Here is a 53,155-nt window from a genome sequence, read left to right as displayed (position 1 = left end):
GCGTCAACAAAGGCACGATCTGCAAGGCCATCAAGGAAAAAGGCCTGTTCACGCTCGACGAGGTGCGCAAGCACACCAAGGCCAGCGCCAGCTGCGGCTCCTGCACCGGCCTGGTGGAACAGATCTTGATGGCCACTGCCGGCGGCGACTACTCGGCCACACCCAAGCTCAAGGCCCTGTGCAGCTGCACCGACCACGGCCACCAGGCGGTGCGCGACGCGATTCGCGACAACAAGCTGCTGACCATTGCAGACGTTTACAAATTCATGGAATGGCGCACGCCCAACGGCTGCTCCAGCTGCCGCCCGGCCATCAACTACTACGTCACCAGCAGCTGGCCCAAAGAGGCCAAAGACGACCCGCAAAGCAGGTACATCAACGAGCGCAGCCACGCCAACATCCAGAAAGACGGCACCTACAGCGTGATTCCGCGCATGTGGGGCGGCGAAACCTCGGCCAGCGAACTGCGCCGCATCGCCGACGCGGTGGACAAGTACCAGATTCCGACCGTCAAGGTCACGGGCGGGCAGCGCATCGACCTGCTGGGCGTCAAAAAGGAAGACTTGGTGAACGTCTGGAAAGACATCGGCATGCCCAGCGGCCACGCCTACGCCAAGGCGCTGCGCACCGTCAAGACCTGCGTCGGCAGCGAATGGTGCCGCATGGGCACGCAGGACAGCACGCAAATGGGCAAGGACCTGGAGCGTGCGATGTGGCGCATGTACGCGCCGCACAAGGTCAAGTTCGCGGTCAGCGGCTGCCCGCGCAACTGCGCCGAAGCCGGCATCAAGGACGTCGGCATCATCGGCGTGGACAGCGGCTGGGAGATGTACATCGCCGGCAACGGCGGCATCAAGACCGAGGTGGCGCACTTTTTCGTCAAGGTCAAGACGGCGGCCGAAGTGCTGGAATATACCGGCGCGTTTTGCGAGCTGTACCGCCAGGAAGGCTGGTACCTGGAGCGCACCGTGCACTTCGTCAACCGCGTGGGCCTGGACTACGTGAAGAAAAAAATCCTGGAGGACCATGACGGCCGCAAGGCACTGTGGGAGCGGCTGCAGTTTGCGCTCGACGGCGAGCCCGATCCGTGGTTTGACTTCAAGGAAGCCGCCGTCGACACCCGCCAGTTCTCCGCCATTTCAGCCTGATTTCCGCTTGAGGAGCCCATGATGACCACGACCTTTGCCCCAGCCTTTTCCCGCCGCCGCTTTTGCGCCGCCACCCTGGCCCTGGCCGCCGCCGGCAGCCAGGCGCAAGTGAGCAACCTGGGCGACGCCATCAACAAGGCCGGCCGCCAGCGCATGCTGTCCCAGCGCATGGGCAAGGCCTGGATGGGGCTGGGCCAGGGCGTCGAGGTGGAATCGGCACGCCGCGTGCTGGACCAGTCGATGGCGCTGTTTGACCGCCAGCTGACCGAACTCAAGGCTTTTGCGCCAGCTGGCGACACCCGCGACACCTATGTGCAGCTGGAGTCGGCCTGGTCAGGCTACAAAGCCTTGCTGGTGGGCGCCGCGCCGTCGCAAGGCCAGGGCAAGCCGCTACTGGACCAGGCCGGCAAGGTGCTGGCCCTGGCGCACAAAGGCACGGGGCTGTACGAGCAGCAATCGGGCAAGCCCGGCGCCAAGCTGGTCAATGTGGCCGGCCGGCAGCGCATGCTGTCGCAGCGCATGGCCCAGTTTTACCTGGCCAGCGCCTGGAATGTGGACAGCCTGGCCAGCCAGCAGGAAATCACCAAGGCCAGGGATGAATTCATTCCGGCACTGGAACTGCTGCGCAACGCCCCGGAGGCCACCGCCGAGGTCAAGCAGGCGCTGGCGCTGGCCGATACCCAGTGGCTGTTTTTTGACAATGCCCTGAAGGCGCGGGTCAGCAGTGCCAAGGCCGCCTCCGATGTGTTTGTGACCAGCGAAAACCTGCTGCAGGTGATGGACCGCGTGACCAGCCTGTACGCGCGCATTCTTGGATAACCGGAAAAGTGGAGAACCGACATGAACGAATGGAAAAAAATCTGCCTGGTCAATGACATTCCGGTGCTGGGCGCGCGCCGGGTCGCGCGATTGCAGGGCATCGCCGTGGCTGTGTTTCGCAGCAGCGAAGACAAGGTCTTCGCCCTGCTCGACCGCTGCCCGCACAAGGGCGGTCCGCTGAGCCAGGGCATGGTGTTTGGCGAAACCGTGGCCTGTCCGCTGCACAACATGACCATAGGCCTGGCCGACGGCTGCGCCAAGGCGCCCGATGAAGGCTGCACACCCAAATTTTCCTGCAAGGTCGATGCCGGCGAGGTGTTTCTGGATGCCGTCGAGCTGGCCACGCTGGCGCTTGATCTGCAGGCGCCCCGGGCCGGGCCGGGCGGCCAGAACTGTGCCGTGCAGGCGCCGCAGAGCGCGTGAAAGTACCCTCGCCCACTGGAGCCCCCATGACTGAAACCCGATCCACCTGCCCTTATTGCGGCGTCGGCTGCGGCGTGATGATTCAATCGCAGGCTGGCCAGATCACCGGCGTCAGGGGCGACCCGGATCACCCGGCCAACTTCGGTCGGCTGTGCACCAAGGGCTCGACGCTGGCGCTGACCGCGTCCAGCGCCGTCACGCAGCACACCCGGCTGCTGCACCCGATGCAGCGCCTGCGCCGCCGCGATGCGGCCCAGCGCATCAGCTGGGACAGCGCACTGGGTTTTGCCAGCGCAAGCTTTGCCCGCATCATCGGTGCGCACGGCCCCGATGCCGTGGGTTTTTACATTTCTGGCCAACTGCTGACCGAGGACTATTACGTCTTCAACAAGCTGGCCAAGGGCCTGATTGGCACCAACAACATCGACAGCAACTCGCGCCTGTGCATGAGCAGCGCCGTGGCCGGCTACAAGCAGACTTTTGGAGCAGACGCGCCGCCGACCTGCTACGACGACGTGAAGCATGCGCAGTGCATCTTCATTGTTGGCAGCAACACGGCCACCGCGCACCCGATACTTTTCAGGCGCATTGAAGACGCCAAGGCCGCCAACCCCGCGCTCAAAATCATTTTTTGCGACCCGCGCCGCACCGACACCGCCGAAATCGCCGACCTCTACCTGCCCATCTTGCCGGGCACCGATGTGTCGCTGTTTAACGGCCTGCTGCACATCATGCTGTGGGAAGGCTGGACCGACAACGCCTACATCGCCGCCCACACCAGCGGCTTTGAAGCCCTGAAAGCCACCGTGCGCGACTACACGCCGGACCTGGTGGCCAACACCTGCGGCCTGAAAAAAGAAGACCTGTTCACCGCCGCCCGGCTGTTTGCCACGTCGAGCGCCACGCTGAGCCTGTACTGCCAGGGCCTGAACCAGTCCAGCAGCGGCACCGCCAAAAACGCCGCGCTGATCAACCTGCACCTGGCCACCGCGCAGATCGGAAAACCGGGCGCCGGGCCGTTTTCACTGACCGGCCAGCCCAATGCCATGGGCGGTCGTGAAGTCGGCGGCATGGCCAACCTGATGAGCGGCCACCGCGACCTGGACAACCCGGCGCACCGCGCCGAAGTCGCCGCGCTCTGGGGCGTGCCCAGCGTGCCCTCAACGCCGGGCAAGACTGCCGTTGAAATGTTCCAGGCCGCCGCCGACGGCGAGATCAAGGCGCTCTGGATTACCTGCACCAACCCGGCACAGTCCATGCCCGACCAGGCCTTGGTGCGCCGCGCGCTCGAACGTGCCGAACTGGTGATCGTGCAGGAAGCGTTTGCCACCACCGCCACCTGCGATTTTGCCGACCTGCTGCTGCCCGCCACTACCTGGGGCGAAAAGACCGGCACCGTGACCAACAGCGAACGCCGCATCAGCCGGGTGCGGCCGGCGGTGGCCGCGCCCGGCGAAACGCGCCACGACTGGTCGATTGCCACGGCGTTTGCGCAGCGGCTGGAGGCTTTACTCCCTCCCCCTCTGGGGGAGGGCCGGGGTGGGGGCAGCACCGCCAACACGGCCAGCCAGCCCCCATCCCAGCCTTCCCCCAAAGGGGGAAGGAGCAACACCCTGTTCCATTACGCAAGCGCCGAAGCCATCTGGAACGAGCACCGTGAATCAACACGCGGCCGCGACCTGGACATTACCGGCATGCGCTATGCCCTGCTGGAAGAGGCGCCGCAGCAATGGCCACTCAAGGAAGGCGAGACCACCGGCAAGGTCAGGCTTTATGAAGACGGCATTTTCCCCACGCCGGACGGCAAAGCCCGCTTCGTCAACACCGTCTACAAGCCCGTGGCCGAGCCGCGCGAATCGCGCTTTCCGTTTTCGCTGACCACCGGCCGCCTGCGCGACCAGTGGCATGGCATGAGCCGCACCGGCACGCTGGGCCGGCTGTTTGGCCATGTGGCCGAGCCCGCGCTCCAGATGAACGCGCAGGACATGGCCAGGCGGCAGCTCTTGGAGGGCGACCTGGTGCATGTCACGTCCAAACGCGGCTCCATCGTGGTGCCGGTGCAGGCCTCACCCGAGGTCGGCATGAGCCAGGCCTTCATGGCGATGCACTGGGGCGGCGAATATTTAAGCGGCCAGTCCAGCAGCGGCGCGCCGCTGGCGGGCGTCAACGCGCTCACCACCTCGGCCTTTTGCCCGAGTTCGAAGCAACCCGAACTCAAGCATGCGGCAGTCAAGATCCTGAAAGCCGAGTTGCCGTGGTCGCTGCTGGCCATGGCCTGGCTGCCCGAAGGCGAGGCGCTGGCGGCCCGCGAACAGCTCAAACCGTTGATGGCGGCGTTTCCCTTTGCCAGCTGCGTGCCGTTTTCAAACAACACCCCGCTGGCCGACCGCAGCGGCGAGCGCACGGGCGTGCTGTTTCGCGCGGCGGGCCACGAAGCGCCGGCCGACGACCTGCTGGCCACGCTGGAGCGCGCCCTGGGCCTGGGCGGCGCGGACACCCTGCGCTACGCCGACAGGAAAAAGGGCCAGCGCCGCACGGCACGGCTGGTGCGGGCCGGCGAGCAGACCACCTTGGCCGGCTTCCTGCTCGCGGGCGACACCAGCGCAGAGGCCTGGATCAGCACCTTGTTGAAGGACGAGCTTCCCGCGCAGGCCTACGGCCGCATGCTACTGCTGCCGGGCGCCAAACCGCCGGTGGCCGTGCAGTCGCGCGGCACGGTGGTGTGCAGCTGCCTCAACGTGACCGACCTGGCGATTGACCAGCATCTGTCGCTGGTGCGCGAAGGCGGCAGCACGATGGGCTACCTCGGCACGGACGAGCAGCGGCTGGCGTCGCTGCAGCAAACCCTGAAATGCGGCACCCAGTGCGGTTCGTGCGTGCCCGAGCTCAAACGCCGGGTGCGTTCTGCGCCCAGCGCCCAGTCGGCGCAAACGCTGCCGCCGCGCCGCGTCATTCCCATCCAGCCGCGGGCTTAAGCTCATAACAAGCAGTTATCTGCATTCGCGGACAATCGCCAAAATGAGCATCAGCCACTACATCAAGGAAATCGGGCGCGGCAAAGACGGCGCGCGCCCCCTGCCCCGCGCGCAGGCCGCCGACTTGCTGGGCCAGGTGCTGGACGGCACCGTGACCGACCTGGAAGTGGGCGCTTTTTGCCTGGCCATGCGCATCAAGGGGGAAACGCCCGAAGAGATGGCGGGCTTTCTGGACGCCGTGGAACAGCGCATGAACCGCCTGCCCGCCAGCGCCCGCCCCATCGTGGTGCTTCCGAGCTACAACGGCGCGCGCAAACTGCCGCTGCTCACGCCGCTGCTGGCGCTGCTGCTGGCCCGCGAAGGGCTGCCGGTGGTGATTCATGGAACGCCCACCGAATCGACCCGGCTTTTTGTATCAGAAGTGCTGCTGGCGCTTGGTATGCCTGCGCAGACAGCTATTAAAGCCATAGCTCCCGGCGCGCTTGCGTTTGTGCCGACCGAGCTGCTGTGCCCGGCGCTCAAGCGCCTGCTCGATGTGCGGCGCGTGGTCGGGCTGCGCAACCCGGCGCACAGCCTGGTCAAGATCATGAACCCGTGCCAAGGCAAAAGCCTGGTGCTCAGCAGCTACACCCATCCGGAATACGCGCTTTCCATGGCGCAAACCTTTGAGCTGACCCACGCCAACGCGCTGCTGCTGCGCGGCACCGAAGGCGAAGTGGTGGCCGACGCGCGCCGCACGCCCAAAATGGAAGCCTTCGTGAACGGGCAGCGCCGGCTGCTGCAGGAGGCGCAGAGCGGAACGCTGGCCTCGCTACCGGATCTACCGCAATCGGTGGACGCAGCCGGCACGGCGGCCTATATTAGGTCGGTCATGGCGGGTGAGCGGCCCGTGCCCGCGTCGATTGCGCGGCAGGTGGAACACATCTTGCATCTGGTCCAGGAATTATGAACAACGGCAAAGACATCCCAGGCACGAACGGAAAATGCACGCTGGTGGGCGCAGGCCCCGGCGACCCGGAACTGCTCACCCTCAAGGCGCTCAAGGCCATCCAGCGCGCCACCGTGCTGTTCGTCGACGACCTGGTCAGCGACGAGATCGTGGCGTTTGCCGCGCCGGACGCCCGCATCGTGCATGTCGGCAAACGCGGCGGCTGCAAGTCCACGCCGCAGGCCTTCATTGAAAAGCTCATGCTCATGGCCGCCCGCGAAGGCGAAAACGTCGTGCGGCTCAAGGGCGGTGACCCCTTCATTTTTGGCCGGGGCGGCGAGGAAGTCGAGCACCTGCGCGCCGCCGGGGTGGACGTCGAGGTCGTCAACGGCATCACGGCCGGGCTGGCCGCCGTGACCTCGCTGGGCGTGCCGCTGACGCACCGCGAACATGCGCACGGCGTGGTGTTTGTCACCGGCCACGCCAAGCCCGGCGACGCGGGCACGGACTGGCCCGCGCTGGCGGCAACCGCCCACAGCGCCCGCCTGACGCTGGTGATCTACATGGGTGTCAGCGGCGCCGGGCGCATCCAGACCGAGCTGCTGACCGGCCTGCCTGCAGCCACGCCGGTAGCCGTGATCCAGAACGCATCGCTGCCCACGCAGCGCCACATCACCACCACGCTGGGTGCGCTGGCCGACGCGATTCAGGCGGGTGGCCTGGCCAGCCCATCCATCATCGTGGTGGGCGACGTGATCGGCAGCCTGGCGCTGGCTGCCGCGCACCCGGCAACGGTTCGCGCCGCCTGAGCGGCGCGGCTACACTTCCACGTTCAAAAAGACGCGGCTCCCGGGCCCCGGTTGAAGCACTATGCTTTTTATAGCTGCTCATGCTCGTCTTGTATGGACCAGAGGTTGATTTGACGCATAAATTTGATGTCGTAGTGGTGGGTGCCGGTGCCGCCGGCCTGTTTTGCGCCGGCCAGGCTGGCCAGCGGGGCCTGAAGGTATTGCTGCTGGACCACAGCGAGAAGGTGGCTGAAAAAATCCGCATCTCGGGCGGCGGCCGCTGCAACTTCACCAACCGGGACGTGGGTCCGGCCAACTTCCTGAGCGAGAACCCGCACTTTTGCCGCTCAGCCCTGTCGCGCTACACCCCGCAAGACTTCATGGGCCTGCTGCAGCGCTACGACGTGCCGTTTCACGAGAAGCACAAGGGCCAGCTTTTTTGCGACCGTTCGGCCGAAGACATCATCAACCTGCTGCTGGCCGAGTGCGCCAGGGGTGAGGTCACGCGCTGGCAGCCTTGCAGCATCAAGCGCATCACGGGCGGCCCTGACGGCGCCGACGGCTACCAGATCGAAAGCGACCGGGGGCAGATTGAAGCGCAGCAGGTGGTGATTGCCACCGGCGGGCTGTCGATCCCGAAAATCGGCGCCACCGACTTTGGCTACCGCATCGCCAGGCAGTTCGGCCTGCGCCTGATTGAGCCGCGCGCCGCGCTGGTGCCGCTGACTTTTGACGGCGAAGCCTGGGCCCCTTATGCGCAACTAAGCGGCCTGGCGCTGCCGGTGCAAATTGAAAGCACACCGGCCGATGCCAGCGCCAAACAGCGCAAAAAGGCTACGGTGTTCTCGGAAGACCTGCTGTTCACGCACCGGGGCCTGAGCGGCCCGGCGGTGCTGCAAATCTCCAGCTTCTGGCGCGAAGGCCAGCCGATTCGCGTCAACCTGACGCCGGGCGTGGATTTGCCCGCCCTGCTGCTGCGCGCCAAGGCCACCTCCAAAAAACTGATTGCCAACGAACTGGCCAGCCTGGTGCCCAGCCGCCTGGCGGACGCCTGGGTCAGCCAGGACCCGGCCCTGCAGCGCCCCATCAGCGACGCCACCGACAAGGCCCTGCTAGACCTGGCGCAGCGCCTGGCCGACTGGGAACTGACGCCCACCGGATCGGAAGGCTACAAGAAGGCCGAAGTCACTTTGGGCGGCGTCGACACCCGGGACTTGTCGTCCCAAACCATGGAGTCCAGGCAAGCGGGCCTGTACTTCATCGGGGAAGTCGTTGACGTCACCGGCTGGCTGGGCGGCTACAACTTTCAGTGGGCCTGGGCGTCAGGATTTGCGTGCGCACAAGCGCTGGCGGCGCGGCATTTTGCGCGGCCTGTATGATCTATGTCAAGCACCGTTTTACGGACTGCTATAATCTTAGGCTTTGCTAGCAAACCCGCACCAGACCTGATCCTGATCAGATCACTCACGGTGCATATTTCGGATCAACTCATCAATGACCACCATTCGCGTAAAAGATAACGAACCCTTCGACGTCGCGCTGCGCCGCTTCAAACGCACCATCGAAAAACTCGGTCTGCTGACCGACCTGCGTGCCCGCGAGTTCTACGAAAAGCCAACCGCCGAGCGCAAGCGCAAGAAGGCTGCTGCCGTCAAGCGCAACTACAAGCGCATTCGCGCCATGCAGTTGCCCAAGAAACTGTACTAATCGGTACCAGCTTCCCTTGCCTTTTGGCAGGCAGCTCACAAGCCCGCAAGAGGACGCTCTGCGGGCTTTTTCATTTTTCAGCCCATCCACACGATCCACCCCGCTTTTTCAGGAGCCTGCAATGTCACTCAAAGAACAAATCACCGAAGACATGAAGAACGCCATGCGCGCCAAAGACAGCGAGCGCCTGGGCACCATCCGCCTGCTGCTGGCCGCCATCAAGCAAAAAGAAATCGATGAACGCGTGGTGCTCGACGATGTGGCGGTGGTCGCCATCGTCGACAAGCTGATCAAGCAGCGCAAGGATTCAATCGAGGCGTTTGAAAAAGCCGAGCGCAAGGACCTGGCCGACAAGGAAGCCGCCGAGTTGCTGGTGCTGCAGGCCTACCTCCCTGCCCGCCTGAGCGCAGAGGAAGTCACGGCTGAAGTCAAGACCATCGCCGCGGCACTGGCCGCTGAACTGGGCCGCGCGGTAGGCCCGGCCGACATGGGCAAGCTGATGGGCGCGGTGAAAGCCCAATTGGCGGGTAAGGCCGACATGGGCCAGGTGTCAGCAGCGGTAAAAGCCGCCCTGGCGGGTTAATCCCGGTTTACTCCACGCGCACCGACGTGGAGACCGCCTCAGCCATCGTTTTCCCCGGATTGAGGTTGTCCATGAAATCGAGCTTCAGGACATAAGCACCCGATGGCGGCGCCAGCCGGGCCTCGGTCTGGCCGTTGGCGAAATCCATCTCGACCGGCTTGCCGCCACTTTTGGGCGTCACCGTCAGCCTGAAGTGCCCCGTGTCCTTTTCCTTCTGGCTCAGATGGGCCACGTTGAGCCCTGACGCCTGAAATTGCACGGTAAACGGTGGCTTGAGCCTGGCATCGGGCGCCAGGTTCGGAAGACTGATTCCCTTGGTGACCAGGGTCTTTGGATCAAGGTTCTTGTTTTTCCCCGTGACCGTGACCTTGATGGGCTTGCTGAACACGAAATGCGGCAGGTGCTTGTCGTCAGCCAGCAGCAAACGCAGGGTATAGGTGCCGGGCTCCAGCGTCAGCACCGTTTCCATCTGGCCTTTGCCAAAGTGAATGTACTGGTCGTTAAAAGGCAAGGCCTTCTTGAAGTCGAGCGGGAGATCGCGGTTGACCAGCAGATGATGGTGGCCGCTCTTTCCCCCCATGGGTGCACTGATAGGAGCCAGCCCCCAGCCACTGGTAAGGCCAAAAGTGGCACGAAAGGGGGTTTCGATCTTCGCGTTGTCCTGCAAGTTGGTGAAATAAGCTTCAGCCGCCAACTTGGCTGGCGCGGCCTGCCAGACGTCGAGCGCCTGATCGCCCGGCTGCGCCATGCAAATCATTGAAAAAAAGCCGGCAAGATTTGCGGCCAGTATGTGCTTTATCGCCAATTAAAACTCCCTCTGCTCGCCAATATGGGCAGAAAGAGCTTAATTTTTTTACCTGAAAACTGTTGACAATAAAAACATGCACTTACAGTTCAACAGGAAACTTCAACCGCCCCGGATTATTTCCTGAAGATGTGCTTTGGTGCCATAGCGCCTGAAAACAGCCGGCAATCTCAAATCTCAGGTGCCGGCAACTTTCATCCGGTTCACCAGAATCGAGCCCACCGTCTTGGCGCCGTAGTTGTAGGCATCGGCGCCCACGGCCTCTATGCCCATCAGCATGTTCTTGAGGTTGCCCGCAATGGTGATCTCTTCGACCGGAAACGCGATCTGGCCGTTTTCGACCCAAAAGCCCGAGGCGCCGCGGGAGTAATCACCCGTCACGTAGTTCACGCCCTGCCCCATCAATTCCGTCACAAACAGCCCCCGGCCCAGCTTGCGCAGCATGGCGTCCAGATCGTCGCCCGCGCGGGTGTGCCGGCTGGTGAGTGTCAGGTTGTGCGAACCACCGGCATTGCCGGTGGTTCGCATGCCCAGCTTGCGGGCTGAATAAGTACTCAGGAAATAGCCCTCGACCCGTCCCGCATCCACCACCTTGCGCGCACTGGTTTTCACGCCTTCTTCATCAAACGGCGCGCTGCCCTTGCCCTTGCGCACGTGCGGGTCCTCAAAAATGTCGATGTGCTTGCGAAACGCCTGCTTGCCCAGACTGTTGAGCAAAAACGTGCTCTTGCGGTACAGCGCCCCGCCGCTGATGGCCTGCACGAAGCCGCCCAGCAGGCCTGACGCCAGCGGCGACTCAAACAGCACCGGGCACTCGGTGGTCGGGATTTTCCGGCCTTTCAGGCGGGCCAGCGCGCGCTCGGCGGCATAGCGGCCGACCGCTTCAGGGCTGGCAAGGTCAGCGGCATCGCGCATCGAGCTGTACCAGGCATCACGCTGCATGTGGCTCCCCTTGCCGGCAATGGGCGCCACGGAAATGCTGTGGCGCGAAGCCGAGTAGCCGCCGCGAAAGCCCTGGGTGTGGGCGCTGAAAAAATGGCTTTGCTGGGCTGATACGCCCGCCCCTTCGCTGTTGGTGATCAGGCGGGAGGTAGCGGTGGCAGCGGCTTCGCACTTCAGCGCCATCTGGGCCGCTTCTTCCGACGTGATGGCCCAGGGGTGGAACAGGTCGAGTTCCGGGTGCTCGTGAGCAATGTCCTGCTCGTCGGGCAGGCCCGAGGTCTCGTCTTCTGCCGTGAAGCGGGCAATGTCGTAGGCCGCCTTCACGGTTTGCTCAATCGCGGCTTTGGAAAAATCGCTGGTGGCCGCGTTGCCGCGCTTTTTGCCGATGTAGACCGTCACGCCCAGCGACTTGTCGCGGTTGCGCTCCACGGTTTCCAGTTCACCCTTGCGCACGCTGACCGACAGGCCGCTGCCCTCGGACGCTTCGGCTGCCGCGTTGGTGGCGCCCAGCTTTTTGGCGTGGGCCAGGGCTTTGTCGACCAGGCCCTCAAAAAAGTCGCGATGGTAGCTGAAACCCGCCTCGGGCTGGGGGGTCTTTGCGCGAGAAGAATTCTTGACTGAACGAGCAGGTGATTTTTGAGTCATATGGGTCGCTATGATACTGACTGCTATGAACATCAAGACTACCAAGGCTATCAAGAGCCCCATCAAAGGCTACTGGTCCAACGGCCGCTTCGTGAAACCCGAAGAAATCGCACTCGAAGAAGTGGGACCGCCCAGCAAAACCCAGCTCAAGGCCGAGGCCGACGAGAAGCAGGCGCTCGGCGAGGCGCTGCTGACCCTGCGCGCCGACCTGATGGCGCGCCTGGACCTGCCCGACAAGCTGCTCGACGCGCTGGCTCAAGCCAAACGCATCACCAACTTCGAGGGCCGGCGCCGGCAAATGCAATTCATCGGAAAGCTGATGCGCCCGCTGGACACGGAACCGATCCGCGCCGCCATTGACGAGCAGGCCAACGGCTCGGCCGACCTGACGCTGGCCCTGCACCTGGCAGAGCAGTGGCGCGACAAGCTGATCGCCTCGGACGACGCGCTGGGCCAGTGGATCACGCAATACCCCGGCACCGATTCGCAGCAGCTGCGCGCCCTGATCCGCCAGGCCCGCAAGGACATTGCCAAGCCCGAGACACCAGGCGAGGCACCGCGCCACGGCAAGTCTTATCGCGAGATTTTCCAGCTGGTCAAGCAGACGATGAAGCAGGAGCCCGAGGCATGAGCACCCCGTGCGACGCCATCAAGGTGGGCATCGTGTCGGTCAGCGACCGCGCCTCGGCAGGCATCTACGAGGACAAAGGCCTGCCCGCCCTGAAGGACTGGCTGACACGCGCGCTGCGCAACCCGGTCACCTTTGAAGAACGGCTGATTCCGGACGAGCAGGCGGGCATCAGTGCCACGCTGATCGAGCTGGTCGATGCCGGCTGCTGCCTGGTGCTGACCACGGGCGGCACCGGCCCGGCGCTGCGCGACGTGACGCCCGAGGCCACGCGGGCCGTGGCGCACAAGGAAATGCCGGGTTTTGGCGAGCAGATGCGGCAGATCAGCCTGAAATTTGTGCCAACCGCCATCCTGTCGCGCCAGATTGCCGTGATTCGCGACCAGAGCCTGATCCTGAACCTGCCCGGCCAGCCCAAGGCCATTGCCGAAACGCTGGAAGGGCTGCGAAACGAGGCGGGCGAGTCCGTCATGCCCGGCATCTTTGCCGCTGTGCCCTACTGCATCGACCTGATAGGCGGGCCTTACCTTGAAACCGACCCGTTGGTTTGCAAGGCTTTTAGGCCCAAACACGCCATTCGCGCGGTATAAAAGCCAACGCCCCGTATTCGTAGCGATGAATACAGGGGGAAAGGCCAGACCGCAAGGCACTGGCATCTTCTGTTTGGTTTTTTACCTGAGTCAACACATGCACGCTTCTTTCCGAACCAGCCTTTCCATCATTGCCTTGGCTGTGGCCTCTTTGACCCTGCCTTCGCTGGCGCACGCCAAACGCATGGGTGGCGGCTTTAAGGCCAAGCCGGCCACGGCGGCCCCCGCCAAAGCACCTGCAGCCGCGGCTCCGGCACCTGCCGCTGCAGCAGCACCTGCAGCAGCGGGGTCCGGCATGATGGGCACCATGGGTGCGGTTGCCGTCGGTGCGGTTGTTGGTTCCATGGCTGGCAACGCGATGGCCGCGCCTGCAACCCCCGAAGAAAAAGAAAAGGCTGCGGCAAAGAAGGCCGCGGCAGAAAAAGCGGCCGCCCCCGCCGCGACGCCCGCCAAGTAACGGCATCGCCGCCCGCAAGCCATCCGGGGCCAAATATTCAATAGCACCCAGCGCCTGAAGCGCCTACTTGCCCACCAGCTGGTTCAGCTTGTCGGCTTCAAAGGTTTCCTGTAGTGCCGCATCCTTGGGCACGCAGTCATGGGTGGTGCTGTTGGGCAGGCACGACAGCTTTTCAATCGCCTGCCAGAGCAGGGCAATCTGGTGCTCTTGCCCGGCGGCGTTGTCAATCAGGCCGCGCATCGCCAGCGACAGCGGATCGTCGCCTTGCGAGATGCCGTAGGCTGAAAATCCCATCTGGCTGGCCGTCTGCTCGCGCTTCACGTCGGCACCGGCCTCAATCACACGGGCCGGGTTGCCCACCGCCGTGGCGCCCGCAGGAACCGGCTTGACCACCACGGCGTTAGAGCCAATCCGCGCGCCGTCGCCCACCGTGAAGCCGCCCAGCACCTGCGCGCCCGCGCCCACCACCACACCCCGGCCCAGCGTCGGGTGGCGCTTGGTGCCCTTGTAGAGAGACGTGCCACCCAGGGTCACGCCCTGGTAAATCGTGCAGCCATCGCCAATTTCGGCGGTTTCGCCCACCACCACGCCCATCGCGTGGTCAAAAAACACGCACCGGCCAATTTTGGCGCCAGGGTGGATTTCAATGCCCGTCAGCCCGCGCGCCAGGTGCGAGATAAAGCGACCCAGCCACTTGAAGCCGTGGTTCCAGCACCAGTGCGCGCGGCGGTACAGGATCAGCGCATGCAGGCCGGGGTAGCAGGTCAGCACCTCCCAGGCGGTGCGCGCGGCGGGGTCGCGTTCAAGGATGCAATGAATGTCGGAGCGGATTCTGGAAAACATGGAAGGAGTCTACTGTTCGGCTGGCGGGTTCGCTTACGCGGACGTTTTGCCCGCCGCGCGCAAAGCTTTTTGCGACATGGCCTTGGCCACGCCGCGCAGGATGTGGATTTCCTCTGGGCTAAGTTGTGCGCGGTTAAAGAGCTGATTCAGGCGCGGCATGAGTTTTTTGGGCGATGCCGGGTCCAGAAAACCGATGTCGGTCAGCGCCTCTTCCCAGTGCCGGAGCATGCCCGCCACGGCGGCAGCATCCGCCAGCTGGGGCTCGGCCGTGGCCGACTGCACCGCAAAGCCGCCCAGCGCCTCGCGCCAGTCGTAGGCAATCAGCTGCACCGCAGCGGCCAGGTTGAGCGAGCCAAACTGCGGGTCGCTCGGAATGCTCAGGGCCACATGGCAGCGGTACACATCTTCGTTTTGCATGCCAAAACGCTCGGAACCGAATAAAAAAGCAATTGAATCCGGCTTTAGCCCTTGTTCTACGGATTCAATATGCTCTTTTTTTAATAGTAAATCAGGCACACCCAGCAATTCGGCAAAATGAGCACGCGGCGAGCGGGTGGGCGGGCCGAAGTCGCGCGGCGTCATGGCGGTGGCGCACAAATGCGCCACGCCGTCCAGCGCTTCATCCAGTGTTTCAACAATCCGCGCATTGTTCAATACGTCGAGCGCGCCGCTGGCCCGCTGAATGGTTTCTTCGCGCCTGAGCACATTGGCCCAACGCGGTGCGACCAGCACCAGGTCGTCAAAGCCCATGGTTTTCATGGCGCGGGCCGTGCCGCCCACATTGCCGGCGTGGCTGGTGTTGATCAGAATAAAGCGGGTTTTCATGGATAAAAAAGGCCTCAGGCGCTGCCCGCACCCCAAGTTTCGCGGCAATTACGCTTGACTCGGAGGGGAAGCCGGTAAAATGAATCTATTGTCGCCTGCCCCCGGTTACCGGTTTGCAGCCCCTGCCCGCTCTTTCATACCCTCTATGTCCAGCAATCTACACCCCATGCTCAACGTGGCCGTCAAGGCTGCGCGCGCCGCCGGCGCCCTCATCAACCGCGCTGCACTTGATGTTGAGGCGGTCCGCGTTTCAGCCAAGCAGACCAACGACTTCGTCACCGAAGTGGACCATGCCGCCGAGGCCGCGATCATCGAAACGCTGCTGACCGCCTACCCCGGCCACGGTATTCTGGCCGAAGAGTCGGGCTCCGAACACGGCGCCAAGGACTCCGAATTCGTGTGGATCATCGACCCGCTGGACGGCACCACCAACTTTATCCACGGCTTTCCGTTTTACTGCGTCAGCATTGCACTGGCCGTGCGCGGCAAGGTCGAGCAGGCCGTGGTCTACGACCCCACCCGCAACGACATCTACAGCGCCAGCAAAGGCCGCGGCGCCTACGTCAACGACCGCCGCATCCGCGTCGGCAAGCGCGCCCGCCTGCAGGAATGCCTGATTTCCACCGGCTTTCCCTACCGCCCCGGTGACAAGCTCAAACCCTACCTCAACATGCTCGGCGAAGTCATGAGCCAGTGCGCGGGCGTTCGCCGCCCGGGTGCTGCAGCCCTTGACCTGGCCTATGTGGCGGCAGGCCACAGCGACGGCTTTTTTGAAACCGGACTCCAGCCCTGGGACGTGGCTGCGGGCTCGCTGCTGATCACCGAGGCGGGCGGCCTGATCGGAAACTTCACCGGCGAGTCCGAATTCCTGGACCAGGGCGAATGCGTGGCCGGCAACCCGCGCATTTACGGCCAGTTGGTAGCCACGCTGGGTAAATACAGCAAGTTCGCCGGTGCGGGCGACAAGGCCACCGTACGCCAGGCCCTGCAGGATTCACGAACGCAAGCCAGCGCGGACGAAAGCACCGACGGCGGCCCCAAAACAGCCTCTGCAGCCAGCGAAAAACCCAAGCTCAAGGCAAAACGAATCCAGCCGGCGGTTGCACGCGACACCAGCACCCCGGACGCCCCTGTCTAAGCCGGCGTTGGCGGTTCAACCGCCTCCCTGCAAGCTCCGTTTTGGAAACGCCTCGGCTAAAATCACAAGCTTTGGCGCACCTGCGCTGAAGTTGGGCAATCTGCCATTTACCCACTATTGAGCGATCCTCTTCTATGTCCGAACTGCCCCTCCAAGCTTTGTCCACACCGGCTGACGCGGCCCTGCTGCTTGAAGTCGCCGAACTGGTGGTGAGCGCCCTGAACCTGGAAGTTGCTGCCGCCAACGTGCAGGCGGACGAGCCACTGTATGGCGACGGACTGGGCCTTGACTCCATCGATATTCTTGAAATTGCGCTCGTGGTCTCCAAACGCTATGGCCTTCAGCTCCGCGCAGACCATGACGACAACCACGCCATTTTTCATTCGCTGCGCAGCCTGAGCGACCATATCGCGGCGCAACGTACCAAGTGACAAGCCAGCTGGCGACGCGGTTGCTCCAAGCCTGTCGCTGGGGATTTATCGGCCTTCTGGCCGTTGGTTACGCGGTGCTTTCCCATTTCACCGCCACGTCGACAACGCATGCGCTCCTGGGTGCCCTGGTCGCCGTGACGCCCATGCTGGTGCTGTCATTCCTGCTGGCCTGGCGCTCGGTCCGGCGCGCGCGCATGCTGACCCTCTGGCTGGTGGTCTGTGCCCTGCTCTATGGCAGCAAGAACTGGCTGATTGCCCATTACAACTGGGTTTTCCTGCTGGAGCATGCCGGCACCTATTTAATGCTCTGCGCCACTTTCGGCCTGAGCTTGCGCCACGGCGAAACCCCGATGATTTCGCGCTTTGCCCATATCGTGCATGGCGGCATGTCGACCGCGCTCATCCGTTACACACGATCTGCCACTTGGGCCTGGACCCTGTATTTTGGCGGTATTGCGGGCATCTCCCTGCTGCTGTTCTGGCTGGCCCCCGTTAACGTCTGGTCGGCGTTTGCCTACCTCCTGGGCATTCCCTTGCTGGTGCTGATGTTCATGGGGGAATATGCTGCGCGTTGTTACCTGCTGCCGGCGGCCGAACGGGCCGGGCCGCTGGAGTCCATTCGCGCCTACCGAAAGGCTTCAACAGAGGGCTCTGCGCAGCCTGGCAGCCACCCATGATCACCTTTCCGCTCATCACGCATGCGCATGCCCAGGACGTCATCGCCTACGGCCCTGACCAGCCCATTACTGCGGCGCATTTTCTGGCGGACGTCCGGCAACTTGCAGCCGCATTGCCAGCGGGCAAGCATGTGCTCAATGTCTGCAGTGACCGTTACAGGTTTGCCGTCGGCATGGCCGCGGCCCTGCTGGCCGACAAGATCAGCCTGCTGCCACCCACGCTCACGCCGGAGATGGTGCGTCAGGTCAAGGACTTTGCACCCGATGTGTTTTGCCTGACGGACCAGCCGCAAGCCATCGCCCTGCCTCAATTTTCATGGGTGGACACCTTGACAGCGCCCTCCCCGGCCAGGGCTGGCAAGCAAACTGAAAACCTGGACATTCCAGAGATTTCCGGCTCACGCACGGCCGCCATCGTGTTCACTTCGGGCTCGACCGGCGCACCTGTGGCGCACCGCAAAAGCTGGGGCGGACTGGTTCATAGTGTGCGCGCTGAAGCGGGCCGCCTGGGTCTGCTCGACGGGCAGCGCCACAGCATCGTGGCCACGGTGCCGCCGCAGCACATGTTTGGCTTTGAATCCTCGGTGCTGATTGCCCTGCAAAGCGGTGCTGCCATGTGCGTGGCGCATCCGTTTTACCCGGCCGACATCTGCTCAACACTGGCGGAGGCGCCCCGCCCCCGTATGCTGGTCACCACCCCGGTGCACCTGAAGGTGTTGCTGGCATCGGGCCTGGACATTCCCTTGCCCGATCTGGTTCTTTCGGCGACCGCGCCCTTGTCGCCCCAGTTGGCAACGGCTGCCGAGGCGCGCTTGCAGGCACCGGTTTTTGAGATTTACGGTTCGACCGAAACGGGCCAGATAGCCTACCGCCGCACGACGCAAGCCACCGAGTGGACGCTTTTCCCGGAAATCATGCTCAGTTCCACGCAGGGCCGCGTCTGGGCTTCGGGCGGTCACCTTGAGCAGGCCACACCCCTGGGAGACGAACTCGAACTGCTGGATGGCGAGCACTTTCTTCTGCATGGCCGCACCGCCGATCTGATCAACATCGCGGGCAAACGCAGCTCGCTCGGCTACCTGAACCATCAGCTCAACGCCGTAGCGGGCGTGATCGATGGCGCGTTTTTTATGCCAGACGAGGAGGAGGATGTCACGGTGACGCGCCTGACGGCCTTTGCAGTAGCCCCCCACATGACGGCGCCCGCGCTGCTGGCGGCCCTGCGCGAGCGTATTGACGCCGTTTTCATCCCGAGGCCATTGGTGCTGCTGGAATCACTGCCACGCAACAGCACCGGCAAACTACCCCGGGAAACGCTTCAGGCGCTGGCGCGCGAGCACCGTAAAAAGGTAGCCCATGCAAAGTGAAGCAACGCTCTTCATTGCGCCGGACCATCCGGCTTTTGCCGGGCATTTTCCGGGAAGGCCGATTTTTCCCGGCGTGCTGTTGCTCGACGCCGCTGTTCACACCGCGCGGCAGGCCATGCACGCTTCCTCATCCAGCGACAGAGGCGAAGACGGCGCAAAAGATATCTGCCAGATCAGCGCTGCCAAATTCCTCAGTCCGGTCAGTCCGGGCGAGACCTTGACTATTTCCTGCACCACCTCGGCCTCGGGCAGCATGCGCTTTGACATTTCAAGCGGAAGCCGAAAAGTGGCCACGGGCACGCTGGTGTTGGCACCGGCGCCATGAAAAAGGAAGGCGATACCGCGGCAATGGGAAGCGCTCAATGGCAACAAAATCCTGAGCGCAGCAACCTGTTCATGCTGCGGGTGATGACCTGGATCTCGTTGCGCCTGGGCCGAAGCGCGAGCCGCATTGTCCTGTACGGGATTGCGGCCTACTTTCTGGCCTTTGCACCTGCGGCCCGCCGCACCTCCCGCAATTATCTGCGCCGTGTGCTCAAGCTGCCATCGGCTGCAGCCGTTGGCTGGCGACATCTGTTCCGGCATTTCCTGAGTTTCGCGTCGGCCATCCACGACCGTGTTTATCTGCTCAACGACCGCTTTGATCTGTTCGATATTCGCGTTCACAACCAGGCGCTTATCGACAAGATCGTGGCCGATGGCCAGGGCGTGTTCCTGATCGGTGCCCACATGGGCAGCTTCGAAGTGCTGCGGGCCATTGGCCGCAGGCAACCCGGGCTGCGCGTGGCGATGGTGATGTACGAAGAAAATGCGCGCAAGATCAATGCGGCACTGTGCGCCATCAACCCGAAAGCGCAGCAGGACATCATTGCCCTCGGTCACATTGACTCGATGATCCAGGTGCATGAACTGCTGGCCCAAGGCACCGTAGTCGGCATGCTGGCCGACCGTTCGCTTGGCAGCGACGACACGCGTCCCGTTGAGTTTCTGGGCGATACGGCCGAACTGCCGCTAGGTCCCTTTCGCATGGCCGCCATCCTGAAGCGACCCGTCGTCTTCATGACAGGCTTGTACCGCAGCGGCAACCGCTACGACATTCACTTTGAGACCCTGGCCGATTTTTCGGCACTCCCGCCGCGCGGTCGTACCCTGGCGGTTGAGGCAGCCATGAGCCGTTATGCTGCACTGATGGCGCAATACTGTTACGTCGCCCCCTACAACTGGTTCAATTTTTTTGACTTTTGGCGCGCCCCCATGCCGCGAAAAGCAGGACACTCCGCAGAAATCACCTGACACCATGATGCCCTTCCTTCACCACCCGATATTTGCGATCCGCTGGGCGCGCTCCCCGGCATCCCTGGCGATTGGCTTGTTGCTGGCCGCAATAGGACAGTCAGCCTTCGCCGCCTGGGACCTCCAGCAGCTGATGGATACGCTGGCACAAAACAAGTCCGGCCACACCACCTTCGTCGAAAAAAAATATATAGCCATGCTCGACAAACCCGTCGAGTCATCGGGGGAGCTTGTTTACACCGCGCCGGACGGGCTCGAAAAACGCACAATCAAACCCAAACCCGAATCCATGGTGATCAACGGCGGGGAGTTGTTTATTGAACGCGGGCAGCAAAAACACCGCCTGCAGTTACAGGCTTACCCGGAACTGGCCGCCTTCATCGACAGTATTCGCGGCACCCTGGCTGGCGACCGCAAGGCACTGGAACGCAGCTACCGACTGAGCCTGGAAGGCACAGCCGAGCACTGGACGCTGCAACTGCTGCCGCTGAATGAAAAAATGCTGGCCGTCATCAAGCGCATCAGCATCACCGGTGTGCGCGACCAGGTCCGCAGCATTGAAATTACCCAGGCCGACGGTGACAGCTCCCTGATGACCATCGAAAAATCGGCAACACCGTGATGACGCCAATGCGCCGCCGGGGCATGACCGCTATCGCGCTGTGGCTGGCGTTCCTGCTGGCGTGCAGCGTCATCATCAGCCGCAGCCACTTCACCACGGACCTGTCGGCATTTTTGCCGAGCAATCCCACACCCGAACAGCAATTGCTGATGGATCAGTTGAAGGAGGGATTGACTTCACGCCTTATTCTGGTGGGCATTGAAGGCGCAGATGCACCCGCGCGTGCCGGAATTTCCAGGCAGGTCGCCCAGCGCCTGCGCGCCGATCCGGCTTTCGTCACCATCAACAATGGCGAACCCGTCAACACCGAGCGCGACCGCGCTTTCCTGTTCAACAACCGCTACCTGTTGAGCCCTGCAGTCACACCCGCGCGCTTCACGGAAGAAGGCCTGCATGCCGCCCTGAGCGACAGTATCGATCTGCTCGCCTCGCCTGCCGGCCTGCTGGTCAAATCCATGCTGCCACGCGATCCGACCGGCGAGATGATGCAACTGCTTGACCAGTTCAACAGCGGCAGTCGCCCCCATCTGGTGGATGGCGCATGGGCCTCACGCGACGGCGCGCGTGCCTTGATGCTGATACAAACGCGCGCCGCAGGCTCCGATACAGACGCCCAGCAGCGCGCCATGGCGTCCATCCAGCAAGCGTTTGACACGGCAGCCGCCGCAAGCCCTGGCGCCAAACTGGTGATGACAGGGCCCGGCGTGTTTTCGGTGACCTCGCGGGACACCATCAAAAGTCAGGTTAGCCGCCTCTCCATCATCAGCGTCGTCCTCATTGCGACGCTTTTACTGCTGGTTTATCGTTCCTTCACTGCACTTGCCCTGGGCTATTTGCCGGTCATCAGCGGCGTTCTGGCAGGCATCGCCGCCGTCAGCCTGGGCTTTGGGTCGGTGCATGGCATCACCCTCGGATTTGGCACTGCGTTGATCGGCGAGGCGGTGGATTATTCCATCTACCTGTTCGTGCAATCCGAACAGGATGGCGCAGACCAGCAAAACTGGATCAAGCGCTTCTGGCCCACGATCCGGCTCGGCGTTCTGACGTCTATATTCGGTTTTGCTTCACTGCTGTTGTCCGGCTTTCCGGGGCTGGCACAACTCGGCCTGTATTCGATTGCCGGGTTGGTCAGCGCCGCCACCGTCACACGTTTCGTGCTGCCGCATCTGCTGCCGGCGAAGTTTCGAATCCATGATGTATCGGCCATTGGACGCGTACTGGCCCAACTGGCAGGGCGCGCCGCGTCGCTGCGCTGGCCGGCGGCCATGCTGTTGCTGGCGGCGTGCATCGTCCTGGTCAATAACCGCGCCAGCTTGCTGAATGACAAGATATCGTCCTTGAGCCCGGTATCGCAAGCCGATGTAGCGCTCGATGAGCGCCTGCGCGCCGATATGGGCGCACCCGATGTGCGCTATCTGGTGGTGGTATCCGGCACCAGCCGGGAAGCTGTATTGCGCTCTTCCGAGCAAGTCTCAACACTGCTGCAAGTGCATGTCGACCAGGGAGAACTGGCCAGATTCGAGAGCCCTGGCCGTTACCTTCCAAGCGCCGAGACGCAGCGCGCACGCCAGGCCAGTCTGCCAACACCCGCCCAGCTCGAAACACAGCTTGCAAAAGCGGTTCAGGGCCTGCCGGTGCGGGCAAACCTGTTTACGCCGTTTCTGGCGGATGTCGCCGCCGCCCGCAGCCAGCCTCTGCTGCAGGCAGTCGACGTCGAGAAGACCTCCATGGCCATGGCGATAGACGCCCTGCTCATACAGCAGGATAAGCAATGGCGCGCCTTGTTACCGCTGACCGCACCCGAAGGAATCGACATCAATGCCGGTCGTATTCGCGCAGCATTGCATGCAAGCGGTTTGCCCGACGTTCTGTTTGTCGACATGAAAGCCGAATCAGATCGCCTGTACTCCGGCTACCTGCATGAAGTCGTCCTGCTGTCGCTAGGCGGAGTGATTGCCATCGTTGCACTGCTGTTGCTGGTTTTTCGCTCGCCCATGCGTGTGCTCCGGATCGTCGTTCCGATCGTCGCCGCAGTCATTACCGTCATGGCGGGATTGGCTGTTTTCGGACAGCAATTGATTATTCTGCACCTGGTCGGTTTTTTGCTGGTGGTCGCTATCGGCTCCAATTACGCGCTGTTCTTTGACCGGCCTGATCCGCGCACACCGATCGCGCCCCGTACGCTGGTCTCGATGTTGTTTGCCAACCTCACCACCGTTGCAGGTTTTGGTCTGCTGGCATTTTCCAATGTCTCCATATTGCAGGCCATGGGCGCCACCGTGGCACCGGGCGTCATACTGGCGCTGATGTATTCAGCCATTTTTTCCAGGCAAGCCAATGCCTGAGTCACGCTGGCAACCCACGCTGCTGATACGCGCCTCTGTGGCCCTGCATGTGCTGGCATTCCTCACCGTCATCGCGCTACCCGGGCAATGGCGCTGGGTGCTCGCGGCGGTCCTTATCAATCACCTGCTGATAGCCGGCATGGGCCTGTGGCCGCGCAGCCACTGGCTGGGACCGAACTGGACCCGGCTGCCCGCCGCCGCAACCGCCAGAAATGAAATTGCCCTGACCATTGATGACGGCCCCGACCCGGCTGTCACTCCGCAACTGCTCGATATCCTGGATCGGTATGCGGCGCAGGCCACCTTTTTTTGTATCGGCGAGAAAGCTGCCCGGTATCCCGATTTGTGCCGGGAGATCGTTCGCCGCGGCCATGCCGTCGAAAACCATAGCCAGCATCATTGGCACCATTTCTCGCTGATGGGGCCGCGCGCCATGAGGCGTGAATTGCAGGCCGCCCAGGACACGTTCACGTCCATTTCCGGTCAGCGCCCCCTGTTCTTTCGCGCCCCCGCCGGCTTGCGCAACCCTTTTCTCGACCCGGTGCTTCATCGACTCGGGCTCACCCTCGCAAGTTGGTCGGTTCGTGGCTTCGATACCCGGGTCGGCGACGCTGGACGCGTAAAAAACAAGCTATTGCGGGGCCTGCACGCGGGCGCCATTTTGCTGCTTCACGATGGCAATGCAGCGCGCACAGCCGGAGGCATCCCGGTCATTCTCGAAGTGCTGCCGGCTTTACTGGAGTCCGCTGCGGCCGCACAATTGCGCACCGTGACCTTGCGGCAGGCGCTTTCATGAACGCCAGGCGAGTTGATGCCGAGCCATGGTATCGGCAAGCTGCAAAGCTCATTCCCAAACATATCTATCTGAAGAGTATCGGCACGACACTCTTCATCAGCCTGTTTTTCTTCGCTTATTTCTACGTACTCAAAAATCCGGCCTACCCGATCACGGTGATGCCAACCACCTTGCTGGACAGCCTGATCGACTTTCAACCGCTGGCCTTGCCGGTGTACCTGTCGCTGTGGGTCTATGTCTCACTACCCCCCATATTTCTTGCCACACGAGGCGAACTCTATCGCTACGGGATGGCAGCCGCCCTGACCTGCCTCGCAGGGCTGACTGTTTTTTATTTCTGGCCCACAACGGCACCAGTGGCCGATATCGACTGGGCCCGGTATCCGGAGATGCTGTTTCTTAAGAACATGGACGCCTCGGGCAATGCCTTCCCTTCCCTACATGTGGCCACAGCCGTTTTTTCTGGCATCTGGTTACATCACTTGCTGCGTCGGCTGGGGGGGCCGTGGTGGATACTCTCGATCAATGGCCTGTGGTGTATCGGCATCGTCTATTCCACTTTGGCCACACGCCAGCATGTTGCCGTGGACATGTGGGCCGGCGTCGCGCTCGGCGGGCTAACCGCCGGGCTGTCCTTGCGACATCACCTGAAGACGACAGTTGCCATTAAAGTCAGCCAGCCGCTCATTTGATGCAGGCCGACTCCCTTAATTTGCTAAATTACAGCCCTACTTAGATTGGTGTTTTCTCTGTACCCGCTCTGGCTTTCCCATTTCACCGCGACCAGCAGTATCGGTCGCGGCCTTCAGCAGACCCTTGCCGCACTGCGCCAGCGCCACAGTGGCCTGGTGCCTTGCGCGTTTGACACCGTGGATTTGCCCACTTTTGTGGGCGAGGTTGCGGGGGTGGATGCCGTGCAACTCCCCGCGCATCTGGCCGCCTTTGATTGCCGCAATAACCGGCTGGCCTTGCTGGGCTTGATGCAGGACGGCTTTTCCGAAGCCGTAGCGGCCGCCGCCCGAAAATATGGCGCGCAGCGCGTTGGCGTATTTATTGGCACCAGCACCTCCGGCATTCTGCAGACGGAGCTGGCCTATCGCAGGCGCGACCCGGCGAGCGGAGCCCTCCCTGCCGATTTCATTTACAACACCACGCACAATACTTTTTCGGTCGCCGATTTCACGCGTCATTATTTTGGCTTGACCGGTCCGGCCGCCGTGGTGTCATCGGCGTGCTCATCCAGCGCCAAGGTATTTGCCTCGGCCCGCCGCATGATAGCCGCAGGACTGATAGACGCGGCGGTGGTGGGCGGCGTGGATTCGCTGTGCCTGACCACCTTGTATGGCTTCAATTCCCTTGGCCTGATGTCTGCGCAGCCCTGCCGACCGTTCGACGCCGCACGGGACGGCATTTCCATCGGCGAGGCGGCAGCATTTGCCCTGCTGGAACGCGTTCCGGGCTCGCTGGATGAGGATGCCGTGTTGCTGCTCGGGGTGGGCGAATCCAGCGATGCATATCACATGTCCTCGCCCCACCCTGAGGGCCTGGGCGCCCGCATGGCCATGCAGGCTGCGCTGGAAATGGCGCATCTTCATGCAGCCGATATTGACTACATCAACCTGCATGGCACCGCCACCCCAAGCAACGACGCGTCCGAAGCCAAGGCCGTGGCCGCGCTGTTCGGGTCAAGCACACCCTGCAGTTCGACCAAAGGCGCAACCGGCCACACCCTGGGCGCTGCCGGCGGCCTGGAGGCGGTGATCTGCGCGCTGGCACTGCAACACGGGCTGATGCCGGGTGGCGTGAATACGCAGAAGCTTGACCCCGCGCTGCCCCTCAATTACCTGCTCGACAACCGTGAGCAAGCGGTTTCGTATGTGCTCAGCAACTCCTTCGGCTTTGGCGGCACCAACTGCAGCCTGGTGCTTGGACGAGGCAAGGGAGGCATCCACTAACATGCAGACACTCACCGCCTACATCGAGGGCATCGGTCTGTCAGGACCGGGCCTGAACGGCTGGCCAGGCAGCCTGGCCATTTTCACCGGGCAGCAGCCTTACCAGTTCAGCCCGACGCTGTTGCCACCGCCGCTAAGCCTGCCCGCGGCAGAACGCCGGCGCAGCAGCAGCATCGTCAAACTGACCCTGGCCACCGGCCTGGAAGCAGTTGCCGCAGCCGGGCTAGACGTGAGCCAACTGCCGATGGTGTTTTCCGCATCCAGCAGCGATGGCTACAACTGCCACGAAATCTGCCAGATGCTGGCCTCCGACGATCGCCAGATATCCCCCACCCGCTTTCACAATTCGGTCCACAACGCAGCGGCCGGCTACTGGGGCATCGCCACTGGCGCCATGGCTGCATCGTCGGTCTTGTGCGCGTTTGACGCGAGCTTCGGCGCTGGTTTGCTGGAGACGCTGGCCCAGGTCGTCGCTGACAACAAAGCTTGCCTGCTGCTGGCCTGCGACACGCCTTATCCTGAGCCCATGCATAGCATCCGTCCCCTGCCAGACGCATTTGGCGTTGCCATGGTGCTGGCGCCCCGGCAGAGCGACCGTTCATTGGCAAAAGTCAGCGTCAGCCTTGGCGATGCAGCCGCAGAGCAACTTGACGACAGCGCACTGGAAGCCTTGCGCAAGGCGATTCCTGCTGCACGCAGCCTGCCCTTGTTGCGCCTTGTTGCGAAGCGCGAGACGGCCCATGTGGTGCTGGACTATCTCGATACCGCGCGTCTGTCCGTAGACATAAGCCCATGCTAGACCACGCCTGGATTGCCGGTCATATTCCGCATCAGGGGACCATGTGTCTGCTCGACCGCGTGGTGCATTGGGATAGCCAGCGGATCCATTGCCGTGCCAGCAGCCACCGTAGCGCCGACAACCCGCTGCGTTCACGCGATCAGCTCAGCGCTGCCTGCGGCATTGAGTATGCAGCGCAGGCCATGGCGGTGCACGGTGCACTTCAGGCCCCTGCCGGCAGCAAACGCCCGGCTGCAGGCTTCCTGGTCAGTGTGCGCGGCACGAATATGCATGTACCGCGGCTGGACGACATCGATGCCGATCTCGACATCGAAGCCGTGTGCATGAGCAGCAGCGGCGACCATATCCTCTACCAGTTCAGCCTCCACGCAGCCGGGCGCCTGCTGATAGATGGCCGTGCAGCCGTGGTTGTCAACGCGGAAAGTATCGCCCAGGCGCCACAACAATCAGGAGACACACCATGAAACACGCGCTGGTCACAGGCGGCAGCGGCGGCATCGGCTCCGCCGTCTGTCGGCGCTTGGCAGCTGATGGTTGCCATGTTTTCATCCACGCCCACCGCGGCGCCGACGCGGCGCATGCACTGGCGGACGAGATCACCGCACAGGGTGGCAGCGCGCAGGTGCTGATGTTCGATGTGACGGACAGAACGGCGACGGCGGACGCACTCAAGCCGCTGCTGGAGCAAAACCCCATCCAGATCCTGGTCAACAATGCCGGCATCCATGACGACGCGGTATTCCCCGGAATGCGGGCCGAGCAATGGCACCGTGTGATCGACGTGTCACTGCATGGTTTTTTCAACGTTACCCAGCCCCTGATGATGCCGATGATCCGCACACGTTGGGGACGCATCATCAACGTCACATCGGTCGCAGCTGTGGCCGGCAACCGCGGTCAGGTCAACTACTCGGCCGCCAAGGGCGCGCTGCACTCCGCCACCAAATCGCTCTCACTCGAGGTGGCCAGCCGCGGCATCACCGTCAATGCCGTGGCACCCGGCATCATCGCCACGCCCATGAGCCAGGACACCTTTGATGCACCCACCATTGCCCAGCTGGTTCCCATGAAGCGCGCTGGCCGGCCCGAAGAAGTGGCGGACCTCGTCAGTTTTCTGGCCTCGGAACGCGCCGCGTACATCAGCGGCCAGATCATTTCAATCAACGGCGGCATGATTTAAGAAAATCTGCATGAAAGCCGATGAACCGACTGCCGGGATGCATGCACCTCATGGCCCGCATTCCCGGCGTGAGTCGCTCGTTCACGGCAAGCTTTCCATTTCAACCCGAAATCACCCTGGCGACAAACCGTTTGGGGCCAGGGCGGCGCTGTCCGGCCTGACCGATTGCTCGAAAAATCCATGACCACAGCCATTAACAGCGCCACCCACGCAACCGAAGCGCTGCTCTTTTTTACCCTGCTGCAACTCACCGTGATCGTGCTCGCCGCGCGTATCGGCGGCGGGATCGCGTTGCGTATGGGGCAATCGGCCGTGGTCGGTGAAATCGTGATCGGCATCCTGCTGGGGCCTTCACTGTTCGGGCTGCTGGCCCCCGATGTATTTCAATATGTGTTTCACTCCGGCGCACCAGAGCCGATGCAGATGCTGTCGCAAATCGGCCTGGTGCTGCTGATGTTTCAGATTGGCCTGGAATTCGATTTCGCACACCTGGCCGAGCGCCGCAATCGCCGCGTCGTGATGTGGGTGGCAGGTGCCAGCCTGGTGGTGCCGTTTGCACTGGGTTTTGCCGTCGGCCAGGTCAGCGCGCCCGTGCTCTCTCCCGGCGCACATCCGCTGGGGTCTGCGCTCTTTGTGGCGACTGCCTTCTCGATTACGGCATTGCCGATACTCGGACGCATCATGATGGAATTCAACATGACACGCACACCGATTGGCGTCATCGCCATCAGCGCGGCGGCGATTAATGACGTCATCGGCTGGCTGCTGCTGGCGCTCATCACCACACTCACCCTGTCGGCGTTCGATGCTGCCAGCTTTGCGGTCAAAGTGGTACTGGTGCTGGGGTTTTTCCTGTTCAGCTGGTTTGGCGTGCGCCCTGTCATGAAACGCATCCTGCATCGTTGCGATGCAGGCTCGGGGGCGCTCTCGCACAACCTGCTCGGTATCGTGCTGGCGGCCATTTTCCTGTCCGCCATGAGCACTTACCAGCTCGGCATTTTCGCCATCTTTGGCGGCTTCATGATGGGCGTGTTGCTGTATGACGAACATGCTTTTGTGCGCACCTGGAAGGCGCGCATCAGCCCGTTTGTCATGGTGTTTTTCCTGCCCATCTTTTTTACCTATACCGGCCTGCGCACCAATATCGGCAGCCTCGACAGTGCGGCGGCGTGGGGCTGGTGCGCGCTCATCGTCTTTCTCGCGACAGTGGGAAAGTACGGCGGCGCCTACGCGGCGGCACGTGTGGCGGGGATGAACCACTTTGAGGGCAAGGTCATGGGCATCATGATGAACACCCGCGCGCTGATGGAATTGATCGTGATCAATGTCGGCTACGACCTGGGCGTGATCTCGCAACAGATGTTTACCATCCTGGTGATCATGGCGATATTCAGTACCGTCATCACCAGCCCGCTGTTGCGGCGCTGGCTGCCGCGTATCGGTATTCCGGTGCCGCCGCGTTCAAAAGCGGCCGAGCGCGCGGCGCATGAGCAGCACGGGTAAGCGCAGCACAAATCCGGCCAGGAGACGCGAATGCATCCAGGTGAGCAGCAGGTTGTCGCGCAGGTAGTTGAAATGCGAGACGCCGCCTTCATCGGCACGAAAGTAGCGCACCGTCGCAGGCAGATTGACGGGTTTGACGCCGCGCCAGCACATGCGCACCACGGCTTCGGGGTCAAAATCAAAGCGGCGCATCCAGCGCTGGTCGCGCATGACGCTGCGCAGCGGCTCGATCGGGTAGACGCGAAAACCGAACAGCGAATCGCCAATCCCGGCCCACAGCGTTTCCAGATTGGCCCACCAGTTCGACACCTTGCGGCCGTTGACACGCAGGCGCGGCGCGTCGGCCGCGAACACCGGCACACCCAGCACCATGGCAGCGGGCTGCGCGCTTGACGCGGCCATGAAGTCGGGGATCAGGTGGGCCGGGTGCTGGCCATCGGAGTCCATGGTCAGCACATGCGTGAAACCTTGCGCTGCGGCCAGGTCCAGCCCGTGCAACACGGCAGCGCCCTTGCCGACGTTGTGCGGCAGCACGAGCACCCGCAAACCTTCATCCTGCGCCGCCATCGCCTGCAGTCCTGCTGCGCTGGCGTCGGTGCTGCCATCCACCACGACCCAGACCGGCGTCCATTGCGCGCGTGCCGAGCGCACCGTTTCATACACCTTGGGGCCGGGGTTGTAGCTGGGAATCAGCACAAGATGCGTGCGGGACGCGTTAGATGGGAAAGCATTCATCGGCATCAAACCTGAGCAAAAAAAGAAAACAGGCCCGGCTCAGGCCGGCGGCGCCGAGACAGGAAAATCGGGTAACTGCGCATGCGCCAGTTCGGACTGGAAGTACTGCTCGAGTTCGCTCGCAAATTGCGCGGTGTGCCGCGGCGGATCAAAGCGCTTGCCGAGGCGGATTCGGTAAGTGATGGGCATTTTCGGCCGCCACAACACCGACCAGCCTTTGCCCAGAAAGCCCGAATTGGTTTCAATAAAAACCGTCTGCACCGGCACGCGCGCATGTTTGGCGATCAGTCCGGCGGTCCCCTGCACCGGGCCGACAGGGAACCGGGTGGTGCGAGTGCCCTCGGGAAACAACAGCAAATGGCTACCCTGGCGCAGGTCGGCAACCGCCAATTGCACCATGGCGCGCAACGGCGTGTTCGGAATGTATCCCGTCAGCCGGGCGCCCGCACCGAAAAAGACGCTGTCGACGATATCGGCTTTGACGATGCAGGCCGCATTGGGCAGGCGCGACAAAATCATCACGGCATCGAGCAGCGACGGATGGTTGGGCGCGATGACCATGGCCGGGCCGTCCTGCAGCGCATCAAGCTCTGCCAGCTCGAAGCGACAGGCGCCCATAAAAACCAGCAGGCGCAGATAGCCCCGGAACATGGCGGCGACGAGCTTGCGGCCGATCCGCTTGCTCAGCACGCGCGGCAAAGCCGCGCGCAGCGGGAAGGCCAACAGCGTGACGGCGAGGCAGATCACGCCCAACGCCACAAAGCCTAGGTGCAGCCTGATGGTTTCATGCAATGCCCGGCGAACGGCGTTCAGCGTCACGTGCTTGTTCAGAACGGTATTTCGCTTGTTTTCCATAAAGTCAGTGCGTGCGGCGGCCTTTTAACGTGCCGCCGGCTCTGAGCCCTCAACGACGCGAATGTTGGCCTTGCGCAAGCGCATGGCCTGCCACGAGCGCCTGAAGTTCCAGGCGGAGGCAATGTAAAAAATACCCTTGAGCGCCGCGATCGAGCGCCAGATCGGTGTTTTTCCAAAAATATCGCCGGCCAGCATCGACAGCAGCGCTTCCTTCACGCGCCAGACATTGCTCGGCGCCATGAACATGTCGCGCATGGCCGGGTTCGTCACCCGATAAATAAACCACGAAAACTCCTTGGGCCCCAGCCGGACCTGCCGGTCAAAATGCGCCAGCGCCGACACGGCTTTTTCGGGTTCCCGCAGGCAGGCATCCACCGTCTCGGCCGCTACAAAGCCGCCCTGCATGGCCAGCATGACGCCTGACGAAAACACCGGGTCAATGAAGGTGAAGGCATCGCCAATCAGCAGGTAGTTGGGTCCGTGCGTTTGCTCGCAGGCGTACGAGAAATTGCCGGTCGCGGCCACATCGGACGACAGCGTGGCGTGGACCAGCCGCTCGGCCAGCGCAGGGCACATGGCAATCGTGTCAAGGAAAAAATCCTTGACCGGCTTGCTCCGACTCTTCAGGTAATGCGGCCACACCACGGCACCGATGCTGGTGCTGCCGTCGGCCAGCGGGATCAGCCAGAACCAGCCGTGCTCGAACCAGAAAATCGTGATGTTGCCTTCGTCCTGGCCCGGATGACGCGTGGCACCTGTGAAGTGGGCATACAGCGCCGAGCTGTTGTGCCTGGGGTTGCGGCGCTTGGTGTCGAACTGCTTGCCCAGCAACGTGTCGCGGCCCGAAGCGTCCACCACAAAGCGCGCGCGCCAGCGCTCGGAGCGTCCATCGTCGTGCTCGGCATGAACCGTGGCGCCGCTGTGGTCAGGCGCAAAAGCCACATCGCGAACCCGGCAGCCTTCAATCACTTCAGCGCCCAATCTGGCGGCATTGCGGATCAGGATTTCGTCGAACTCGGAACGCCGCACCTGGTAGGAAAACGGCATGGATTTGTCCCAGGCGTCGCCAAACTTGAAAGTCTGGGTCTTGCTGTCATGCCAGGGCGAGACAAATTCGGCGCCCCATTTCTCCATGCCGATGGCCTTGACGGCCTCTGCCACCCCGAGTTTTTCAAGCAGCGGCAAGTTGGCCGGCAACAGCGACTCGCCAATGTGAAAGCGCGGATGGTGTTCTTTTTCAAGGACCACGACCTTGTGCCCCCGTTGCGCCAGCAGCGCCCCAACCGTGGAACCCGCCGGGCCACCGCCAATCACCAATACATCGCACTCAGTCGGGGCGGCAGGGGATGCGGGGGTCGTTGAGCGCTGCTCGGTCATTTAGTGTCCTTCGCCGGGGCGTTTTTCGGGCCTGCAGCAAACCTGTGGCATCAGTCTGGGCATTGTTGTTAAGCATTTCGAGCCTCAGGTCAATGATTTTACTTCGGGGTACGACAAGTTTCGGTGAATTGCTGCAGTTCCATCCGCCCCGTGGTCTTTACTGCAAATAGCGCGCCTCAAGCATCACCACGCGTTGATGCCCAGCGTCAGAAATTCCTGGTTCTCGCCGCGTCAGGCATCCCGGCAAGTGCTATTATTTTCCTGGTCATGCTGCATCTCCATGCGGTCACCCTGAGTTCACCCGTGTATTCAGCCTTTTACCGCCACCGCCTGAAATCCCAGTGAACCCTCCTGCTTCCTTTCTCGATATCGCCGATCTGCCCGCCGCCGCCGGGAACGGAAAACACACGCCGATGATGGCCCAGTACTGGGGCATCAAGGCAGAGTACCCCGACACGCTGGTGTTCTACCGCATGGGCGACTTCTACGAGGTCTTTTATGCCGACGCCGAAAAAGCCGCGCGCCTGCTCGACATCACGCTGACGCGGCGCGGCCAGTCGGCGGGCGAGCCGGTGGTGATGGCCGGCGTGCCGTTTCATTCGCTTGAAAACTACCTGGCCAAGCTCATCAAGCTCGGTGAGTCGGTGGCGATTTGCGAGCAGGTCGGCGACGTGGCCACTGCCAAAGGGCCGGTGGAGCGCAAGGTGGTGCGCGTGGTGACACCCGGCACGCTGACCGACACCGCACTGCTGAATGACAAGACCGAAGCCATCCTGCTGGCCGTGCACCAGGGCACGGGCGCCCGCAAAAACAGCTGCGGCCTGGCCTGGCTCAGCGTCACCCAGGGCGAGATCCATCTGGCGCAATGCCCCGCTGACGAGCTGGACGCCTGGCTGGCCCGCATCAACCCGAGTGAGTTGCTGTACAACGTCGATGCCGCGCCCGCCTTTGAGCAGCGCCTGAAAGCCCAGCGCTGCGCCGCCAGCGCCCGCCCGGCCTGGCAGTTTGATGCTGCGCTGGGCGCGCGCCGCCTGCTGGAGCAACTCCAGGTCGCCTCGCTGGCCGCCTGGAACGCCGAAGGCCTGAATGAAGCGCATGCCGCCGCATCGGCACTGCTCGGTTACGCCGAACACACGCAGGGCCGGGCCCTGCCGCATGTGCAGGGGCTGCAGGTGGTGCGATCGGGCGAACTGATCGACTTGCCCTTGAGTACACGGCGCAACCTCGAACTGACGCAAACCCTGCGCGGCGAAGATTCGCCCACGCTGTTTTCACTGTTAGATACCTGCACCACCGGCATGGGCAGCCGGGCGCTGAAAAGCTGGCTGCTGAGCCCGCGCCGCGACCGCGCGCAGGCCGCCAGCCGGCTCGAAGCGATTGCGCAGCTGCGCCAGGGCGCGCAGCAAACCCTGCGCGCCAAACTCAAGGGTTGCAGCGATGTGGAGCGCATCACGGCCCGCATTGCGCTGCGCCAGGTGCGGCCGCGCGAGTTGGTGGCGCTGCAGCTGACGCTACAAAAAGCAGAGCTACTAACACCCGTGGATACTAAGATTTCAGCACTTTTGACCACTATTTTCGAGGATTTGCAGCCGCCCGCCGGCTGCGCCGCACTGCTGGGCCGCTACGTGCTGGACGAGCCCGCCGCGCTGATTCGCGACGGCGGCGTCATCAACCACGGCTGCGACGCCGACCTGGACGAGCTGCGCGCGATCCAGACCAACTGCGACGGCTTTCTGCTGGACCTCGAAGGCCGCGAAAAAGCCCGCACCGGCATTGCCAACCTGCGCGTGCAGTTCAACAAGGTGCATGGCTTTTACATCGAAGTCACGCAAGGCCAGCTGGACAAGGTGCCCGACAACTACCGGCGCCGCCAGACCCTGAAAAACGCCGAGCGCTACATCACGCCCGAACTCAAGGCCTTTGAGGACAAGGCCCTGTCGGCGCAGGAACGGGCGCTGGCGCGCGAGAAATGGCTTTACGAGCAGCTGCTCGACCAGTTGCAGGGCTTTGTGCCAAGCCTGAGCCGGCTGGCGCGCGCGCTGGCCTCGCTCGATGCGCTGTGCGCGCTGGCCGAGCGCTCGCTGACGCTGAACTGGTGCGCGCCCCAGTTTGTGGTCGCGCCGTGCATAGACATCTCCGAAGGCCGGCATCCGGTGGTCGAAGCCCGCCTGGCCGAAACCGGCGGCACGGCCTTCATCGCCAACGACTGCAGCCTGACCGGAAAAAGCCGCATGCAGGTCATCACCGGCCCCAACATGGGCGGCAAGTCCACCTATATGCGCCAGGTGGCGCTGATTGTGCTGCTGGCCAGCGTGGGCTCTTACGTGCCCGCCAGCCGCTGCCGGCTCGGGCCTATTGACGCCATCCACACCCGCATTGGCGCGGCCGACGACGTGGCCAACGCGCAGTCGACCTTCATGCTCGAAATGCTGGAGGCCGCGCAAATTTTGCATGCTGCCACCCCGCATTCTCTGGTGCTGATGGACGAGATCGGGCGCGGCACCTCCACCTTTGACGGCCTGGCGCTGGCCGGCGGCATTGCGGCCCACCTGCACAACAAGTCGCAGGCCTTCACGCTGTTTGCCACGCATTACTTTGAACTGACCGAGTTTCCGGCGCAGCACTACGGGGCGATCAATGTGCATGTCAGCGCGGTCGAGTCGGGCGCCGACATCGTTTTCCTGCACCACATCGAGCCCGGCCCCGCGAGCAAGAGCTACGGCATTGCGGTGGCCAAGCTGGCCGGCGTGCCGGCCGCCGTGGTCAACCATGCCCGGCATGCGCTCACCGCGCTGGAAGCCCAGCAGAACGAATCGCGCTCGCAGATCGACCTGTTTGCGGCCCCGCCGCAGGCACCCGAGCCTGACGAAAGCGCCGCCTTGGTGGCATTGGGTACGATAGACCCCGACGCACTGACACCGCGTGAAGCGCTGGAAGCGCTTTACCGGCTGAAAAAGCTGGCAGCCAACGCCTGAAGCGGCGAATCCCCGAGCCCCTGAATTCCCATTCGTCAATCTTTTCGAGCCCTCTCATGACCTATTGCGTCGCCGCCAAACTCAATGCCGGCCTGGTGTTTCTGTCAGACTCCCGCACCAACGCGGGCCTGGACAACATCAGCACTTTTCGCAAGATGATCGTCTACGAAAAAGCCGGCGACCGCTTCATGGTGCTGCTGTCAGCGGGCAATCTGTCCATTTCGCAATCGGTGCGCGAGATCTTGCAGATTGAACAGCTCAAGGACCCTGAGGGCGGCGAGCCGATCACGATCTGGAACGCCAAAAGCATGTTTGACGCAGCCCGCGTGCTGGGCTCGGCGATTCGCCGTGTCCACGAGCGCGACGGCGACGCCCTGCGAAAGGCCGACCTCGATTTCAATGTAGCGCTGGTGCTGGGCGGGCAAATTCGCGGCGAAGCGATGCGCCTTTTTCAGGTCTATTCCGCCGGCAATTTCATCGAAGCGACCGACGAGACGCCTTACTTCCAGCTTGGCGAATCAAAGTACGGCAAGCCGGTGCTGGATCGAGTGCTGACGCCCGAAACACCGCTGGCCGAAGCCGCCAAATGCGTGCTGGTGTCGATGGACTCGACCATCAAGTCCAACCTGTCGGTTGGCCTGCCGCTGGACCTGGTGGTCTATGAAGCGGACAGCTTCAAGACCGACAAGATTGTCTGCATTGACCACGACAACCCCTACTACCAGATGATGCACAACAACTGGGGCCGAAAGCTGCGCGAGGTGTTCGACAGCATCGAGGACCCGGTGTGGGACGACGCGCACACCGACATTCCCATCAAGATGCCGGCCGCCCGCCACGACATGCTCAAGAAAATCAGCACGCCGCATGAAAAGCTGATTTAGCCCTGTTCCTCCGATTCACCTCACCCCGGGGGTCATCCCGCAGCCAGCGCTGCGGAGCCCTTCAATACCTGTGCCCTCCAGCTCCAAACCCCTCATCATTTTTTCCCACGGAAACAGCTTTCCGGCCAGCACCTACGGCGTGCTGTTCCATAGCCTCAAGGCGAGGGGCTTTCAGGTCAAGGCGATTGAAAAGTTTGGCCACGACCCGCGCTACCCGGTCACCAGCAACTGGCCGAATCTGGTGCAGCAACTGGCCGACTTCACCGCCAGGGAAGTCGAGAAATCGGGCCAGCCGGCATTTCTGGTCGGCCACTCGCTGGGCGGGTTTTTAAGCCTGATGTGTGCCGCAGAGCACCCGGTGCTGGGCGGCCAGCCGGTGCGCGGCGTGCTGATGCTTGACTCGCCGATTCTGGGCGGCTGGCGCGCCACTGCGCTGAGCGTGGCCAAGCGCGCGCAGCTGGTGGGCTCGATCTCGCCCGGCGCCATCAGCCGCAAGCGCCGGCAGCAGTGGCTAGGCCGCGATGAAGTACTGGCGCATTTCCGCAGCAAAAAAGCCTTTGCCCGCTGGGACGAGCAGGTGCTGCGCGACTACATTGAGCACGGCACGCATGATGAAACCAGCTCGGGCCAGGGCCAGCGCCTGCTGAGCTTTGACCGCGACGTGGAAACTGCCATTTACAACACCCTGCCCGACAACCTGGAGCGCCTGCTCAAAGCCAACCCACTCAAATGCCCCGTCAGCTTCATTGGCGGGCGCCAGTCGTCCGAGATGAAGCAAGTGGGCATGGCCATGACCGAAAAAGTCACCAAAGGGCGCATCATGATGCTGGACGGCAGCCACCTGTTTCCGATGGAAAAACCGCTGGCCACGGCCGCCGCCATGGAGGCCGCGCTGCTGAACATGATGGGCTGAGCCACGCCGGCAAGGCCCCGGTCAATTCAGCCGGCGCAACCGGCTAACCCGGCTAAAACGCTTCAGTCGGCCCAGACCACCAGGCCGCTCCAGGCAGTGGCCAGCACCACGACGCCAAACACGATGCGGTACCAGGCAAAGGGCACAAAGCTGTGGGTCGCGATATAGCGCAGCAGCCAGCGAATGCACAGCCAGGCGCTGATAAACGAAAACAGCAGCCCGACCCCGAACATCGGTGCGTCGGCCAAGGACAGCAGCGCGCGGTCTTTGTACAGGCTGTAGGCGCCGGCCCCCATCAGGGTGGGAATTGCCAGGTAGAAAGAAAAATCAATCGCCGCCTGACGCGACAGCCCCAGCAGCATGCCGCCAATGATGGTGGCGCCACTGCGGCTGGTGCCCGGAATCATGGCCAGGCACTGCACCAGCCCCACCTTGAGCGCGTCCATGGTCGTCATGGCCTCGACCGTGTGAATGCGTGTGACCGCCGGGTTGCGCAGCTGCCGCCGTTCAGCCCACAAAATGATGAAGCCGCCAATGATGAAGGTGCTGGCCACCACCACTGGCGTGAACAGGTGCGCCTTGATGGCCTTGCCAAACAGCAGCCCCAGCAGCACGGCGGGGATAAACGCCACCAACACATTCAGCGCAAACTGCTGCGCCTGCTTTTCATTAGGCAAGGCGATCAGCGTGGCACGGATTTTTTGCCAATACACCAGAATCACCGCAAAAATGGCACCGGTCTGGATGGCGATGTCGAACACCTTGGCCTTGTCATCGTCAAAGCCCAGCAGCGCGCCCGTCAAAATCAAATGCCCGGTGGAAGAAATGGGAAGAAACTCGGTCAAACCCTCCACAATGCCCATGATGGCGGCTTTGATCAACAGTGCAATATCCACGCTGGCTCCTTAAATTGGGCTTGATTATCGCCGCCGCTGATCGGGCTCACCCGAAAAACACACGCCATAGCCAGATCAGGGAAATTGGCACGTCAGGGCCAGCGAGCCATGATCGAGTCATGGCCGAAGCAGTTGATGTTTGTCAAAAACGTCCGCCGGCTGCGCGCGCACAGTCAGGCCTGTGTTTGCGCCAGCAATGGTCGTCGCCGTCAACAAGGAGGATGCCGTGAACAAGATCGTATCGAAGCTTCTGGGTTGCGCACTGCTCGGCAGCGCCGCGCTGGGCATGGCGGCCGAGATCGATGTCATGACCCAGAACCAGTATCTGGGTGCGGATCTGACGCCCGTCCTCAGTGCAGCAACGGCCAACCCGTTCAACCCGGAGGTGTTCAACGCCGCCGTCGTCATGACCCTGCAGAAGATCGCTGCGGCACGGCCGGTGGAACGGGCAAAGGCGCTGGCAGCGCAGATTGCACAGCGCAGTCCCGACGTGGTCGGCCTTCAGGAGGCCACCCGGTTCGCCTGCCTGCCCCATCCCGGCGTGCCCGAGGTACCAGGCAAGGGATGCGACGATCCCGCCGTCAAGGGGGCGTTCAATGACCAGTTGCAAAACACCGAAGCGGCGCTGCGCGGCAGGTATGTCGTCGCCGGCAAAGTCACGAACCTGAAGGTGGATGCGATCCCGTTTGTGGTGAACGGCTATCCAGCCATCCTGCAGGTGGCCGACCGGGACGCGATCCTTGTGCGCAGCGGGCTGACGGCCAGCTGGGTCAACTTCGCGCCGATCGCACTGTGCCGCATCTCGCACGAAGGCTGCAATTTCACGACCCGGCCGCCGCAATTCACAACACCGCTGGGGCCCATCGCGATCGAGCGCGGCTTCCTCGCGGTGGACGTGACGGTGAAGGGCCAGTCTTACCGCATCTTCAACACGCACCTTGAGCAGCGCCTGCTGGCCCCCAACCTGCCCGAGACCCGCCTGCTGCAGGTCGGCCAGGCCTCCGAGGTCCTGGCTACCGCATTAGGCACCTGGGACGGCCAGCGCAAGCTGCTCGTCGTCGGCGACATCAACTCGGCACCACAGGACACGATCCCCGGCGCACCCACGCCCTACCAGGTCTTCACGCGCAACGGGTTCACCGACGCCTGGATGATGCGGCCTCAAGCCGACGATGGCCTGAGCTGCTGCCAGTCGGAAAGCCTGACCAACCGCAAGTCCGAGTTGTACGAGCGCATCGACATGATCTTCACGCTCACGCAGTTACCGCTTGTGCTCGACATGAAACTGCTCGGCAACACGATGGGCGACAAGACCCACCCGGCTGGCAACGGCGGACTGTGGGCTTCGGATCACGCGGCCGTGGCGGCGAAACTGCGCCTGGACTGATCCTCCACGCTGCGCAGTAACGTGAAGCTAGCGGTGCCGCCACGCGCTCGCCGGATGAAACTGGCCGCGACCCTGCGCCACGCGTCGAAGGGGCCAAAGTGGCGTTGCAGGCGCTCCCTATGCTTCATGGCCTGGTAGTCGTTGCACAAAGGCGTATGGTGGATGGTTAGTAGTGGATGCCCGTCAGCATCAAGGCGAAAATCCAGGCTGCTCTATTGCCGTCCCGACCTTGATCGTGCGGGCAAAAAACCAACAACAAGGAAATCATGAGCCTGATTCAACCGCTTCCCGCCGGGCCACTGGACATCGTGGGCGACATCCATGGCGAATATGACGCCCTGCGCAGCCTGATGGGACACCTGGGCTATGACCAGCAAGGCAACCATCCCGACGACCGCACCCTGGTTTTTGTGGGGGACTTCTGCGACCGGGGGCCGGACAGCCCGGCGGTGCTTGCCCTGGCGCAGGAGCTGGTGGAATCCGGGCGGGCCGTGGCGGTGCTGGGCAATCACGAAATCAACTTGCTGCGCGAAGACGTCAAGGACGGCTCAGGCTGGTTTTTTGATGCGCGCGTAGGCAGCGACCATGAAAAGTACGCGCCCTACCAGCGACCGGACCCCGCGGCACGGGAACGAATCGTGCGTTTCTTATCCATGCTCCCGATCGGGCTGGAACGGGCGGATCTGCGGGTCATCCATGCAGCATGGCAGGACGAGCAGATCGAAGTCGCCAGGACACTGCCCCTGGGCAGCGTTCGGCAGCATTATGACAAATGGGAACAGGCGGCGAGGCAGGAAGCGATCGAAACCGAACTGGAACAGCAGATGACTGCGGAGCTTGAACGCTGGGAGCATGGCGTGGAAAATATTCACCGGGAGCCGCCGTTCCTGCACGCCCATGCGCAATTCGAGTCAAGCAAACAGATGAAAAATCCACTCAAGGTGCTGACCTCAGGCGTGGAACGCAAGGGAACGGTCCCGTTCTATGCGAGCGGCAAATGGCGGTTCGTTAAAAGGGTGCAGTGGTGGGACGAGTACGAGGACCCGATTCCCGTGGTCGTTGGCCACTACTGGCGGCGCCTGAACAAGATCGACCACAGCACGGGGGAGCAAGGCGAGCCCAACCTGTTTGACAACACCTCGCCGCTCGCGTGGCACGGCAAGCACCGCAATGTGTTCTGCGTGGATTTCTCTGCAGGTGGCCGCTGGACGGAGCGCAAGGCCGGAACCGTGGTGGGGCAGGACTTCAAGCTGGCGGCGCTGCGCTGGCCCGAGCGGATCGTCCAATTCGACGATGGGCGCCATGAGATGACACACCATACGGCTCCGCTGACCGACTGAATCGGTCTTGCTCCATCGTAGCTGGGCTCCAATTCGGCCGAAAAGTAAGCTTCCCCCCTCTGCCAGGGTTCCTTGAATGCAGGCGGCTGATCGGTCGCCTCTGCCCGACCAACTCACAATCACAACCTGCCGACCGACCAATTTTACCCCGGCGGCAACATCATTGCGATGCGCTCGCTCAAGCCATCGGCTCTTTCCGATCCCGCAATTTCCTCCACCTTCACAATGATGTCGCGAGCAATAGCCACCATGGATTCGCGGTCACGCGCTTGTCGCAGTTGATCCCGGTATTGTTGGGCCAATGTGGGCGCCTTTTTGGAAAACATTCGCTCGCAAATATCAAACAGGAACATTCGGGTGGTCGCCAAGGAGCGCTTGCCGTCGAATTTGTCGCTGGACGATCCGGGCGACGTGACAGTGTCAGGGAGAAGCTGAAGCGCTGGAGCCACCTCTTTAGTGTCAGGAGCCAATGCACGGTTGCCGCTTGCCTGAAGGCGGACCAGATACCCGTCTGAAATCAGTTTTTGCAAGATGCTGCCATCATCCCGCAGCAATACCTGCATTTCATCCTGCGTTTTACAACCATCTGCGAGGAAAAGTGCACCCCGCTCGCGAAGATTGAGAACACGCTGCCTGGAGTTGAGTTCGAGCCTGGCCTTTTCTGATTTGTGGAGGTGCATGCGCGGCGCCTACTTTTTGCTTGTAATGAAGCGTGCATCGTAGAAGTTTTCCGTGTCTTATTTATGACGATTGAGCCCACGACCGGCGACATCACCAAATCCTTGGCCACCAATCAGCTTGTGGTGCGCAATGACCCCCGCCATCACTGCTGATTCCGTGGTGGCGAGGATCGTAGCGGGCTACACAAGCCTGGTCTCGCCGCTGGCCAACAGCCTCATCGGCGCCATTACCGCCGACCTGCCCAATACCCGGTACGCCACGCATCAATCAATCGTGTCGGCACTGGCATCACCTGCCCAGGCTACGCCAACGTCAACCCGTGAGAACGCAGCGACAGGCGGATGGAATTTTTTTAAAGAGCATCACCCTGCTGCTGGCCCTTGGCCTGCTGGCAGTCGCGGCATTCAGCATGGTCTGCCTGGCGATGTCTTGCGATGACTCCAGCAACTGACTTACCGTTTGATCAGTAGCGAAAACCAAGGACGACGCCTGGAAGATAAAAAGGAAACTTTCGAATCCCGGAGTTGAGCGGGGTACTTGCTGGGGCCATGTCGATCGAGCCTCGCCTTTACTCAGAGCAGCACAGCCAACATCTTTTTCTCGTAATAGGCCAGATCGGGTGTGGCCTTGTTCGCAACCTTAGCCAGGTCGTCATACCGGCGAAGGCGCACGGCCTCCTCCGCAAAAGGCTGAGCCATGAATGTGGCCAACTCGTCTTCTGAGTAAGCACCGCCCTGCAACTCAAGGCTGCGCTGGGAGGCGGGCGACAGAGTCGCCCAGTAACTCTGCTCGGCGCCACACAGATAACGCTTGGCATCTACGTGCAAACGTATGGGCTCGAGCACGGCAACAGGAAGCAAGCCGCGCAAAAATGGCAGTGCGATGTACTGATGCAAGTCGTCACACTCTTGCGTATCATCCGGCTGACCACGTTTTTCAGCGCCAATCAGATGTCCCACGTCGTGCAGCAGCGCCGCCACGATGGTCTCATCGGTTTCACCGGCATTCTCGGCAAGCTGGGCGCACTGCAATGCGTGCTCTAGCTGGCTGACCGCTTCACGGCCGTACTGACTGCTGGCCCGTGTTTCAAACAGACGGATGATTTCAGCGGATGTGAGCGCCATGATCATTCTTTCTTAAACCAGAACTTTGCGGATGCGGGCAGAGACCACGTCAATCACGCTGACTGTCCCCACAATGATGATCATGACAGCGCAGGTTTCTGCGTACTGGAAGCCGCGAATGATGTCCCACAACACCACGCCAATGCCGCCGGCACCGACCATACCCACCACGGACGCCGAGCGCACATTGCTTTCAAACCGGTACAGGGTGAACGAAATCCACAGAGGCATGACCTGTGGAATCACTCCGTACACAATCTCATGCAGGGCGCTGGCGCCAGTGGATCGGATGCCTTCGATTGGCTGGGGGTCAATTGCTTCCACCGCTTCAGAGAACAGTTTGGCAAGAACGCCCGTGGTGTGAATCCAGAGCGCCAGCACACCAGCAAACGGCCCCAGGCCCACCGCCACTACAAACAGCATGGCAAACACCATCTCGTTGATGGCTCGGCTGGCATCCATCAAGCGGCGCATGGGCTGGTACACCCACCATGGCACCAGATTGGCAGAAGCCATCAACGCCATGGGAACGGCTGTGATGACGGCCAGCGCAGTGCCCCATAAGGCAATTTGAAGCGTGACGACCATTTCCTGCACATACATTCGCCACTGGCCGAAGTTGGGCGGAAAAAATTCGGCCATATAAGCAGCCATATTGCCGGAGTCACGCAGCAGGTCCAGCGGCCGCATGTCGGCGCCTCCCCACGATGCACCCAACAACAGCAAAAGCAATCCCCAGGAGACATGCCAGGCCAGGCTACGCTTTGGAATGACTGCCAATTGCATGGCAGGGGTGGTAGAGGACAGAGTTGGGTGCATGGCGAGGGTGCTTAATTTTCAGGCGTTATCGGCAAATCAATTCAACGCAGCGAGTTGCTTGTCGATGTCGGCCAAGCGGGTGTTCTTGTCCGCATCGCTCATGGACGTGTCCGCTTGAGCCTTGTTGCGCTGACTGAACAACTCAAGCTGGCGGATGGGCAGCAACTGGCGGTTGGTGGACTCTTTGAAGCCCGAGAGCTTGGAAATCTTCATCAACACTTCCTTCTCGCGCGCATCGGTCTTCCCGTAGTTGTAGAAGAAAGCCTTCAGTTTGGCCTTGTTGGCCTCCGACAAGTCTTTGCGCATCACCAGTGGGTCCAGCGGTATCAACGGCGAAGTCCAGACGATCTTGATGCTCTTGAACTTGTCCGGATAGCGCTGCTGGATCTTGTCGAGGTTTTCGCTGTTGTTGGTGGCAACATCGACCTGTTTGTTGGCAACTGCCAGCGCATTGGCTTCATGATTGGCACCACGAGTGATCTTGAAATGGGTCTTGGCGTCAATCTTGTTTTGGGCAAACACATAAAAGCCAGGCACCAGGTAACCGGACGTGGAGTTGGGGTCCCCATTGCCAAAACTCAGGCTCTTGCCGTTTTTGAGCACGTCTTCCAGCGTTTTGTAGGGGCTGTCCGCGTTGACGATCAAGTGCGAATAGTAGCCTTGGGTGCCATCAGCATTGACCATCTGAGCGAAGACTTCACCATTGGCGCGGTCAACAGCCTCCATGGCCGACTTGTTGCCCAGCCAGGCAATCTGCACCTTGTTGAAGCGCATGCCTTCAATGATGCCAGCATAGTCAGGCGCAAAGAATGCAGTGACATTAAAGCCGGTCTGGCGCTTCATGTCTTCGATCAATGGCACCCAATCCTGCTTCAGGTTTTGCGTAGCTTCGGTCGAGATGATCCCAAAGTTGATGTCCTGGGCGATCGAACTGGCGCTTGCCAGGCCCAAAGCCAAGGTTGCGGCCGTGGTGGCCAACAGCTGTTTAAGCATAAGAAAAACTCCTGTAAAGGGACAAAAAATTCAGGCAGCCTGCACGAGCGGTGCAGACCAGGAAGGCGGGTGCGGATGAACTTGCGCTGGCGCAGCGACCGCAGGGGTGGAATCAGCCAAAATTTCATTGGCATCGACGCCATACAACTCGCGCAGCAGCCCAGGTGTCAGCAAGGAAGAAGACCCATCAAACACCACGCGGCCTTTATGCAAGGCAATTACACGAGGACAATATTTAAGAGCCATCTCCACCTGGTGCAGCGACACAATGACGGTGCAGCGGTCTTCACGATTGATGCGGGCCAGTATTTCCATGACATTGCGCGAGGACTCGGGGTCCAGCGAGGCAATGGGCTCATCGGCCAGCACCACCTTGGCACCCTGCACCAATGTGCGGGCAATGGCGGCGCGCTGCTGCTGCCCGCCAGAAAGGGTAGATGCGCGCTGTGCGTGGCAGTCCGCAATACCCACACGCCTCAAGGCATCCAGCGCATGGGATCTCTCCTGCGCACTGAAAAATCGGAACAGGCTGCGCCACCAGGGCATGCGGTGCAGTTGCCCCACCAGGACGTTAACCAGCACTGGCAGGCGGTCCACCAGGTTGAACTGCTGGAACACAAAGCCCACCTGCGAACGCACACGGCGAATATCGCGGTGAATGCGCCCGCTTTGCTGCACACAGCAGCCATCAATCTCGATCAGCGAGTCCGAGTGGCCATCGGCAGCAACCAGGCCGGCCATATGTCGCATCAAGGTGGACTTGCCCGAACCGGAGGCGCCAATCAAGGCCACCATTTCGCCTTTTCCCACTGACAGATTGATGTCACACAAGGCATGTTTTCCATTGGCAAAGTGCTTGTTGAGCTTGTGAACTCGAAGTGCTGTTTCCATCATGGCCTCTAAAGTTATCTATACAGGTTTAGTTTCAATGACGTGCATGACGCTTTGATGAAGGTTCAGGGAAGTTTGCGTGACACTTGGCGCATCAGACTCACAGCACACGACGGCCTTCACGCCACACGGCGCGCACCACGGCATGGCGGGCCCCATCGGGCAACACAGCCATGCGGACCTGGATCAGATCGGCGCGCAAGCCCACAGCCAGGGCCCCCCTGTCCGCCAAACCGGTTGCCAGTGCTGGCGTGCGGGTCACAGTGGCAATGGCCTGAGGCAAGGTCAGTACTTCGTCGTTCACCAGCCGAACCGCTGCACTGAGCATGCTGCCAGGCACATAATCCGAAGAGAGAATGTCCAGCAAGCCCAGGCGTGCCAGCTCCTGGGCAGCCACATTGCCCGAGTGCGAGCCACCGCGAACCACATTGGGCCCACCCATGACAGTGCACAGACCGCGCGCATGGGCCTCACGGGCGGCGGCCACCGTTGTGGGGAACTCCGACATGCTCGCGCCCTCTTCGTGGGCTTGCTGCACATGGGCCACGGTGGTGTCGTCATGGCTGGCCAGCGCGATGCCGTGGGTGCGGCAATAATCCACAAAGTAGTGACGATGGGGGTGGGCATATTCGGCCTGCAGGACGTGGGCGTGGGCCACCTGGCGCTCAAACTTTTCCTGGCTCCAGCCCTTTTTTCCGGTGTAGTACACGCGGGCATGCTCAATGTTTTCCCATTGCCGCTGCCCGGGCGTATGGTCCATGAGTGAGATCAGGGACAGACGCGGGTGCTCATGAAAAGGTGCAAACAGCTCTATCGTGTTCGGGGCTGGCAGCTCGCAGCGCACATGCAAATGATGGTCCGCCCGCAGCAGGCCCTGCTTGGTGCAGGTATCGAGTGTCTTCAGCACGCCTGTCCAGGCGCTGCCGCGCAGGCTCTCGACATCGGCCTCACCCACACCCAGGGCATCGAACACGGTGGTAATACCCGCAGCGGCAATCTCGGCGTCATGCGCCAGCAGTGCCGGCAACTCGGCCCAGTACACTTTGGGCCGGGGCATGAGGTGGCGCTCAAGGTTATCGGTGTGCATTTCCACGAGGCCTGGCAGTAAATAGTCGCCCTCCAGGTCCAGCGCGCCCATGGCAGAGGTGTTGCCGCTGTCGATGTGGGCTATGCGGCCATCCGCAGAAGTCAGGCTGCCCAGCACCACTTCATCCGGCATTACCATGCGTGCGTTTTTGAACGTGATCGAGGTGTTCATGCAGGGTTCCTGAAGTTGGCGACATTCACGCGCCGGGTCGCCACGGCGTCGCCTACATGCGCGTCATGAAAAATCCCCACAATGGCGGCTCCGCGCGCGGTGGCTTCGCAGATCAGGTCGATCACGGTCTGGGTGTTAGCCGCATCCAGCGAAGCGGTGGGCTCGTCGAGCAGCAACAAAGGACGTGCCTTGATCATGTTGCGTGCAATGTTGATACGCTGCTGCTCACCGCCCGAGAAGGTGGCTGGCGGCAAGTGCCATAAGCGCTCAGGAATGCGCAGACGGGTGAGTAAGGCACGGGCCTGTTCGCGAGCAGATTCCAGGATCTCGGGGGAATCGCCCGCGTCCTCCATCAACGGCTCAGCCACGACGTCCAGAGCGGACACACGCGGTATGACGCGCAAGAACTGGCTGACATAGCCAATGGTGTCCTTGCGCAACTGCACCAGTTCGCGCGGCGTGGCTTGGCTCACTTCCAGCGGCGCCCTCCCCGGCAGCGCCACGGCAATGCTGCCCGCGCTGGTGCAGTAATTAGCGTAAATCATCTTGAGCAAGGTACTTTTTCCCATGCCGGATGGGCCATCCAGCACCACGCATTCACCGGCGCTCACGCTCAGGTTGGCGTTGGTCAGCACAGACAGCTCAATGCCGTTCTGGTTGTGCAGGGTGAAGCGCTTGGCCACACCGGTTAATTGAAGCAAGGGTGTGGTCATGGCTGTAGTACCGAAGAAACAAGGAGTTGGGTGTAAGGGTGCTGCGGGTCGTCCAGCACCTGGTCGGTGAGGCCAACCTCGACTACCTTCCCGCGTTGCATGACGATCATGCGATGGGCCAGCAGGCGCGCCACCGCGAGGTCATGGGTCACGATGACAGCGGCGAGTTGCATCTTGCGGGTGAGTTGGCGCAGCAGGTCAAGCAACCTTGCCTGCACCGAAACATCGAGCCCGGAGGTTGGTTCGTCCATAAAGATCAACCGGGGCTGGGTGACCAGGTTTCGGGCAATCTGCAAGCGCTGGCGCATGCCTCCAGAGAAGGTGCGGGGCGCATCATCGATGCGGGCGGGCTCGATCTCTACCCGTGCCAGCCACTCGACGGCCGTGGCGCGCAAGCGGCCATAGTTGCGCTCACCCAGGCCCATCAGGCGCTCTCCCACATTAGCGCCGGCAGACACATCCATACGCAGGCCGTCAGCGGCGTTCTGATGCACGAAGCCCCAGTCGGTCCGGGCCAGCAGGCGCTGCTGCGCCTCGGTCATGGCAAACACCTCTTGCAGGCCAGCATGGCGGGTCAGGAACTGCACACTGCCAGCATCTGGCTGGCTGCGGGCGGCAATGGCATTGAGCAAGGTTGACTTGCCGGAGCCGGACTCGCCCACCACGGCAAGCACTTCGCCCGGCCACAAATCAAACGACACGTCCTGCAGTGCCACGCGGTCGCCGTAGCGTTTGCTCACGCCACGAACCTGCAGCAAGGGAGGATGAGAAATAATAAAGGTCATGTCAGGGTTCAATCACAAAACTCAGGCCATGCTGGACAAAGCCGAGGGATTCATAAAACGCATGCGCCTGGGTACGTTTGCGGTTGGAGGAAAGGGCAAGCTTGTAGCAACCGGCACTGCGTGCCTCGCTCAAGGCGTGGGCCATCATTCGGCGGCCAATACCCTGACCCTGGCTGGCGCGTGCCACCACTACATCTTCTGCAATCGCAGACGGAGTGCCGCAGTGGGCCAGGTTATGCATGATGAGCAGCGCGTAGCTACCGACCACCGCGCCGTCCTCGATGGCGACAAACAGACGATAGTTCGGGTAGCGAGAAAACTGCACATACACCTGCTGGGCAGCATCGTCATCGAGCACCTTCCCGTCGTCAAGACTGGGCTGGGCGTACAAGGCCAGCACGGCTGGAATATCCGCAGGCAAGGCCCGGCGCATGTCAATGGTCATGATCGCTTTCCCTGCGCTGCCTCGTCAGCAGGCTGCCGGGACTGACAGTAGTCCGAGTCCGAGCACACATGCATGCGGGTGCCGCTGTCATCCGTGATGACCTCATCCAGGAAGCTGTCGTCGGCGCCACATAAGGCACAAACAGCATCCCAGCGCTGCACCTCAAACGGATGGTCTTCAAACCCAAGGCTCTCAACCGAGGTATAGGGCGGCACGGCATAGATGCGCTTTTCCCGGCCTGCGCCAAACAGCTGCAATGCCGGGTTCATGTGCATCTTGGGGTTGTCAAACTTCGGAATGGGCGAAGGAGACATGATGTAGCGGTCATTGACCAGCACGGGGTAGTCGTAGGTGGTGGCAATGTGGCCGTAGCGGGCAATGTCCTCATACAGCTTCACGTGCATCAGGCCGTATTCAGCCAGGCCATGAAGGGTGCGAGTTTCGGTCTCGCGTGGCTCCAGACGCTGCATGGGCTCGGGCACCGGTACCTGGTACACGATGACCTGCCCTTCAGCCAGCGCAATTTCAGGAATCCGGTGGCGAGTCTGGATCAGCGTGGCATCCGTCGTATGGGTTGTGGTTTGCACACCCGTGGTGCGCTGGAAAAAGCGCCGGATGTTGACGGCGTTGACAGTGTCGTCCGAGCCCTGGTCGATGATTTTCAGCACATCATCAGGGCCGATGACCGAGGCTGTGACCTGAATGCCACCCGTGCCCCACCCGTAAGGCAATGGCATCTCACGCGAGCCAAACGGAACCTGGTAGCCGGGAATGGCCACTGCCTTGAGGATCGCGCGGCGGATCATGCGCTTGGTGCGCTCGTCCAGGTAGGCAAAGTTGTAATGTGCCTGCACATCCGGGGCGCCAGGATAGGCCTGGTCGGCGATAGCAGTCGGTGGCGTTGAAATTTCAAGAGGGGCGTTCATGGATTCACCTCGGCAGTGGCGCGCATTTTTCGGATCAGGTCCAGCTCAGCCTGGAAGTCCACGTAGTGCGGCAGCTTCAAGTGCTGGACAAAGCCGGAAGCCTCCAGGCTGTCGCTGTGCGAGAGCACAAACTCCTGCATCTGCGCGGGCGACTCAATGGACTCGCCCAGTTCGTCGGCACGAAGCGCCCGATCCACCAGGCTCATGGCCATGGCTTTGCGTTCGCTGTGGCCAAAGGCCAGCCCATAACCCCGCGTGAACTGCGGGGGCTCTGTCTTGCTTCCGGCAAACTGGTTGACCATCTCGCATTCGGTAATTTCAATGTCGCCAATCGAGATGGCAAAACCCAGTTCCTCGGGCTCAACCTCCAGCGCCACACTACCCAGGCGAACCTCGCCGACAAACGGGTGGCTGTGGGAGTAGCCACGCTGGGTGGAATAGGCCATGGCCAACAAAAACCCTTCGTCGCCACGCGCCAGGTTTTGTAGACGGGTGGCCCGTGCAGCCGGAAAACGCAGCGGCTCGCGGGTGAGGTCCACAGGCGCGGGATCGCCGGGCGGGATGGGGCGAGTTTCGATCAGCCTCTCGTGGTTCAGGAGGTCCACCACGCGTGGCGTCACGGCGCTGGCCTGTTCTGCCGGCACTGTTGGGGCTGGCGCTGCAAACGGTTTGGCTTGAGCGTCCGCTTGGGCCAGCAGGGTGAAGTCCAGCAGGCGCTGGGTGTAGTCATAGGTGGGGCCTAGCACCTGCCCGCCGGGCAGATCCTTGAAGGTGGCGGAGATCCGGCGGTCCAACTGCATGCGTTCCGTATGCAGCGGCAACGTCGTGCCCAGTCGCGGCAAAGTGGCACGGTAGGCGCGCAGCAAAAAGATGGCCTCCACCAGATCGCCGGACGCCTGCTTGATCGCGAGCGCGGCCAGTTCGGGATCAAACACGGAGCCCTCATTCATCACGCGGTCCACGGCCAGCTTGAGCTGCGCCTGGATTTGCGCCACGGTCAGCTCGGGTAATGCGCTGTCGCCCCGGCGTTGCTCGGCGAGGAGCGCATAGCTATTGAGAATGGCGGTTTCACCGCCCTTGACGGCAACATACATACTCAGCTTCCCTTGGTAAGTTCAATGTTGGTGGTGCGCGGCAGGCTTGCCATCTGCTGGTGCGTGGTCAAAAAGACGTCTACACCGCGCGGAAAGCGCGCATGGTTTGCGGCCCATTGCGTCAAGAAATCAGGTGCCAGGCCTTCGGCTTTCAGCTCGATGCTGCCGCTGATGCCAGGCCCCGTGAGCGTCCAGCCTGTGGCGTCATGGCCACCGGACTGGAGGGCCAGGACATCAAGCACACAGGTCGCCGATTGATCCGGAAAGGCATCGGTGCCTTGCGCAAAAGTGTCAAGAGCCGGGCTGGCATCGCCAGCTGCCACCCAAGCGAACTGGGCTTGCGTGAAATCGTCCACCAGGCGACAGCCGGTGTGAAAGTGCAGCCATACCGCAGCGTCGGAATGCGCGAGTTTGGGGGACAGCCAGAGCGTGCAATCGGCATCCAGCAGTGCCAGCATCAGCGCCGCTGACGCTGGGTGACCGCTCTTGGGTGCCTGTGCGTCGTGGTTCAAATGAATGCAGCGACCCGGATGTGACATAGACTGCAGCGCCGTGCGAAACACGGCCTGGCTGCCCAGCGCTTCATTGGAGAAACCCGCGCCGAGGGCGGACAAGTCATGGGGATTCATTGGCTTTCCTCGTCATCGCCTGTGTCGCCGGCTTCACGGGCCACAGTAAAAAATTCGACCTTGGTACTTTGGGCACGAGCATGCCGCTGACCACTCTGCAGCGCCAGATGCTTGCGTATTGGATTGAGCAAGGTGGTTTCCAGCAGGGCATGCTGCGCCCCGTCTTGCAGCAGGGCATCGGCCACAGCGGCCAGCCGCGCCAGGCGGTGCGAGCGACCCAGCACATACGCCACGCCCACCAGGGTGGCATCGCGTTCGGCACCGGACAGTCGCAAGGCACAGCGTGTCACGGTGACCTCCCCCAGATTGAAACGCTCCCCCGTAGCACCCGCACGACCCTGAACCATCATCAACCCCGTCTCTGGTGCCCGGAGCCAATGGGGGGCGGCGACCAGATGAGTGACAAGGGCGCACTCCAATAGGTCCGGTGGCGCGCGGGACAACAACGCCATCCAGTCGGCGCGGCCCAAAGCCTTGTTTGGCGCCAGATTGTCAAATGCATGAAACATTGCAGTGTTACCCTGAAAGTTGTATAGACAAATTAATAATCTACGCCAAGCTTATCGAACAGGTATGTAAGTTTTATGACATCACTCACTTCTTCTGCCCACCCCCTTGAGCGCGCTCCCAGAGAGAGTTTCTGGACGCGCATTGCCTCTGACATTGCCGAATCCATCAGCCGCGGTACTTACCCACCTGGCGAACGCCTGCCCTCTGAACACGCGCTGGCGGAGCTGTTTGGCGTCAACCGCCACACCATCCGAAAATCGCTGGCCAGCCTGTCCAGCCAAGGCCTGGTGCGGGTTGCGCAGGGCAGCGGAACTTACGTGGAAGAATTTGCGGTGGACCTGATGCTGGCAAAACGTACCCGGCACCATCAGAGCTTGAGTCAAGCTGGTTTGCGAGGCGGCCTGCAAGTGCTTACTACCCGCACACAACGCGCGGCGGTAGCGCAGGCGTCAGCACTCAAGGTTGCACTGCGCAGCAAACTTCTCTGTCTGCAGGTGCTGGGAGAAGCGCAAGGGCAGCCGCTGCATGTAAGCGAGCGTTATTTCCCGCTGCCTCGGTTTGCAGGGCTGGATGCGATCGTGGGTGAAACAGGGTCGATAACCGCCGCATTTGCAACCCTCGGCGTCGCCGACTACACGCGGCAGGAAAGTCGGATCACTGCGCAGATGCCGGACGCGACCATCGCCGCTCACCTGCGACAACCAGTAAGCCGACCCATACTTCAAGTCAAAAGCGTGAACGTGGACACTGCCGGCCTTCCGATTGAATTTGCCACCACGTGGTTCGCCGGCGACCGGGTCAAGCTGACGGTGACCCATGATGACTGACACGCCCACCTACCGCTACGCCATTTACTTCGCGCCGCTCCCAGATACCCCCTGGTGGCAGGCCGGGAGCGCCTGGCTGGGCCGGTGCGCCGCCGGCCAGGCGGTTCGGCCACAACCGGTCATTGCAGGCGTGTCCGAGACCGAATTGCTGGCGCTGACGGCCGCTCCCCGCCGCTATGGCTGGCATGCCACGCTCAAAGCCCCATTTACGCTGAGAAACGGAGTCAATCTCCAGACCCTGCGTGAAGCCGTGCAAAGCCTTGCCCAGGAGCTGGCTGGATTTGACATGCCGCAACTGCAAGCTACCTGCCTGGATGATTTTCTGGCCCTGGTCCCGCAGGGTAACTGCGATGCCCTTAACGCCGTGGCCCAAGCCTGTGTAACGGAGCTTCACCCCCTGGCTGCGCCGCTCTCACCGGCTGAGTTGCAGCGGCGCCGCAAGGCCAATTTATCGCCTGAACAGGATGCGCTGCTTGTGCGTTGGGGCTACCCCTATGTAATGGAATACTATCGCTTCCACTGCTCGCTGACAGGCTCGCTGCGAAGCGTGAAAGCACAGCAAGTTCAAGCCTTGCAGGATGCAGCGCAGGCATGGTTTGGCACCCTGCCCCGCTGCCGGTTCGACTCATTGGCATTGTTTGCAGAACCCACGCCAGGTGCTGACATGGTTCTGGTGGAACAGATGCGGCTAAAGTCATGAGCCAAAAGCTGATCTACACAATGGGGCCCTCAGGTGCAGGAAAAGACAGCCTGCTGGCCTGGCTGAAAACCAGACTCCACCCACAAGCCCCCATACACTTTGCCCGCCGCACTATTGACCGGCCCGTGCAGCGTAAGCGGGTGGCAAAGTCATCTTGAACAAGGAGCCTGTCCGCCCGACGATGGT

Annotated in this window: 57 protein-coding genes; 36 read left to right on the top strand and 21 right to left on the bottom strand. The window is 62.0% G+C overall.

The window, feature by feature from the left end; translation table 11 throughout:
- The 9 genes from IV091_RS03885 to IV091_RS03845 all read left to right on the top strand — a co-directional run.
- Nucleotides 1–1,148, top strand: a 1,148-nt coding sequence (locus IV091_RS03885; protein WP_293465372.1) for a (2Fe-2S)-binding protein, incomplete at its 5' end; no start/stop codon positions are given.
- A gap of 18 nt (nt 1,149–1,166) precedes the next feature.
- The gene (locus tag IV091_RS03880) at nt 1,167–1,967 is read left to right on the top strand and encodes a type IV pili methyl-accepting chemotaxis transducer N-terminal domain-containing protein (protein ID WP_293465369.1); all 801 of its coding nucleotides are present in this window, start codon (nt 1,167–1,169) and stop codon (nt 1,965–1,967) included.
- A 21-nt stretch (nt 1,968–1,988) separates the two neighbouring features.
- A complete protein-coding gene (gene nirD, locus IV091_RS03875) occupies nt 1,989–2,390 on the top strand; it encodes a nitrite reductase small subunit NirD (RefSeq protein WP_293465366.1) in 402 nt (133 codons plus the stop codon).
- A 26-nt stretch (nt 2,391–2,416) separates the two neighbouring features.
- Complete coding sequence (locus IV091_RS03870) at nt 2,417–5,365, top strand: nitrate reductase (protein WP_293465363.1); 2,949 nt, start codon at nt 2,417–2,419, stop codon at nt 5,363–5,365.
- Nucleotides 5,366–5,408: 43 nt separating this feature from the next.
- Nucleotides 5,409–6,314, top strand: a complete 906-nt coding sequence (gene ybiB, locus IV091_RS03865) for a DNA-binding protein YbiB (RefSeq protein WP_293465361.1) — start codon at nt 5,409–5,411, stop codon at nt 6,312–6,314.
- Nucleotides 6,311–7,102 carry a uroporphyrinogen-III C-methyltransferase gene (gene cobA, locus IV091_RS03860; protein WP_293465359.1) on the top strand — a complete coding sequence of 264 codons (792 nt, stop codon included), beginning with the start codon at nt 6,311–6,313 and terminating at the stop codon, nt 7,100–7,102. Before ybiB ends, cobA begins: the two co-directional genes overlap by 4 nt.
- A gap of 110 nt (nt 7,103–7,212) precedes the next feature.
- On the top strand, nt 7,213–8,460 hold the full coding sequence (locus IV091_RS03855; protein WP_293465356.1) for an NAD(P)/FAD-dependent oxidoreductase: 1,248 nt from the start codon (nt 7,213–7,215) through the stop codon (nt 8,458–8,460).
- A 115-nt stretch (nt 8,461–8,575) separates the two neighbouring features.
- Entirely contained in the window at nt 8,576–8,788 is a 213-nt protein-coding gene (rpsU, locus tag IV091_RS03850) for a 30S ribosomal protein S21 (RefSeq protein WP_011484193.1), read from the top strand.
- A gap of 121 nt (nt 8,789–8,909) precedes the next feature.
- A complete protein-coding gene (locus IV091_RS03845) occupies nt 8,910–9,371 on the top strand; it encodes a GatB/YqeY domain-containing protein (RefSeq protein ID WP_293465330.1) in 462 nt (153 codons plus the stop codon).
- 7 nt (nt 9,372–9,378) lie between these two features.
- Here IV091_RS03845 and IV091_RS03840 read toward each other — a convergent pair whose 3' ends face one another.
- A complete protein-coding gene (locus IV091_RS03840; RefSeq protein ID WP_293465327.1) occupies nt 9,379–10,176 on the bottom strand; it encodes a DUF4399 domain-containing protein in 798 nt (265 codons plus the stop codon).
- A 177-nt stretch (nt 10,177–10,353) separates the two neighbouring features.
- Entirely contained in the window at nt 10,354–11,763 is a 1,410-nt protein-coding gene (pmbA, locus tag IV091_RS03835; protein WP_293465325.1) for a metalloprotease PmbA, read from the bottom strand.
- 25 nt (nt 11,764–11,788) lie between these two features.
- Between pmbA and yjgA the strand changes: the two genes are divergently transcribed.
- From yjgA to IV091_RS03820, 3 genes are read left to right on the top strand one after another with little or no spacing between them, the layout of a single operon-like run.
- Nucleotides 11,789–12,394 (top strand): ribosome biogenesis factor YjgA, encoded by a 606-nt coding sequence (gene yjgA / locus IV091_RS03830; protein ID WP_293465323.1) that lies wholly within the window; start codon nt 11,789–11,791, stop codon nt 12,392–12,394.
- A complete protein-coding gene (mog, locus tag IV091_RS03825; RefSeq protein WP_293465322.1) occupies nt 12,391–12,981 on the top strand; it encodes a molybdopterin adenylyltransferase in 591 nt (196 codons plus the stop codon). Before yjgA ends, mog begins: the two co-directional genes overlap by 4 nt.
- Nucleotides 12,920–13,438, top strand: coding sequence for an ABC transporter substrate-binding protein (locus IV091_RS03820; protein WP_366806976.1), 519 nt, complete (start codon nt 12,920–12,922; stop codon nt 13,436–13,438). Before mog ends, IV091_RS03820 begins: the two co-directional genes overlap by 62 nt.
- A 63-nt stretch (nt 13,439–13,501) precedes the next feature.
- On the opposite strand, the gene cysE is transcribed toward IV091_RS03820, so the two are convergent.
- Nucleotides 13,502–14,281, bottom strand: a complete 780-nt coding sequence (cysE, locus tag IV091_RS03815) for a serine O-acetyltransferase (RefSeq protein ID WP_293465318.1) — start codon at nt 14,279–14,281, stop codon at nt 13,502–13,504.
- Nucleotides 14,282–14,314: 33 nt separating this feature from the next.
- Nucleotides 14,315–15,106 (bottom strand): RNA methyltransferase, encoded by a 792-nt coding sequence (locus IV091_RS03810; protein WP_293465315.1) that lies wholly within the window; start codon nt 15,104–15,106, stop codon nt 14,315–14,317.
- A 145-nt stretch (nt 15,107–15,251) separates the two neighbouring features.
- Here IV091_RS03810 and IV091_RS03805 point away from each other — a divergent pair, with 145 nt between their 5' ends.
- The 16 genes from IV091_RS03805 (at nt 15,252) to IV091_RS03730 (ending at nt 29,212) form a co-directional block, all read left to right on the top strand.
- Nucleotides 15,252–16,244, top strand: coding sequence for an inositol monophosphatase family protein (locus IV091_RS03805; protein WP_293465312.1), 993 nt, complete (start codon nt 15,252–15,254; stop codon nt 16,242–16,244).
- 134 nt (nt 16,245–16,378) lie between these two features.
- Nucleotides 16,379–16,675, top strand: coding sequence for a phosphopantetheine-binding protein (locus IV091_RS03800; protein WP_293465309.1), 297 nt, complete (start codon nt 16,379–16,381; stop codon nt 16,673–16,675).
- Between the two features lie 74 nt (nt 16,676–16,749).
- Nucleotides 16,750–17,352 carry a hypothetical protein gene (locus tag IV091_RS03795; RefSeq protein ID WP_293465306.1) on the top strand — a complete coding sequence of 201 codons (603 nt, stop codon included), beginning with the start codon at nt 16,750–16,752 and terminating at the stop codon, nt 17,350–17,352.
- Nucleotides 17,349–18,719, top strand: a complete 1,371-nt coding sequence (locus IV091_RS03790) for an AMP-binding protein (RefSeq protein ID WP_293465303.1) — start codon at nt 17,349–17,351, stop codon at nt 18,717–18,719. The genes IV091_RS03795 and IV091_RS03790 overlap by 4 nt, the downstream gene beginning before the upstream one ends.
- Complete coding sequence (locus IV091_RS03785) at nt 18,709–19,044, top strand: 3-hydroxyacyl-ACP dehydratase (protein ID WP_293465300.1); 336 nt, start codon at nt 18,709–18,711, stop codon at nt 19,042–19,044. Before IV091_RS03790 ends, IV091_RS03785 begins: the two co-directional genes overlap by 11 nt.
- A 23-nt stretch (nt 19,045–19,067) precedes the next feature.
- Nucleotides 19,068–20,012 (top strand): acyl-CoA synthetase, encoded by a 945-nt coding sequence (locus tag IV091_RS03780; RefSeq protein ID WP_293465297.1) that lies wholly within the window; start codon nt 19,068–19,070, stop codon nt 20,010–20,012.
- Between the two features lie 4 nt (nt 20,013–20,016).
- Complete coding sequence (locus IV091_RS03775) at nt 20,017–20,634, top strand: LolA-related protein (RefSeq protein WP_293465295.1); 618 nt, start codon at nt 20,017–20,019, stop codon at nt 20,632–20,634.
- Nucleotides 20,635–20,642: 8 nt separating this feature from the next.
- Nucleotides 20,643–22,979, top strand: a complete 2,337-nt coding sequence (locus IV091_RS03770) for an MMPL family transporter (protein WP_293465380.1) — start codon at nt 20,643–20,645, stop codon at nt 22,977–22,979.
- The gene (locus IV091_RS03765) at nt 22,972–23,775 is read left to right on the top strand and encodes a polysaccharide deacetylase family protein (RefSeq protein ID WP_293465293.1); all 804 of its coding nucleotides are present in this window, start codon (nt 22,972–22,974) and stop codon (nt 23,773–23,775) included. Before IV091_RS03770 ends, IV091_RS03765 begins: the two co-directional genes overlap by 8 nt.
- On the top strand, nt 23,772–24,467 hold the full coding sequence (locus IV091_RS03760; RefSeq protein WP_293465291.1) for a phosphatase PAP2 family protein: 696 nt from the start codon (nt 23,772–23,774) through the stop codon (nt 24,465–24,467). Before IV091_RS03765 ends, IV091_RS03760 begins: the two co-directional genes overlap by 4 nt.
- Before the next feature lie 57 nt (nt 24,468–24,524).
- Nucleotides 24,525–25,730, top strand: coding sequence for a beta-ketoacyl-[acyl-carrier-protein] synthase family protein (locus IV091_RS03755; protein ID WP_293465378.1), 1,206 nt, complete (start codon nt 24,525–24,527; stop codon nt 25,728–25,730).
- 1 nt (nt 25,731) lies between these two features.
- Nucleotides 25,732–26,529, top strand: a complete 798-nt coding sequence (locus IV091_RS03750) for a beta-ketoacyl synthase chain length factor (RefSeq protein ID WP_293465289.1) — start codon at nt 25,732–25,734, stop codon at nt 26,527–26,529.
- Nucleotides 26,523–26,993, top strand: a complete 471-nt coding sequence (locus IV091_RS03745) for a 3-hydroxylacyl-ACP dehydratase (RefSeq protein WP_293465288.1) — start codon at nt 26,523–26,525, stop codon at nt 26,991–26,993. The genes IV091_RS03750 and IV091_RS03745 overlap by 7 nt, the downstream gene beginning before the upstream one ends.
- Nucleotides 26,990–27,709, top strand: coding sequence for a 3-oxoacyl-ACP reductase FabG (fabG, locus tag IV091_RS03740; RefSeq protein WP_293465285.1), 720 nt, complete (start codon nt 26,990–26,992; stop codon nt 27,707–27,709). The genes IV091_RS03745 and fabG overlap by 4 nt, the downstream gene beginning before the upstream one ends.
- A 10-nt stretch (nt 27,710–27,719) precedes the next feature.
- Nucleotides 27,720–27,893 (top strand): hypothetical protein, encoded by a 174-nt coding sequence (locus IV091_RS03735; RefSeq protein ID WP_293465283.1) that lies wholly within the window; start codon nt 27,720–27,722, stop codon nt 27,891–27,893.
- Nucleotides 27,890–29,212, top strand: coding sequence for a cation:proton antiporter (locus IV091_RS03730; RefSeq protein ID WP_293465282.1), 1,323 nt, complete (start codon nt 27,890–27,892; stop codon nt 29,210–29,212). The genes IV091_RS03735 and IV091_RS03730 overlap by 4 nt, the downstream gene beginning before the upstream one ends.
- Here the strand turns inward: IV091_RS03730 and IV091_RS03725 are convergent.
- Genes IV091_RS03725 through IV091_RS03715 form a run of 3 tightly spaced genes read right to left on the bottom strand, consistent with a single transcriptional unit; the run spans nt 29,171 to nt 32,179 of the window.
- Nucleotides 29,171–29,947 (bottom strand): glycosyltransferase family 2 protein, encoded by a 777-nt coding sequence (locus tag IV091_RS03725; protein ID WP_293465280.1) that lies wholly within the window; start codon nt 29,945–29,947, stop codon nt 29,171–29,173. The two genes, IV091_RS03730 and IV091_RS03725, sit on opposite strands and share 42 nt — an antisense overlap.
- Before the next feature lie 39 nt (nt 29,948–29,986).
- Nucleotides 29,987–30,802 (bottom strand): lysophospholipid acyltransferase family protein, encoded by an 816-nt coding sequence (locus IV091_RS03720; protein ID WP_293465278.1) that lies wholly within the window; start codon nt 30,800–30,802, stop codon nt 29,987–29,989.
- Between the two features lie 24 nt (nt 30,803–30,826).
- The gene (locus IV091_RS03715) at nt 30,827–32,179 is read right to left on the bottom strand and encodes an NAD(P)/FAD-dependent oxidoreductase (protein ID WP_293465275.1); all 1,353 of its coding nucleotides are present in this window, start codon (nt 32,177–32,179) and stop codon (nt 30,827–30,829) included.
- 413 nt (nt 32,180–32,592) lie between these two features.
- Here IV091_RS03715 and mutS point away from each other — a divergent pair, with 413 nt between their 5' ends.
- The 3 genes from mutS (at nt 32,593) to IV091_RS03700 (ending at nt 36,951) form a co-directional block, all read left to right on the top strand.
- Entirely contained in the window at nt 32,593–35,154 is a 2,562-nt protein-coding gene (gene mutS / locus IV091_RS03710; RefSeq protein ID WP_293465375.1) for a DNA mismatch repair protein MutS, read from the top strand.
- A gap of 56 nt (nt 35,155–35,210) precedes the next feature.
- Nucleotides 35,211–36,038, top strand: coding sequence for a proteasome-type protease (locus tag IV091_RS03705; RefSeq protein ID WP_293465273.1), 828 nt, complete (start codon nt 35,211–35,213; stop codon nt 36,036–36,038).
- Nucleotides 36,039–36,108: 70 nt separating this feature from the next.
- The gene (locus IV091_RS03700; RefSeq protein WP_293465271.1) at nt 36,109–36,951 is read left to right on the top strand and encodes an alpha/beta hydrolase; all 843 of its coding nucleotides are present in this window, start codon (nt 36,109–36,111) and stop codon (nt 36,949–36,951) included.
- A gap of 62 nt (nt 36,952–37,013) precedes the next feature.
- On the opposite strand, the gene IV091_RS03695 is transcribed toward IV091_RS03700, so the two are convergent.
- Nucleotides 37,014–37,847: an undecaprenyl-diphosphate phosphatase gene (locus IV091_RS03695; protein ID WP_293465269.1), complete on the bottom strand. Its 834-nt coding sequence runs from the start codon at nt 37,845–37,847 to the stop codon at nt 37,014–37,016.
- Nucleotides 37,848–38,073: 226 nt separating this feature from the next.
- Between IV091_RS03695 and IV091_RS03690 the strand changes: the two genes are divergently transcribed.
- Both IV091_RS03690 and IV091_RS03685 read left to right on the top strand, forming a co-directional pair.
- Nucleotides 38,074–39,234: a hypothetical protein gene (locus IV091_RS03690; protein WP_293465267.1), complete on the top strand. Its 1,161-nt coding sequence runs from the start codon at nt 38,074–38,076 to the stop codon at nt 39,232–39,234.
- Nucleotides 39,235–39,500: 266 nt separating this feature from the next.
- Nucleotides 39,501–40,574 (top strand): metallophosphoesterase, encoded by a 1,074-nt coding sequence (locus tag IV091_RS03685; protein ID WP_293465265.1) that lies wholly within the window; start codon nt 39,501–39,503, stop codon nt 40,572–40,574.
- A 143-nt stretch (nt 40,575–40,717) separates the two neighbouring features.
- Here the strand turns inward: IV091_RS03685 and IV091_RS03680 are convergent, their stop codons facing one another.
- On the bottom strand, nt 40,718–41,254 hold the full coding sequence (locus tag IV091_RS03680; protein WP_293465262.1) for a hypothetical protein: 537 nt from the start codon (nt 41,252–41,254) through the stop codon (nt 40,718–40,720).
- A gap of 130 nt (nt 41,255–41,384) precedes the next feature.
- Here IV091_RS03680 and IV091_RS03675 point away from each other — a divergent pair, with 130 nt between their 5' ends.
- Complete coding sequence (locus IV091_RS03675) at nt 41,385–41,693, top strand: hypothetical protein (RefSeq protein WP_293465260.1); 309 nt, start codon at nt 41,385–41,387, stop codon at nt 41,691–41,693.
- 134 nt (nt 41,694–41,827) lie between these two features.
- Here IV091_RS03675 and IV091_RS03670 read toward each other — a convergent pair whose 3' ends face one another.
- The 12 genes from IV091_RS03670 to phnG form a co-directional block, all read right to left on the bottom strand.
- Nucleotides 41,828–42,379 (bottom strand): phosphonate degradation HD-domain oxygenase, encoded by a 552-nt coding sequence (locus tag IV091_RS03670; protein WP_293465259.1) that lies wholly within the window; start codon nt 42,377–42,379, stop codon nt 41,828–41,830.
- 12 nt (nt 42,380–42,391) lie between these two features.
- On the bottom strand, nt 42,392–43,198 hold the full coding sequence (gene phnE / locus IV091_RS03665) for a phosphonate ABC transporter, permease protein PhnE (RefSeq protein ID WP_293465257.1): 807 nt from the start codon (nt 43,196–43,198) through the stop codon (nt 42,392–42,394).
- Nucleotides 43,199–43,234: 36 nt separating this feature from the next.
- Nucleotides 43,235–44,191 (bottom strand): phosphonate ABC transporter substrate-binding protein, encoded by a 957-nt coding sequence (gene phnD / locus IV091_RS03660; RefSeq protein WP_293465254.1) that lies wholly within the window; start codon nt 44,189–44,191, stop codon nt 43,235–43,237.
- A gap of 30 nt (nt 44,192–44,221) precedes the next feature.
- The gene (gene phnC / locus IV091_RS03655; protein WP_293465251.1) at nt 44,222–45,082 is read right to left on the bottom strand and encodes a phosphonate ABC transporter ATP-binding protein; all 861 of its coding nucleotides are present in this window, start codon (nt 45,080–45,082) and stop codon (nt 44,222–44,224) included.
- 100 nt (nt 45,083–45,182) lie between these two features.
- Nucleotides 45,183–46,340 (bottom strand): alpha-D-ribose 1-methylphosphonate 5-triphosphate diphosphatase, encoded by a 1,158-nt coding sequence (locus IV091_RS03650; protein ID WP_293465248.1) that lies wholly within the window; start codon nt 46,338–46,340, stop codon nt 45,183–45,185.
- A complete protein-coding gene (gene phnL / locus IV091_RS03645) occupies nt 46,337–47,053 on the bottom strand; it encodes a phosphonate C-P lyase system protein PhnL (protein ID WP_293465245.1) in 717 nt (238 codons plus the stop codon). Before phnL ends, IV091_RS03650 begins: the two co-directional genes overlap by 4 nt.
- Nucleotides 47,050–47,838: a phosphonate C-P lyase system protein PhnK gene (phnK, locus tag IV091_RS03640; protein ID WP_293465242.1), complete on the bottom strand. Its 789-nt coding sequence runs from the start codon at nt 47,836–47,838 to the stop codon at nt 47,050–47,052. The genes phnL and phnK overlap by 4 nt, the downstream gene beginning before the upstream one ends.
- A 1-nt stretch (nt 47,839) precedes the next feature.
- The gene (locus IV091_RS03635) at nt 47,840–48,283 is read right to left on the bottom strand and encodes a GNAT family N-acetyltransferase (protein WP_293465239.1); all 444 of its coding nucleotides are present in this window, start codon (nt 48,281–48,283) and stop codon (nt 47,840–47,842) included.
- Nucleotides 48,280–49,209 (bottom strand): alpha-D-ribose 1-methylphosphonate 5-phosphate C-P-lyase PhnJ, encoded by a 930-nt coding sequence (locus IV091_RS03630; RefSeq protein WP_293465237.1) that lies wholly within the window; start codon nt 49,207–49,209, stop codon nt 48,280–48,282. Before IV091_RS03630 ends, IV091_RS03635 begins: the two co-directional genes overlap by 4 nt.
- The gene (locus IV091_RS03625; RefSeq protein ID WP_293465235.1) at nt 49,206–50,303 is read right to left on the bottom strand and encodes a carbon-phosphorus lyase complex subunit PhnI; all 1,098 of its coding nucleotides are present in this window, start codon (nt 50,301–50,303) and stop codon (nt 49,206–49,208) included. The genes IV091_RS03630 and IV091_RS03625 overlap by 4 nt, the downstream gene beginning before the upstream one ends.
- Before the next feature lie 2 nt (nt 50,304–50,305).
- Nucleotides 50,306–50,932 (bottom strand): phosphonate C-P lyase system protein PhnH, encoded by a 627-nt coding sequence (phnH, locus tag IV091_RS03620; protein ID WP_293465232.1) that lies wholly within the window; start codon nt 50,930–50,932, stop codon nt 50,306–50,308.
- Nucleotides 50,929–51,441, bottom strand: coding sequence for a phosphonate C-P lyase system protein PhnG (gene phnG / locus IV091_RS03615; RefSeq protein ID WP_293465229.1), 513 nt, complete (start codon nt 51,439–51,441; stop codon nt 50,929–50,931). The genes phnH and phnG overlap by 4 nt, the downstream gene beginning before the upstream one ends.
- Nucleotides 51,442–51,516: 75 nt before the next feature.
- Between phnG and phnF the strand changes: the two genes are divergently transcribed.
- Entirely contained in the window at nt 51,517–52,269 is a 753-nt protein-coding gene (phnF, locus tag IV091_RS03610; protein ID WP_293465226.1) for a phosphonate metabolism transcriptional regulator PhnF, read from the top strand.
- A gap of 130 nt (nt 52,270–52,399) precedes the next feature.
- A complete protein-coding gene (locus IV091_RS03605) occupies nt 52,400–52,969 on the top strand; it encodes a DUF1045 domain-containing protein (RefSeq protein WP_293465223.1) in 570 nt (189 codons plus the stop codon).
- Nucleotides 52,970–53,155: the final 186 nt, after the last annotated feature.

Origin of the sequence: Polaromonas sp. (genome assembly GCF_018780625.1) — a bacterium.
GTDB lineage: Bacteria > Pseudomonadota > Gammaproteobacteria > Burkholderiales > Burkholderiaceae_C > Polaromonas.
This window is presented reverse-complemented; position numbering and strand designations above follow the sequence as displayed.

Excerpts from the sequence above, each read along its gene's own strand:
- IV091_RS03880 (WP_293465369.1), top strand. The coding sequence starts at position 1,167 with ATGATGACCACGACCTTTGCCCCAGCCTTTTCCCGCCGCCGCTTTTGC.
- nirD (WP_293465366.1), top strand. The coding sequence starts at position 1,989 with ATGAACGAATGGAAAAAAATCTGCCTGGTCAATGACATTCCGGTGCTG.
- IV091_RS03870 (WP_293465363.1), top strand. The coding sequence starts at position 2,417 with ATGACTGAAACCCGATCCACCTGCCCTTATTGCGGCGTCGGCTGCGGC.
- ybiB (WP_293465361.1), top strand. The coding sequence starts at position 5,409 with ATGAGCATCAGCCACTACATCAAGGAAATCGGGCGCGGCAAAGACGGC.
- cobA (WP_293465359.1), top strand. The coding sequence starts at position 6,311 with ATGAACAACGGCAAAGACATCCCAGGCACGAACGGAAAATGCACGCTG.
- rpsU (WP_011484193.1), top strand. The coding sequence starts at position 8,576 with ATGACCACCATTCGCGTAAAAGATAACGAACCCTTCGACGTCGCGCTG.
- IV091_RS03845 (WP_293465330.1), top strand. The coding sequence starts at position 8,910 with ATGTCACTCAAAGAACAAATCACCGAAGACATGAAGAACGCCATGCGC.
- pmbA (WP_293465325.1), bottom strand. The coding sequence starts at position 11,763 with ATGACTCAAAAATCACCTGCTCGTTCAGTCAAGAATTCTTCTCGCGCA.
- yjgA (WP_293465323.1), top strand. The coding sequence starts at position 11,789 with ATGAACATCAAGACTACCAAGGCTATCAAGAGCCCCATCAAAGGCTAC.
- mog (WP_293465322.1), top strand. The coding sequence starts at position 12,391 with ATGAGCACCCCGTGCGACGCCATCAAGGTGGGCATCGTGTCGGTCAGC.
- cysE (WP_293465318.1), bottom strand. The coding sequence starts at position 14,281 with ATGTTTTCCAGAATCCGCTCCGACATTCATTGCATCCTTGAACGCGAC.
- IV091_RS03810 (WP_293465315.1), bottom strand. The coding sequence starts at position 15,106 with ATGAAAACCCGCTTTATTCTGATCAACACCAGCCACGCCGGCAATGTG.
- IV091_RS03805 (WP_293465312.1), top strand. The coding sequence starts at position 15,252 with ATGTCCAGCAATCTACACCCCATGCTCAACGTGGCCGTCAAGGCTGCG.
- IV091_RS03800 (WP_293465309.1), top strand. The coding sequence starts at position 16,379 with ATGTCCGAACTGCCCCTCCAAGCTTTGTCCACACCGGCTGACGCGGCC.
- IV091_RS03790 (WP_293465303.1), top strand. The coding sequence starts at position 17,349 with ATGATCACCTTTCCGCTCATCACGCATGCGCATGCCCAGGACGTCATC.
- IV091_RS03785 (WP_293465300.1), top strand. The coding sequence starts at position 18,709 with ATGCAAAGTGAAGCAACGCTCTTCATTGCGCCGGACCATCCGGCTTTT.
- IV091_RS03780 (WP_293465297.1), top strand. The coding sequence starts at position 19,068 with ATGGGAAGCGCTCAATGGCAACAAAATCCTGAGCGCAGCAACCTGTTC.
- IV091_RS03775 (WP_293465295.1), top strand. The coding sequence starts at position 20,017 with ATGATGCCCTTCCTTCACCACCCGATATTTGCGATCCGCTGGGCGCGC.
- IV091_RS03770 (WP_293465380.1), top strand. The coding sequence starts at position 20,643 with ATGCGCCGCCGGGGCATGACCGCTATCGCGCTGTGGCTGGCGTTCCTG.
- IV091_RS03765 (WP_293465293.1), top strand. The coding sequence starts at position 22,972 with ATGCCTGAGTCACGCTGGCAACCCACGCTGCTGATACGCGCCTCTGTG.
- IV091_RS03760 (WP_293465291.1), top strand. The coding sequence starts at position 23,772 with ATGAACGCCAGGCGAGTTGATGCCGAGCCATGGTATCGGCAAGCTGCA.
- IV091_RS03750 (WP_293465289.1), top strand. The coding sequence starts at position 25,732 with ATGCAGACACTCACCGCCTACATCGAGGGCATCGGTCTGTCAGGACCG.
- IV091_RS03745 (WP_293465288.1), top strand. The coding sequence starts at position 26,523 with ATGCTAGACCACGCCTGGATTGCCGGTCATATTCCGCATCAGGGGACC.
- fabG (WP_293465285.1), top strand. The coding sequence starts at position 26,990 with ATGAAACACGCGCTGGTCACAGGCGGCAGCGGCGGCATCGGCTCCGCC.
- IV091_RS03735 (WP_293465283.1), top strand. The coding sequence starts at position 27,720 with ATGAAAGCCGATGAACCGACTGCCGGGATGCATGCACCTCATGGCCCG.
- IV091_RS03730 (WP_293465282.1), top strand. The coding sequence starts at position 27,890 with ATGACCACAGCCATTAACAGCGCCACCCACGCAACCGAAGCGCTGCTC.
- IV091_RS03725 (WP_293465280.1), bottom strand. The coding sequence starts at position 29,947 with ATGAATGCTTTCCCATCTAACGCGTCCCGCACGCATCTTGTGCTGATT.
- IV091_RS03720 (WP_293465278.1), bottom strand. The coding sequence starts at position 30,802 with ATGGAAAACAAGCGAAATACCGTTCTGAACAAGCACGTGACGCTGAAC.
- IV091_RS03715 (WP_293465275.1), bottom strand. The coding sequence starts at position 32,179 with ATGACCGAGCAGCGCTCAACGACCCCCGCATCCCCTGCCGCCCCGACT.
- mutS (WP_293465375.1), top strand. The coding sequence starts at position 32,593 with ATGATGGCCCAGTACTGGGGCATCAAGGCAGAGTACCCCGACACGCTG.
- IV091_RS03705 (WP_293465273.1), top strand. The coding sequence starts at position 35,211 with ATGACCTATTGCGTCGCCGCCAAACTCAATGCCGGCCTGGTGTTTCTG.
- IV091_RS03685 (WP_293465265.1), top strand. The coding sequence starts at position 39,501 with ATGAGCCTGATTCAACCGCTTCCCGCCGGGCCACTGGACATCGTGGGC.
- IV091_RS03680 (WP_293465262.1), bottom strand. The coding sequence starts at position 41,254 with ATGCACCTCCACAAATCAGAAAAGGCCAGGCTCGAACTCAACTCCAGG.
- IV091_RS03675 (WP_293465260.1), top strand. The coding sequence starts at position 41,385 with ATGACCCCCGCCATCACTGCTGATTCCGTGGTGGCGAGGATCGTAGCG.
- IV091_RS03670 (WP_293465259.1), bottom strand. The coding sequence starts at position 42,379 with ATGGCGCTCACATCCGCTGAAATCATCCGTCTGTTTGAAACACGGGCC.
- phnE (WP_293465257.1), bottom strand. The coding sequence starts at position 43,198 with ATGCACCCAACTCTGTCCTCTACCACCCCTGCCATGCAATTGGCAGTC.
- phnD (WP_293465254.1), bottom strand. The coding sequence starts at position 44,191 with ATGCTTAAACAGCTGTTGGCCACCACGGCCGCAACCTTGGCTTTGGGC.
- phnC (WP_293465251.1), bottom strand. The coding sequence starts at position 45,082 with ATGGAAACAGCACTTCGAGTTCACAAGCTCAACAAGCACTTTGCCAAT.
- IV091_RS03650 (WP_293465248.1), bottom strand. The coding sequence starts at position 46,340 with ATGAACACCTCGATCACGTTCAAAAACGCACGCATGGTAATGCCGGAT.
- phnL (WP_293465245.1), bottom strand. The coding sequence starts at position 47,053 with ATGACCACACCCTTGCTTCAATTAACCGGTGTGGCCAAGCGCTTCACC.
- phnK (WP_293465242.1), bottom strand. The coding sequence starts at position 47,838 with ATGACCTTTATTATTTCTCATCCTCCCTTGCTGCAGGTTCGTGGCGTG.
- IV091_RS03635 (WP_293465239.1), bottom strand. The coding sequence starts at position 48,283 with ATGACCATTGACATGCGCCGGGCCTTGCCTGCGGATATTCCAGCCGTG.
- IV091_RS03630 (WP_293465237.1), bottom strand. The coding sequence starts at position 49,209 with ATGAACGCCCCTCTTGAAATTTCAACGCCACCGACTGCTATCGCCGAC.
- IV091_RS03625 (WP_293465235.1), bottom strand. The coding sequence starts at position 50,303 with ATGTATGTTGCCGTCAAGGGCGGTGAAACCGCCATTCTCAATAGCTAT.
- phnH (WP_293465232.1), bottom strand. The coding sequence starts at position 50,932 with ATGAATCCCCATGACTTGTCCGCCCTCGGCGCGGGTTTCTCCAATGAA.
- phnG (WP_293465229.1), bottom strand. The coding sequence starts at position 51,441 with ATGTTTCATGCATTTGACAATCTGGCGCCAAACAAGGCTTTGGGCCGC.
- phnF (WP_293465226.1), top strand. The coding sequence starts at position 51,517 with ATGACATCACTCACTTCTTCTGCCCACCCCCTTGAGCGCGCTCCCAGA.